General features: G+C 63.0%; 50 protein-coding genes (1 of these 50 running past the window's edge). 20 read left to right on the forward strand and 30 right to left on the reverse strand.

Translation table 11 applies throughout. The features are described from left to right. Nucleotides 1-358: 358 nt before the first annotated feature. Entirely contained in the window at nt 359-532 is a 174-nt protein-coding gene (locus AC1DW2_RS25700) for a hypothetical protein (RefSeq protein WP_167768324.1), read from the reverse strand. 67 nt (nt 533-599) lie between these two features. Beyond that, nucleotides 600-755 carry a hypothetical protein gene (locus tag AC1DW2_RS25705; protein WP_167768323.1) on the reverse strand — a complete coding sequence of 52 codons (156 nt, stop codon included), beginning with the start codon at nt 753-755 and terminating at the stop codon, nt 600-602. Between the two features lie 255 nt (nt 756-1010). On the opposite strand from AC1DW2_RS25705, the gene AC1DW2_RS25710 reads away from it, so the two are divergent. Then, nucleotides 1011-1631, forward strand: a complete 621-nt coding sequence (locus AC1DW2_RS25710) for a hypothetical protein (RefSeq protein WP_135217044.1) — start codon at nt 1011-1013, stop codon at nt 1629-1631. A gap of 577 nt (nt 1632-2208) precedes the next feature. On the opposite strand, the gene AC1DW2_RS25715 is transcribed toward AC1DW2_RS25710, so the two are convergent. Beyond that, on the reverse strand, nt 2209-4080 hold the full coding sequence (locus tag AC1DW2_RS25715) for a sensor histidine kinase (protein ID WP_135217043.1): 1872 nt from the start codon (nt 4078-4080) through the stop codon (nt 2209-2211). Nucleotides 4081-4554: 474 nt separating this feature from the next. Here AC1DW2_RS25715 and AC1DW2_RS25720 point away from each other — a divergent pair, with 474 nt between their 5' ends. The 6 genes from AC1DW2_RS25720 to AC1DW2_RS25745 all read left to right on the forward strand — a co-directional run bounded on the left by AC1DW2_RS25720 (nt 4555) and on the right by AC1DW2_RS25745 (nt 8705). Further along, nucleotides 4555-4938 carry a response regulator transcription factor gene (locus AC1DW2_RS25720; RefSeq protein ID WP_063981918.1) on the forward strand — a complete coding sequence of 128 codons (384 nt, stop codon included), beginning with the start codon at nt 4555-4557 and terminating at the stop codon, nt 4936-4938. Between the two features lie 694 nt (nt 4939-5632). Further along, complete coding sequence (locus AC1DW2_RS25725; protein ID WP_135217041.1) at nt 5633-5917, forward strand: hypothetical protein; 285 nt, start codon at nt 5633-5635, stop codon at nt 5915-5917. A 334-nt stretch (nt 5918-6251) separates the two neighbouring features. Then, on the forward strand, nt 6252-6890 hold the full coding sequence (locus AC1DW2_RS25730; RefSeq protein ID WP_063981920.1) for a response regulator transcription factor: 639 nt from the start codon (nt 6252-6254) through the stop codon (nt 6888-6890). A gap of 156 nt (nt 6891-7046) precedes the next feature. Further along, nucleotides 7047-7304 (forward strand): response regulator, encoded by a 258-nt coding sequence (locus AC1DW2_RS25735; protein ID WP_354102877.1) that lies wholly within the window; start codon nt 7047-7049, stop codon nt 7302-7304. A 238-nt stretch (nt 7305-7542) separates the two neighbouring features. Then, entirely contained in the window at nt 7543-8253 is a 711-nt protein-coding gene (locus tag AC1DW2_RS25740; RefSeq protein WP_135217039.1) for a potassium channel family protein, read from the forward strand. Between the two features lie 188 nt (nt 8254-8441). Next, nucleotides 8442-8705, forward strand: coding sequence for a hypothetical protein (locus AC1DW2_RS25745; protein ID WP_084795033.1), 264 nt, complete (start codon nt 8442-8444; stop codon nt 8703-8705). 273 nt (nt 8706-8978) lie between these two features. Here the strand turns inward: AC1DW2_RS25745 and AC1DW2_RS25750 are convergent, their stop codons facing one another. Then, nucleotides 8979-10256 (reverse strand): L,D-transpeptidase, encoded by a 1278-nt coding sequence (locus AC1DW2_RS25750; RefSeq protein ID WP_244623479.1) that lies wholly within the window; start codon nt 10254-10256, stop codon nt 8979-8981. Nucleotides 10257-10507: 251 nt separating this feature from the next. Between AC1DW2_RS25750 and AC1DW2_RS25755 the strand changes: the two genes are divergently transcribed. Continuing rightward, nucleotides 10508-11662: a lysozyme family protein gene (locus tag AC1DW2_RS25755; RefSeq protein WP_245328591.1), complete on the forward strand. Its 1155-nt coding sequence runs from the start codon at nt 10508-10510 to the stop codon at nt 11660-11662. Nucleotides 11663-12207: 545 nt separating this feature from the next. On the opposite strand, the gene AC1DW2_RS25760 is transcribed toward AC1DW2_RS25755, so the two are convergent. From AC1DW2_RS25760 to AC1DW2_RS25785, 6 genes are all read right to left on the reverse strand, one after another. Further along, nucleotides 12208-12405 (reverse strand): hypothetical protein, encoded by a 198-nt coding sequence (locus tag AC1DW2_RS25760; protein ID WP_063986200.1) that lies wholly within the window; start codon nt 12403-12405, stop codon nt 12208-12210. A 131-nt stretch (nt 12406-12536) separates the two neighbouring features. Continuing rightward, complete coding sequence (locus AC1DW2_RS25765) at nt 12537-12770, reverse strand: hypothetical protein (RefSeq protein WP_063981921.1); 234 nt, start codon at nt 12768-12770, stop codon at nt 12537-12539. Between the two features lie 360 nt (nt 12771-13130). Then, nucleotides 13131-14252 (reverse strand): IS630 family transposase, encoded by a 1122-nt coding sequence (locus tag AC1DW2_RS25770; RefSeq protein WP_063981152.1) that lies wholly within the window; start codon nt 14250-14252, stop codon nt 13131-13133. Nucleotides 14253-15118: 866 nt separating this feature from the next. After that, nucleotides 15119-15754: a response regulator transcription factor gene (locus tag AC1DW2_RS25775; RefSeq protein WP_063981922.1), complete on the reverse strand. Its 636-nt coding sequence runs from the start codon at nt 15752-15754 to the stop codon at nt 15119-15121. A 642-nt stretch (nt 15755-16396) separates the two neighbouring features. Next, nucleotides 16397-16603 carry a hypothetical protein gene (locus AC1DW2_RS25780; RefSeq protein WP_167768322.1) on the reverse strand — a complete coding sequence of 69 codons (207 nt, stop codon included), beginning with the start codon at nt 16601-16603 and terminating at the stop codon, nt 16397-16399. A 396-nt stretch (nt 16604-16999) separates the two neighbouring features. Continuing rightward, on the reverse strand, nt 17000-17764 hold the full coding sequence (locus AC1DW2_RS25785; protein ID WP_063981924.1) for an outer membrane protein: 765 nt from the start codon (nt 17762-17764) through the stop codon (nt 17000-17002). A 1032-nt stretch (nt 17765-18796) separates the two neighbouring features. On the opposite strand from AC1DW2_RS25785, the gene AC1DW2_RS25790 reads away from it, so the two are divergent. Then, a complete protein-coding gene (locus AC1DW2_RS25790; RefSeq protein ID WP_084795037.1) occupies nt 18797-19060 on the forward strand; it encodes a hypothetical protein in 264 nt (87 codons plus the stop codon). 641 nt (nt 19061-19701) lie between these two features. Here AC1DW2_RS25790 and AC1DW2_RS25795 read toward each other — a convergent pair. From AC1DW2_RS25795 to AC1DW2_RS25840, 10 genes are all read right to left on the reverse strand, one after another. Continuing rightward, complete coding sequence (locus tag AC1DW2_RS25795) at nt 19702-20163, reverse strand: hypothetical protein (RefSeq protein WP_063981926.1); 462 nt, start codon at nt 20161-20163, stop codon at nt 19702-19704. A gap of 79 nt (nt 20164-20242) precedes the next feature. Beyond that, a complete protein-coding gene (locus tag AC1DW2_RS25800) occupies nt 20243-20926 on the reverse strand; it encodes a helix-turn-helix domain-containing protein (protein WP_063981927.1) in 684 nt (227 codons plus the stop codon). Nucleotides 20927-22608: 1682 nt separating this feature from the next. Further along, the gene (locus AC1DW2_RS25805; protein WP_477007434.1) at nt 22609-23019 is read right to left on the reverse strand and encodes a hypothetical protein; all 411 of its coding nucleotides are present in this window, start codon (nt 23017-23019) and stop codon (nt 22609-22611) included. 703 nt (nt 23020-23722) lie between these two features. Next, complete coding sequence (locus AC1DW2_RS25810) at nt 23723-24487, reverse strand: outer membrane protein (RefSeq protein WP_063981930.1); 765 nt, start codon at nt 24485-24487, stop codon at nt 23723-23725. A gap of 719 nt (nt 24488-25206) precedes the next feature. After that, nucleotides 25207-26439: a Zn-dependent hydrolase gene (locus AC1DW2_RS25815; protein WP_063981931.1), complete on the reverse strand. Its 1233-nt coding sequence runs from the start codon at nt 26437-26439 to the stop codon at nt 25207-25209. Further along, entirely contained in the window at nt 26432-27217 is a 786-nt protein-coding gene (locus AC1DW2_RS25820; protein WP_063981932.1) for an ABC transporter ATP-binding protein, read from the reverse strand. Before AC1DW2_RS25820 ends, AC1DW2_RS25815 begins: the two co-directional genes overlap by 8 nt. Then, entirely contained in the window at nt 27214-27987 is a 774-nt protein-coding gene (locus tag AC1DW2_RS25825; protein ID WP_063981933.1) for an ABC transporter permease, read from the reverse strand. Before AC1DW2_RS25825 ends, AC1DW2_RS25820 begins: the two co-directional genes overlap by 4 nt. Before the next feature lie 71 nt (nt 27988-28058). Beyond that, nucleotides 28059-29003 (reverse strand): ABC transporter substrate-binding protein, encoded by a 945-nt coding sequence (locus AC1DW2_RS25830; protein ID WP_063981934.1) that lies wholly within the window; start codon nt 29001-29003, stop codon nt 28059-28061. Between the two features lie 104 nt (nt 29004-29107). Continuing rightward, the gene (gene hutC / locus AC1DW2_RS25835; RefSeq protein WP_014493578.1) at nt 29108-29836 is read right to left on the reverse strand and encodes a histidine utilization repressor; all 729 of its coding nucleotides are present in this window, start codon (nt 29834-29836) and stop codon (nt 29108-29110) included. Then, nucleotides 29833-31191 (reverse strand): formimidoylglutamate deiminase, encoded by a 1359-nt coding sequence (locus AC1DW2_RS25840; protein ID WP_063981935.1) that lies wholly within the window; start codon nt 31189-31191, stop codon nt 29833-29835. Before AC1DW2_RS25840 ends, hutC begins: the two co-directional genes overlap by 4 nt. 82 nt (nt 31192-31273) lie before the next feature. Here AC1DW2_RS25840 and hutI point away from each other — a divergent pair, with 82 nt between their 5' ends. Genes hutI through hutU form a run of 3 tightly spaced genes read left to right on the forward strand, consistent with a single transcriptional unit; the run spans nt 31274 to nt 35728 of the window. Next, complete coding sequence (gene hutI, locus AC1DW2_RS25845; RefSeq protein ID WP_063981936.1) at nt 31274-32488, forward strand: imidazolonepropionase; 1215 nt, start codon at nt 31274-31276, stop codon at nt 32486-32488. Further along, entirely contained in the window at nt 32485-34044 is a 1560-nt protein-coding gene (hutH, locus tag AC1DW2_RS25850) for a histidine ammonia-lyase (protein ID WP_063981937.1), read from the forward strand. Before hutI ends, hutH begins: the two co-directional genes overlap by 4 nt. A 13-nt stretch (nt 34045-34057) precedes the next feature. Next, nucleotides 34058-35728 (forward strand): urocanate hydratase, encoded by a 1671-nt coding sequence (gene hutU, locus AC1DW2_RS25855; protein WP_063981938.1) that lies wholly within the window; start codon nt 34058-34060, stop codon nt 35726-35728. On the opposite strand, the gene AC1DW2_RS25860 is transcribed toward hutU, so the two are convergent. Then, nucleotides 35729-36349 (reverse strand): TetR/AcrR family transcriptional regulator, encoded by a 621-nt coding sequence (locus AC1DW2_RS25860; protein WP_028170512.1) that lies wholly within the window; start codon nt 36347-36349, stop codon nt 35729-35731. Nucleotides 36350-36606: 257 nt separating this feature from the next. Here AC1DW2_RS25860 and AC1DW2_RS25865 point away from each other — a divergent pair, with 257 nt between their 5' ends. From AC1DW2_RS25865 to AC1DW2_RS25900, 8 genes are read left to right on the forward strand one after another with little or no spacing between them, the layout of a single operon-like run. Continuing rightward, on the forward strand, nt 36607-37467 hold the full coding sequence (locus tag AC1DW2_RS25865) for an FAD binding domain-containing protein (RefSeq protein ID WP_063981939.1): 861 nt from the start codon (nt 36607-36609) through the stop codon (nt 37465-37467). After that, on the forward strand, nt 37464-37988 hold the full coding sequence (locus AC1DW2_RS25870; protein ID WP_063981940.1) for a (2Fe-2S)-binding protein: 525 nt from the start codon (nt 37464-37466) through the stop codon (nt 37986-37988). The genes AC1DW2_RS25865 and AC1DW2_RS25870 overlap by 4 nt, the downstream gene beginning before the upstream one ends. Then, complete coding sequence (locus AC1DW2_RS25875) at nt 37985-40360, forward strand: xanthine dehydrogenase family protein molybdopterin-binding subunit (RefSeq protein WP_063981941.1); 2376 nt, start codon at nt 37985-37987, stop codon at nt 40358-40360. Before AC1DW2_RS25870 ends, AC1DW2_RS25875 begins: the two co-directional genes overlap by 4 nt. Nucleotides 40361-40382: 22 nt before the next feature. Further along, nucleotides 40383-41624 (forward strand): ABC transporter substrate-binding protein, encoded by a 1242-nt coding sequence (locus tag AC1DW2_RS25880; protein WP_063986203.1) that lies wholly within the window; start codon nt 40383-40385, stop codon nt 41622-41624. 10 nt (nt 41625-41634) lie between these two features. After that, nucleotides 41635-42510, forward strand: a complete 876-nt coding sequence (locus tag AC1DW2_RS25885; RefSeq protein ID WP_063981942.1) for a branched-chain amino acid ABC transporter permease — start codon at nt 41635-41637, stop codon at nt 42508-42510. Further along, nucleotides 42507-43505 (forward strand): branched-chain amino acid ABC transporter permease, encoded by a 999-nt coding sequence (locus tag AC1DW2_RS25890; RefSeq protein WP_063981943.1) that lies wholly within the window; start codon nt 42507-42509, stop codon nt 43503-43505. The genes AC1DW2_RS25885 and AC1DW2_RS25890 overlap by 4 nt, the downstream gene beginning before the upstream one ends. Beyond that, nucleotides 43502-44257, forward strand: a complete 756-nt coding sequence (locus AC1DW2_RS25895) for an ABC transporter ATP-binding protein (RefSeq protein WP_063981944.1) — start codon at nt 43502-43504, stop codon at nt 44255-44257. Before AC1DW2_RS25890 ends, AC1DW2_RS25895 begins: the two co-directional genes overlap by 4 nt. Further along, on the forward strand, nt 44250-44969 hold the full coding sequence (locus AC1DW2_RS25900; protein WP_063981945.1) for an ABC transporter ATP-binding protein: 720 nt from the start codon (nt 44250-44252) through the stop codon (nt 44967-44969). Before AC1DW2_RS25895 ends, AC1DW2_RS25900 begins: the two co-directional genes overlap by 8 nt. Nucleotides 44970-44996: 27 nt before the next feature. On the opposite strand, the gene AC1DW2_RS25905 is transcribed toward AC1DW2_RS25900, so the two are convergent. The 9 genes in view from AC1DW2_RS25905 to AC1DW2_RS25945 are tightly spaced (at most 21 nt apart) and all read right to left on the reverse strand, a layout consistent with a single transcriptional unit that may run on beyond the window. Beyond that, the gene (locus AC1DW2_RS25905) at nt 44997-45518 is read right to left on the reverse strand and encodes a hypothetical protein (protein ID WP_028152189.1); all 522 of its coding nucleotides are present in this window, start codon (nt 45516-45518) and stop codon (nt 44997-44999) included. 15 nt (nt 45519-45533) lie between these two features. Continuing rightward, on the reverse strand, nt 45534-48716 hold the full coding sequence (locus AC1DW2_RS25910; protein ID WP_477007435.1) for a DUF6519 domain-containing protein: 3183 nt from the start codon (nt 48714-48716) through the stop codon (nt 45534-45536). A 21-nt stretch (nt 48717-48737) separates the two neighbouring features. After that, nucleotides 48738-50867, reverse strand: coding sequence for a hypothetical protein (locus AC1DW2_RS25915; RefSeq protein WP_063981947.1), 2130 nt, complete (start codon nt 50865-50867; stop codon nt 48738-48740). After that, complete coding sequence (locus tag AC1DW2_RS25920) at nt 50864-53503, reverse strand: putative baseplate assembly protein (protein WP_063981948.1); 2640 nt, start codon at nt 53501-53503, stop codon at nt 50864-50866. Before AC1DW2_RS25920 ends, AC1DW2_RS25915 begins: the two co-directional genes overlap by 4 nt. Next, a complete protein-coding gene (locus AC1DW2_RS25925; RefSeq protein WP_231142754.1) occupies nt 53500-56046 on the reverse strand; it encodes a putative baseplate assembly protein in 2547 nt (848 codons plus the stop codon). Before AC1DW2_RS25925 ends, AC1DW2_RS25920 begins: the two co-directional genes overlap by 4 nt. Continuing rightward, entirely contained in the window at nt 56043-56414 is a 372-nt protein-coding gene (locus AC1DW2_RS25930; protein WP_063981950.1) for a GPW/gp25 family protein, read from the reverse strand. Before AC1DW2_RS25930 ends, AC1DW2_RS25925 begins: the two co-directional genes overlap by 4 nt. 12 nt (nt 56415-56426) lie before the next feature. Beyond that, the gene (locus tag AC1DW2_RS25935; protein ID WP_063981951.1) at nt 56427-56741 is read right to left on the reverse strand and encodes a hypothetical protein; all 315 of its coding nucleotides are present in this window, start codon (nt 56739-56741) and stop codon (nt 56427-56429) included. Between the two features lie 9 nt (nt 56742-56750). Continuing rightward, nucleotides 56751-57263, reverse strand: coding sequence for a phage baseplate assembly protein V (locus AC1DW2_RS25940; RefSeq protein WP_063981952.1), 513 nt, complete (start codon nt 57261-57263; stop codon nt 56751-56753). Beyond that, nucleotides 57260-57671 carry the final stretch of a hypothetical protein gene (locus tag AC1DW2_RS25945; RefSeq protein ID WP_063981953.1) on the reverse strand. 719 nt of this gene lie beyond the right edge of the window, so only the last 412 of its 1131 coding nucleotides appear in the window; the start codon falls outside the window, past its right edge; it ends in the stop codon at nt 57260-57262. Before AC1DW2_RS25945 ends, AC1DW2_RS25940 begins: the two co-directional genes overlap by 4 nt.

A 57671-nucleotide genomic window follows, 5' to 3' on the forward strand; every position in this document is an offset into this window, starting at 1 on the left:
GTGACACCTGCAAGCCCCAACAGGGCGCTAGCAGCAATCCCGGCAACAGTCGCTGACTTGATCGAAAGACGCTTCTCCGGATGCATGTTGGACCTCCCTCTTCGCGCTTGCGTCACTGAAAGGTGACGGGAGCCGCCTCAGGTGCGGCTGAACATAGCGTGAGCGCTAAAGGATCGCTAACGTTGACGTAGATCAACGAGGGGTCTGTGCACTGTTGCCCCTCCCGGTGTCCGTCCTATGGCCCGGCGCTGGCGGCGCACTGTACGGCCTTCTGCCGGGCCTTGGCGGTGCCGTGGGCCGCCTGTCGCCGTTGCGGTGACGTGCTGCCGCGCTCGACGGGTGATGAGGCGACGCCGCGCTAAGGGTTCTCCTCGCTGTGTTCTTCGAGCAGCTTCCGCGTAGCCTTGATGCGGGCGGAGACGTTCTGAAGCGTTGCGTCCGAACTGATACCTTGCGAATGCAGGAGCATCCACAGCGCTTCGGCAAGGATGACTTGATTTTCTAGAATGGCGCGTTGGATTTTATCCATCATCAGCCATGCTCCGTTGGTTGCCCTCCGCGATCGATCGCCTGTCCGCGCCCGGTTGGTTCGCTTTAAGTCAGTCGCTCTGACGATAGCGATTAGGCCGAAACGGAATGTCGTCGATGTACGGTCGCACAACCCGCTTGGTCTTGAGCATGTCGCGCCAGGCATAGGCATAAATCGCGATCAAGACAGAAACGAAGGACGTCCACAACAGGATGATCCACTTCATTTGCGTTCTCCTCTCGATGTAGGCGAGCAGATAGGATCCATGGGATCGGAACCCAGTTTGGAGGTGCTTGCGTTAGATCAACGCTTGGGCTGATTGTGGCGTGGCCCACGCGACGTGACGCGCGCGCCAACGCCGTGTTCTCGGCACCCATGCGCCGCCGCGTCGAGATGACGTTGGCGGGGAGCATCGAGAGAAGGCGGACCCTCCCCAGGTCGTTAGGGTCCTTCCGATAAGGGGTATTGGTGCCGGGACCGCGTGACCGCGCCCCTTCAGCATATTTGCGTTTTTCGTTTTTCGATGTTTGTTTGCCGCATCTGCTTTTCAAAGGCTCGCGAGATGCGGCGCACTGATCTGTTCGAAGCCACGATGCAGGGATGGGCGCGCCTCAACCCGCAGCAGCGCCAGCGGTTTTTCCAAGCGGGCCTGAAGGCGGCGCTGCGGCTTGAGCGGCAGGAATTCCGCGCTTGGCTCATGCGGCGGCTGATCGAACCCCCGCTCGCCGCGCCGGTCGATCCGGCCAGCTTCGCAATTTCGAAGACCGACATTGCGCTGCTCATGAAGTCGGCGCGCCCCAAAAAACCCTTCCGCAACGCAATCTGGATAACACCCGGGTTAGATACGATCGAGACGTGGGGTTCTGCGGTCCCCCCACAAACTCACCCGCCTCAGAGGACCCCAACGGCGAACCGGTCCAAATTTGGACTTGAGCGCGCACCCATCCACTCGCACCGACTGTCACGCGCGCTTCGCGGTCCGCTTGATGTTGACGCTCAACGTCCAGTCTCGCGCCGTGTCGATGCAGGAGCAGTTCGCGCACAGCAGGAGAACGCCCTTGCCCTCACCGCGAACAACAGCGAGATGCGACTTGGTCGATGACTGAGCCTGCTTGCGCAGTCCGTTGCGGCCACGTCGCACAGGTCTGATGTGACGGAAGCACAATGCCCGTTCATCTTCGAAGCCGCACTGCTCGCACCGGCCACCCTTCATCGCGATGGCCTTGGCCTACACCTTGCGGCGATACTCACGACGTTTGCTGATCTTCATCACGCGAGCCGTCATGTGCTGGCGTCCGTCTATCCCAGCCTCGCAGTGTGGTCAGGCTCGACCATGGGTCACCGGCCACAGGCGCGGATAATCCGGTTCCCATGCAACTTCGGCCTGACTTCCGGCGCCGCGCTTGCCGCATTATGGCGATGATGACCACGGTCTCGATGTCGCTTGTACCTCAGGACAATGTCCCCCGAGACAATTGTCGTGGCTCGGTCATTGAGCCATGATCGGAGGTACCAGCGCGGTACTAAACTCTAGCCCCGACGGCCCCAGTCATTCTCCTCCGACTGGGGCCGTAGTGCTTTTTGACAAACTAGCGGCGCAAGCATGCTATATCGGATACGCCACCATCGTTCTCAGCGTGGCTGTGGTGGTCGTGGTCCTATTCACCCTTTGGTGAGCATCAGACAAGAGGAAGCCTGATCCTAAACGACGCGCCGCCGTGATCCCGATTTTTCGCCGATAACTGGCCATTGTGCGCTTCCACGATGGTGCGCGCGATGGACAACCCCATACCCATGCCTTCCGCCTTGCTGGTGTAGAACGGCTCGAAGATCTCTTTCAGTTTGTCTTCGGGAATGCCATGGCCGCGATCAGACACGGATAGATCGGCAAACTTTTCGACGCGCGAAGTCCGGATGTTGATGATGCGGTCTTCGATTGGCGTATCCTTCATCGCGTCGATCCCGTTCACGACAAGGTTCAAGATCACCTGTTGAATTTGAATGCGGTCGCCGAGAACCGGAAGCGCATCCGGCGTGATCGCGCTGACTAATTGGAATTTCCGGCCAACCGCCAGCGCTGAAAAAAAACTGATCGTCTCACGCACGACTTCGTTGAGGTCAAATTGCTTCTGCTCAAACGGTGCCTTTTTCAGAATGCTGCGCATTCTCCGGATGACTTCGGTGGCGCGGTTGTCGTCCCTTAGAATGTCATCAAGGATTTCGTTTACTTCGTCGATGTCCGGATTTGGAGACTTCAAGATCGCCTGCGCCGTCTCGGTATTGGTGAGAATAGAGCCGAGCGGCTGGTTGATTTCGTGGGCAATTGACGCGGTCAATTCGCCAGCCGTTGAGAAGCGGTTGACATGCGCCAGTTCCGTCATGCGCTGCCGCGACTGCACTTCGGCAAGTTGACGCCGACGATGTTCGCGCAGCAGACCGGCGATCAGCGCGGTTTGCGATAGAATAATCGTGGCTGTGAGTGCGACTTGCCACCAATACCGTTCCCAGACGGTTGGTTCTCGGAAATAGACGGTGCTGCCGGGCGGCAGATTGCTCTCGGCAATTCCCCACCGCTGCATTTGCCGCCAGTCGAACATAGGCGCGGCCAGTTGAACAAACGTCGGCTTGATGTCGGCAACATTTTCGCCGTCAAGGATGCGGAGCGCGACTTCCGCCGCCTGCTTGCTTTGTCTGGCGACGATCTGCATTGGCCCACCAACGATGCCCTCTCCAAAAAAGGCTTCGTCGTGAAAAAAGATGGGTGCGTTGGCTGTCCGGTAAAACCGGGCGAACGCACTGTTACCCTCATGCGCCACTCCCGCCGCATCGACATTCAACCCAATCCAGAAAATCGCACTGTGTGGCGGAAGGTTGGCCGCATCCTTGAGCATCTCTTCAAAGGAAAGTTCATTGTACCATCGAAATCGCACACGATCCGCGAACCGCGCAGTGGACTTGGCGACCTCGTTGCGCCACCAGGTTTCGCTCGGCGAAGCACCGACAACGATGGCGATGGTCGTTGTTTGAGGCAGGACGTGCAGGATATTTTCAAAGAAAACAGGATCGTCGTTCGTGATCGCCACGACAGTATCGTACTTGGTCAATTTATCGAAGTCCACGCGGCGTCGCTCTACCAGAGTGTACAGCATGGGCGTCGTTGGAAAGAGGTCTTTGCGGTGGGCCTGCACGAAATTGGCCGCAGGCGCGCCGATGGCGATGATCAGATCGGGCGACTGGTCAATATTAAGAGTGCGAAGATACTCGACGAATGGAGCGTCTGATTTGTCGCTGCTTCGCCGGGCATTCAATAGCGAGTGATCTTGAAACTCAATGGATGCCCGTCGGCTTAACTCGGCGCGAAGGGCTTCGGAATAATCAGTCCACGGCCTAAAGCGAAGACCGAATGAATGCAGCATCATTACCCGCTTGGGTTCTGGATCAGCCGCCTGACTTTGGCCCTGCATCGCCAGCAATAATGCGACGGCCAGCACAGCGATGAGGGTCCGCGCGCAAAAAGATCGCCAAGATAGAGCAGCAGTCCAGAAAAGCATTCCCGTCCTACTCCGAAGTCCGCAGTCCGAATACCGTAGCGGCTCGACCAAACGATTAATAGGCAAAACCGGCGCTGTGAGCCGTGCTGCGGCTGCTAGGGATCACAAGGCTCCTGTCCTTTGGACCGCGTGCGGGCCGCGCGGGCCAGGCAAGCCGCTACAGATTGCGTGGATGACGAGACGGGCACAACGGAGGCGGCGACGCGGCCAAGGTCTCACGGCAAGAAGCGGACATTCGGGCTGGCCTTCAGCAGGTCCCCCTTGGGCAAATGAGCGACATCCCAGTTTTACCCCCGAACATGAAAGAGGCCGCCAACTGAGGCGGCTGTCAGGCACAGCGTAATGGCCAAAAGCGACCGCGCGGCGTGCAAAGAGTTCCAAGCCGTCGGAATCGAAACTGATGGTCCATTTGGACGTTGGCACACCGAGGAAAAAGTACGTCTGTGGCGGGAACCATGAAAATGGAGCAAACGCATGTCGCAGGGAAACTGTGTTTACGTCGTTGATGACGACGTCACGCTATTGCAAAGCTTGGGGCGACTGCTGCGGTCCCTCGGCTATACCAGTTTATTGTTTCCCTCGGCGGAAACTTTCACCAAGCACGACGATTTTGACAAAGCCGCCTGCATCCTGCTGGACATCAATATCGGCGAGGTTTCCGGCATCGAGGTCGCTCACCGTCTCAAGGCGGCAAACGTCTCGGTGCCTATCATCTTCATGACGGGAAACGACCAACCCGTCCTTCGCGAGGCAGCGCATCGATCCGGCTGCCTCGCGTTTCTCACCAAGCCATTCTCCGCTACGGCACTGGCGCAGTACCTACAGCGCGTTCGCCAGCGTCCGGCAGAGGACACATGATCGCGTGAGCCGTGGCCGGTGCGATGGTGAGTGCCAACATACGCCGGATGGCCGTTGATCGTCCGGGGGGTCCCTCCGTGCGTTACTTACTAGATTGAGGACGTTGGCCTATGATCTTTGGCCGCCTCATGCTTTCCCGTCTAAGCTCGCTTTCAAAATGATCAGCCCAACCTTACTCAGGCGCGTGCGGATGGTTGTGGATGCAGCCGTCGTGACGGCCGTCTGTGGCTCGTCCTCGATCAGTTCGTTCGCGAGGAGTTTCCAGAGCACGCGCGGCGAGACGCCATTGCGCTCGCTCTTCCAAGCGCTGCCGTTCGGCCCATAAGTGCGAACACTTTCTGGTCATTGGTCGCGATCATCGCGCGACGAACCGCAGGCGTGAGCTTGAATCTCTTGTGCTCTGACTGCCCCATCAGGCAAGCAAGAAAGGAGATGCCAGTTAGTTTGTGTTGATTCAAATCAAACGACCGCTTGGGGTCAAGATCGGACGACCCGGCCTTGCGGCGGATGTCTGCTTTGCCCCGGTGAGCGACGTAATGGCATGACTGTCTCGGTGATGACACGCTGGCGCGGACTGTCGCGCCCCCGGCCGGATTTCCTCCACCAGTGCCGCCGGTCGTCAACGATCAGCATCTTTGCAATTCTCGATTTTTGAGTTTCATTTGCTGAATTCTCGTTTTTGAAAGGCCGCGAGATGCCGCGTGATCTGTTCGAGGCAACGATGCGGGGCTGGGCGCGGCTCAACCCATCCCAGCGCGAACGGTTTTTCCAAGCGGGCTTGCGGGCGGCGCTGCGCCTTGAGCGGCAGCAATTCCGCGAAATGGCTCATGCGGCGGCTGATCGAGCCCCGCTCGCCGCGCCGGTCGATCCGAACAGCTTCGCAATTTCGAAGTACGACATTGCGGTTCTCATGAGGTCAGCGCGCGAAACACCGGGCAAATCGTCTCCGAAACGCAACTCGGAAAACCAAAAATGCTAATGTCTTCAAACGATGCCGTCGCGCGGTCCCCCCACATACACACGCCCCTCAGAGGACCCCAGTGCTGAATTGCGCGAATGCGGGACCCAAACGCAACGGAGGCCAGCCGCTGGGGTACACAGCCTGTAACTCCGGTCTGGGCAAGGTTGCCGGCAGCATCGCCGGGTCATTGTCATCACGTCAGGCGACGGGACGGCAGTCAGCGAGGCATCGGGTTGGCACAAACTGCATAGTCGCGTTCGGACTGACAGATCAGCCATGCCCCAAATGAGCGTTAAACGATACTTACACACTTTGAATTGCCCGGTACCCTCTTTGCAACGAAAGGGGACCGGTGCAGGGGCTTGTGCATATTGTTGACGACGATCCGTCCTTTCTGACGGCGATGGAGCGTCATTTGAAGCACGCCGGTTATGAGGTCGCGGTCTATGCGTCAGCACAGGCGTTGCTGGACCGACTGCCGAGCGACAGTGTTCCGAGCTGCATCCTCCTCGACGTACGGATACCTGGCATCGACGGTCCAGCACTGCAAAAGCGATTAAACGAACTCGGTTCGACGCTGCCGATCATATTCGTCAGCGGTCATGTCGATATTCCGCTCACGGTGCGCGCCCTAAAGGAGGGCGCGGAGGATTTCCTGACAAAGCCGGTAACGTCCGACGGCCTTCTTACTGCAATTGAACGGGCGTTCGCACGCCACCGAGGCTTCCGCGAGCAACAGTCCAGGCTGGATGTTGTTCGCGCCCTCATCGCCAAACTAACGCCGAGGGAGCGGCAAGTATTTGAACTCATCGTTGCCGGTAAGACCAATAAGCAGATCGGCAGCATCTTGGGTACGACCGAACGCACCATCAAGGCCCACCGCCAGCAGGTCATGGAGAAAATGCAGGTTCGGACCTTGGCTGAACTTGTGGCGGTTGCTGAACGAGTCGGTGTCATTGGCGATAAGCCTAATAGCGGACCTATGGCCTAGGCCAATTCTCAACCATTTTTCAAGTTATTGGCCTATGGGACACTTGTGTCAGACTCCCGAATGCCTATTGGTTCTCGTCATCACTGGGTCGCCAGCGGCTACCATCGGTGACTGAGAGAGCCGGTGCGCTCCCGCTTGTCATCGGAGCGCAATCCAATGGGTAGAAGCGACCCTGTTTTGGTGGTCGATGACGATCCCGGAATGCTGCGAGCCCTCAATCGGCTGCTATGCCAGCATGGCTTCAAACCAATCCTCTTCTCGTCTGCCGAAGAGCTGGAGCAGCACGCCGACATCGCCAACGCACTCTGCATCATCTTGGACATCAACCTCAACGGGGGGTCGGGGATCGACCTCCGGCATCAACTCAAAGCCAACGGCGTTGCGGTCCCCGTCATTTTCATCACCGGCAATTAGATTCCTTCCGTTCGCGAGGCCGCACTGCGGTCCGGATGCGTCGCATTTCTAACTAAGCCGTTCTCAGCGCACGAGCTGATCGAGCCGCTCAAACAGGCTGCGGCAGGCCACTAACCCATTCACTGAGCGCGCCTGGGCTTGCTCCCGTTCCCTTGATCTAGGTCAACGCGACTGAACTTTCGTCCTGAATTGTACAAAGGTGCAGCGCTGCGGTCAGCGCCAGGCCTTAGGAACATCGATGAAGACGCCCGTAAGCGAGCTGCGCCGTTTGCGCGGAGAACGCATTGACTGGCTGCTCTCGGTGCTCACGGGAGTGCTGGCATTACTGATTTTTGTCTTCGCCCCGCTACAAGCAATGGGCATTACCGCCTTTCACCTGTTTGCGGATGGCCTGTTGCTAGCGATCATCGTCAGCATGGTGATCATCTCCAACAATCCGACTGCTCTCGTTCTGATGTCGCTCGCGCTCGTTTTCAACGTCGCCGTATTCTTCCTGCGCATTTACTACCCAGTACCGTACCACCTTCACATTTTGGCCGGCGCATGGCTGGTCATCGCCTGCACGTTAGGTGTTGTCGTGCTTCAGGCCGTATTCAGGCGAGGTCTCGTTACATATCACCGAATTATCGGAGCGATCCTTCTGTACCTTTTAATTGCGGTGGCCTTTGCAACGCTGTTCCTGTTTGTAGGGCTGGCGGCTCCCGACGCAATCAAGGGAATAGCTTTCGAGGACGATCATTCGGTCGCCGCATCGCTTTTTTACATGAGCTTTGTCACACTTACATCAACCGGGTATGGAGACATCGTTCCGGTACATCCCTTGGCACGAAGTCTCTGCAACATCGAGAGCGTGATCGGTCAGCTTTATCCGGCGACCCTTCTGGCGAGGCTCGTTACCCTCGAGCTCAGCAGCACCGGCTCGGCGCGTAAGCCCACCCCTACCGCCTGAGCCGCAGGAGCTGCACCGACACGTGTGCGCTGCACTCGCGTCCTGTGAGGTTCCCCGCGTCGCTAGGCAAACACTCGGTTGATCTATGTCAACGCCGGCGCTCCTTTGGCGGACACGCTGCGTGCAGCCGCACCGGAGATGGCGTCCGTGCATCTGTTGCGCAGGCACGAAAAAGGAAGACCCGCACCATGCATTCCAAGAAGCGTCTTTCGATCAAGTCAGCGACTGTTAGCGGGATTGCTGCTAGCGCCCTCCTGGGCCTTGCCGGTCTCACGCTCAATCCAGCGCCCGCCAGTGCAGTGGTCTACTGTCAATACACTGAGTACCCAGCTGGTTGTGTTGCCCGGGCGGGCGTCGTACTCAGGCCTCGCCCGGTGGCGCGCGCTGCGGTCCGTCACAACGCTGGTGGCAATATGAATGGTGGAGTCAATCGCGTGGGGGCGAGGCGGTAAAGGTCTTGCCTGTGGACGCTTGGTCACCCAGGCCGGCGCTCTTGTTCCCATAGTCCCGACTCTGCACCAAACGACACGCGTATCGGCAGCCAGATCAGTGTTTGAGGCTATCCGCCAAGCTGGTTGCCGGCCCATTTGCGGAAATCGCGTGACTCAGAACGCACCTCGCGCCCCTTTGGCTTAGGTGCGGACATCAAGTTGCAGCAGAATTGCGGTCGAACAATTCAGCGGTTGCGCAGCAGCGTCGCCTTGTTGGCGGGTCGCGTCGCTGCATCAATGCGTTACCACGATAAAATCCGTATCTTTTCCCGTCTCGTGGCTAATTCCGTAGTCGGAAACAATCAACGAAGAGGCCGGCGTCAGGAGTTCAGAGATCTTCTCAACCGTATCCTGTGGCATTTCGATGCGGTTGAGCGCAGCGTTGGCTTTGTCGGGTAACGGTCCCGACACGGGTTGCTTCGCGGGCGCTTCTCGCCCTTTTGTGGCAGCCTCGGATCTACGGGGCAATTCCTCTGGAATCGACACGACGCTCCAGCGCATAGCCGTTCCCTCCTTCTGGAATTCCATTGCGGTAAACACGTGCGTTCCCAGCGGCTCCTCCGGATTTTCGATCTTGACCGGGACATCAAACAAGGGCGTGAAGCCCTGACGCACGAACAGCTTGCTCAACTTACGACTGACGAAGATGGAGATCGGGACAATCTTTTTAGGCGCGCTTGCGGCGGGAGCCGAGCCCGGCACCTGGAGATTGGCGGCTTCTGGAGTCTCGGCGTTTGACACCAGTGTTCCCTGCGTTGCCGCGGCTGCACCGATGCTCTTGGTTGCGACGGTGGCACTCTGGAGTTCGGACGAACCGGACGCGGCTTTCGGTTGAAATAGATGCGGATTGGTTATCTCGACCGGCTGGACATCACCATGCGCAATGATCACGCGCGTGCCGCGCTTCGTGAGGTGCCAGAGTCGAACGGCGAAATCGTTGTTCAAACGGATGCAGCCGTGTGACGCTGGATGCCCAGGCACGACACCGGCGTGCAACGCTATCCCTGACCAGGTGATGCGTTGCATGTAGGGCATGGGGGCGGCGCTATAAATATTTGAACGGTGCCATCGTTGTTTGCTGATGACGCTGAACACACCGAGGGGCGTCGGATGCCCCTCCATTCCCGTGGACACCGAAGAGCGTGCAATCAGCACCCCGTTGTCAAAAAGCGAGACCCGTTGGTCTGCTATCGAGATGATGATCTGGAGCGGGCCCTTCGGAAGGGGCTCCGGCCGAGCGCTCTTTGGCGTTTCAGAGTTTCTCTGCCGGTGGTGGTGCTTGTGCTTGTACGGAGCGTATTGGCTTCGCCAGAACGTGTGTTGGGGTCCAAACAGAAATTGAGCGTGTGCGATCCCCGGAGGGAGCATGGAAATGGCGAATACAGCAGTTGCTATCGTGCGCCGCATTGCTGGTAATTTCTTAACGAGCATCGCCCGGTCCCAATAGGCGCAATTCCTCTTTTCGAGACGATGCGCGAAGCCGACGCCTGATGCGTCATCCTGACAGCGCATCAAGCCTCTCCTCCAAATCTGGTCGCAGTGGGTCGAAAATGGGACCGTACTCACGATTACAGTGCGAGTTGCCGTTGAGGCGGGCACAATGGCTTGCGGTCGACGCGTTGCAATCGGGCAACATGCTTTGGAAATATCGACGAGCGGCCGTTTCCGCCATTGCGCAACGCACATTGATCCCAAGAATGAGGCTCTTCGCATGCTTGGCTTTTCTACACGGCTCCGGCGGAGCCTATGGAGGCGACAGCATCATGAACCCGCGGCGATTTACGATAGTGGCGCCGACCTTTTGCGGAACGGTCGTTCTCGCGGGGTGGATCACTGGCTGGCTGGCTGGCTTCGGTTCGGCCGGCACCGAGAACACCCGCGCAGTGCCAATCGAGGACCGCGCAGCATCTTTCGCCGCCAACGCCAGGCTCGCGGATGAACCGCAGGCAATCGCAATGGACAACGCCGTTGTCGCTAACACCGTTGTCGCTAACACCGTTGTCGCGAACGCCGCTGTCGCGAACGCCGAAGTGGCGACGGCCGATGAATCCGCGGCAGGGATGACCACCGACACGACGGCGGCATCAGATAAGCCGGACTCGATCGTCGTGGCCGCGTTGCCCGATCCGTCGCAGATGCCGTCGGCCGATTTACCGCCTGTGCAGGAATCGGTGGACTTGGGTCACCGTTATGTCGCCCAACCGGCGCCGACAATGTGCGATGCACCCGGCGGTGCCTCCAGCAAGGGGCCGCAGGATTTCCGGTATCTCATTTGTTATGTCTGGTCCGAACTGCCGCCTGCCGAGAAGCCGGCGGCGATCGTCTTGCGTTCGTTCAAGGACATCCCGGTCGGAACGCCGGTGGAAGAGATCAAGCGCGCGTCCGACGCTTTCGGTCTGGATTTCACTTTCATGAAGGCGGTGGCCAAGGTCGAGTCCGGTTTCGACCCCAAGCAACGCACCGGGTCGTATATCGGGCTGTTCCAGCTGAGCAAATACGAGTTCAGAAAGTTCGGCTCCGGAGACATTCTTAATCCCCGCGATAATGCCGTTGCGGCAGCCTACAAGGTCATCACCGAAGGCATTCTGTTCGAGTGGGTGACGCACAGGAAGTCGGACTTGAACGATCTTTACTTGATCCATCAGCAGGGCTGGGAAGGCGCCGCGGAGCACCTCAGTCAACCCAATCGCATCGCCTGGAAATCGATGTGCGCCACCAGCGAAGGTAGGGAGAAGGGCGAAAAATGGTGCAGGCGCGCGATCTGGGGCAATACGCTTCCAGCCGTCAAAGAGGCGTGGAAATCGGTAGAGAAGCTGACGTCGGAGGCGTTCGTCGGAATGTGGCGCGAGCGGGTTGCTCATTTCCAATCGAAATACATGGGCACCGCGACCGCCGCCGCCGAACGAGCGCACCAGTAAATTTCCGTTGAGTGGTTGGCAGGAGTTGCCGCACCCGCGGGCCGAGCGGGGCCTCACCGCCGCGGCGGCATGTGGTGCCGCTCATCGCTCAATGGTCGCGCTGACGCACTTTACGTCGTCAACGACGCTCGGATCGTTCCTACTGAGCGCGAACGAGGTGATCGATCCGGTGCCGATGTCTGCTTGTGGCTCCTTTTCAGACCTGCCGACTGCTTCTGAGGATGTCTGCTGTTAGCGGGGATGGGCGGAAGAACTTTGTTGATGTATCCGACCCGCAACGCGTCGGCAGTCGGCATCCCGAACGCCGCACAGATCCGAGGCTTGCCCGGTGCGAAATCGCGGGCGTTCGAGAAATGATCGAAGCTGCTTCGTCTAAATGGTCCGGCCAAGGGAGCGGGCAACCCAAAGGGGAGGAAATATGCCGGAAAGCATGCTTGTTTTCGCCAAAGCCCCTACGAAGAATGCTCCTAAGTAACACGCTGGTGCAGGCTCGCTTGCGCCGTCCTCGCTCTGATAAGGCTGGGGTGAGATGATGCTAATGGGATCTATTTCGCGCCGTCGGGTGCGTTCGGGTTTCGACCTGCGCCAACGGCGCTCTCCACTTCGGCCGCGAGCACTTGAAGATGGTCAGCCAAGCGAGCGAAAAGCTCGCGCTTCTTGGGGTCCGTAGCAAGGTCCCGGATCAAAGCGCATTCCGCCGCATCCACTCGCAGCTTCTCTAATTGCGTTGTCATGTCCTTCATGGACCGGTCCTCGAATAGCCGGCCTACCAGTTGCAGTGGCGCGAGGAACATTGTAGCCAATTTCGTGAGAAGGCTATTGGTACTTGGGGCGCTATCGAACAGGATGCACTGCAAAAATCCAGGACGCGCCTTTAGAGGGGCAGTTGTGCCTGATCTTCGGACCAATCGATGATCTCGAAGAACATGCCTCGTCGCAGCATTTCGGTTTCTAGATTTGCCGCGTGCGCCTTCCAATCTGATGTTTCACGAACCTTGAAGCGAGGCTGTTCACCGGCAGCCTTCTGAGCGTCGTCCGACGCGAGAGCCCCCCGAATGCTCTCGTACATCATCGTGAGACTGTCGTTCGTGAAAGCTCGATAGTCCATCAGTGCAACCAACAAAACGGCCGTCGCCGGGTTGAGGTCAGCGACGGCTCTGTGTGAGTTCGTGATGATGATTATGCGCTAGTCGGGCCGATGATGGAGATTTGCGGTTATCGGGCCGTTTACTGAGACGCTGGGGTCTAGTCCGCCTGCCGCCGTCGCCGCCAATTAAGGCTTGTCTGGATGCACGTCAAGCCGGCACCCATTCGACTCCGACACCGTAATTTCTACGACCCGCCGCCTTCCACCTGTTCCCCATAGAGCCAAGTATGGACGCGCGACGATGGAATAAGTTGTTTGGGAGAATGCGGATTGATCGTGCCGGCAAATAGCGCCAAACCACCTAGTACCTCGTCACAGAGATTATGACTCTTTGGAAGTGGCGGGGTAGGCGCCAGCCATTTTGGCGCGAGCCTTGTCTGTTGTGAACATCCATTTGATGCGGGAGCGGGCGGCATTTCGTTGTCGTTCCCAGGCGGTGATTTCGCGGCGCAGTCGCTTAGGGTCGTCGATCCTGCGATCCAGGCACTGGCCCCGCAGGACGCCGATTTCGATCTCGACCATGTTGAGCCAGCTTGCGTGTTTTGGGGTATAGTGGAACTCGAGCCGTCGCAAAATCCGCCTGGCTTCGGCGGGCGGGAACGCCTGATAGAGGGCGCCGGCGGAGTGGGTCGATAAATTGTCCTGGACGACCCGGATGATCTCGGCGTCGGGATAATGGATGTCGACGAGATCACGCATGCATTGGGCGTAATCCCTTGCCGCTCGCCGCTCGGTGACCTTGACCTTGCGCCAGGGACGATGCACGTCGAGGAGAACGAAGAGATTGACCGTGCCATTGCGACGATACTCATAATCGTAACGTTCGAGCCTGCCGGGCTTGGCCGGGATGGGCTGACGCGTTTCGCCGATGAGTTGCACCGGGCTTTCGTCGAAGCACACCACTGGCCGCCTGGAGTCGGGTGCCTCGGCATAGAGGTCGAGCACATCCTCCATGCGGGCGACGTATTCGCCGTCGACCTGCGGAATGCACCACATGTCTTTGCGCCAGGGCTTGAGGGCATTCTCGGCCAGGCGCCGCCGAACCGTCTCGTGCGACAGGCTCTTGTGTTCGGTGAGCTTGACCATCGCACCCGCCAGCAGCTTTAGCGTCCAGCGGGCACGGCCCCTTGGCGGACTGGCGCAGGCTGTCGCCACCAGCAAGGCTTCTTCCTTGCCCGTGAGTTTGCGCTCCGCCCCGGGACGCGGCTCTTCGCTCAGCGCCCGCTCCAGATTGCCTTCCACGAAGCGTCGCTTGGTCCGGTACACGGTCGAGCCGCTCACGCCGACGCTCCTTGCGATCTCCTCGTCGCTGGTCTCGGCATCGGCGGCCAGCAAAATCTGCGCTCGCTTGAGCTTGCGGGACGCATGCTTGCCGCCGCTGAGCAGCGCCCTCAGTTCGGTGCGCTCGATTTGGCTGAGTTCGACCCGATAGCGTACATTCATGGCGTGCCTCCTCGTTCGAGGCACGCACGAACAACTGAATCGGATGGCCGGCGTGAGTCCTTCGACAAAACCCTTCACGCCCACGCAGGGGCAGTATCTGGCTTTTATCCACCTCTATACCCGGCTGCATCGCAGGCCCCCGGCCGAAACCGACATGCAGGAATATTTCCGCGTCAGCCCGCCTACGGTTCACCAGATGGTCCTGACACTGGAACGCGCCCGCCTCATCAGACGGCAGCCAAGGACGCCTCGCAGCATCGAGGTCCTCGTTGATCCGAAACTCCTGCCGGAGCTAATCTGACCGCCGGACCCAACCTGTCAAAATCACTGTGCAGAGCCACTAGCCTCGTTATAGCGAACGCCTTTGCTTCATGTTCTGTTGCAAACGTCTTTGTCCCGCGAGGGCTGCGGCTTTTTGGCAGGATGCCACGCTTCTGAGCTTCAAAGGTAACGTACCAAGTCGGCGTCATTTTACCCCCGGCTAGATCCCGAGTTCAAGCTTCGAGCCTTGTCGCACGCACATGCGCCGGACCATTCGCCGCCCATCGGCGGCCTAGTTGCAAACCACGTTGTCGCTCCTGCTCCGCGTCCCCGTCCTCGATCATCCAACGTTTAAGCGGCCCCGGCGAGGACTTGCGCCCGCCCCGGGGCCGAGCGCGCTGCCGCCGATCTTGGGGGCCTAGGGCTCTGTGAGAGATCTAAAAAGCGCGTTGTTAGACAATCACAGGCGGAGTGTTTGGCTATTGCACTTTGTGTCAATAGGAAGAGTTAATGCCTGATTTCACGGACGAAGACGCAGCCGAGTTTTGCTGGGTCCAATGAGCGCGTTACTCCTGTCAAACCGCTGGAACCGCTTATTGGTTCGTCTAAGGCAGGTGAGGAGACGGCCCGTTCGGGCGATAGCCCATACGCTCGGCAATGGCGACAAGTTCCGCCAATGACTGGACCTGCATTTTTTCCATCACCTGATGGCGATGTGCCTTAATCGTACGCTCGGTACAGCCTATAGCGTACGCGATTTGCTTGTTGATCTTGCCCTGAACCACAAGCTCGAACACTTGCCGCTCACGCGGCGTTAGTGCCGTGACACGAGCGCGAGCCGCATCCAGCTCCTCCTTTTTGGCGCGCGTGACTTCGTAACGAGCGAACGCGCACTCAATTGCGCGAAGTAGGTCGTCGGAAGATGCGGGCTTGATCAGAAAATCTTCTGCGCCCGCCTTGATGGCCTGTACGGTGGTCTGGATGTCGGGAAAGCCCGTAAAGAATATAATCGGCAACGTCGAACCGAGTTCGTATAATTGCGCCTGGAGCTCAGGACCGCTCACTCCCGGTAGTCGCACATCGAGGAGAATGCAGCCGGGTCTACAGTCGTCCGGTAGTCGATCCAACGACTGCTCAGCCGACGCATAGGTCGCCACTTCGTACCCGGCGAGTTTGAGGCGACGTTCGACTGCTATTCGGAAGGCACTGTCGTCATCCACAACATGCACAAACCCCAACACGTGACTCCCCAAGACTTACGTCAGCCGTGACCTAGAAGAGCGCAGTGACGAGCAGCAGCTCTCGCCCAAGCTCCGCCGCGATGAACCAGCGACCGATCTCATTCCGAGCAGGATATCCCACTACATGGGGAGGTAGGTCTGACGGTTTCTAACAGGAGAGCTGCGATTCTAGCACCGTGATTGTACGGGTCATGTCGGGCGGCGCATGAAGGCACGCTTTGCCCGCATGAAGGGAGAGGAAAAATTCTCGAATGCGCTATGTTTTAGAACGCTGCTTTCGATGGGCGAATTTGGAAACGAGTGCAGCTAGACTTGTGCCACGATCTAGAGAGTAACCTCGTGACCGCCAACGATGGGGGTACAAGGCGCTCGGTTCCGCATCGAGCGTACGTGCTGAGCCTAGGCTCGTGACAGACGCGCAGCTCGCCTTCGCGAAAGCCGCCAACGAAATGATCGGATACGTCCGATGGCGGAAAGCGCGCGCCTCTTTGCCAAAGTTGGCTTGCATGAACTCCAACGTCTGAGTTCGCATGTCGGGCCAGTGTAGACACTAAGCGAGCTCATCTTCGCGCGGGTTGCCGGTCCGATGCGGAGAAGTTTGCCGACGGGCAGCGACCGCCGGTCCACCACCGCTTGAACGACTTAAGTCAAGCGGCTGTCCGGTCCTCTGAAAGGATCGTGGTGCACTTCATTTGAGAACGAGACGATCAATAGTTCGAGCTTCGATTGCTCTTCACTCAAGCGCCTTTCGACAAACTGGCGCTCGACCTCTGTCACGCTAGTCTGCAATAAGTGGCGATAGCGTTGAATATTGTTGCGGTGTGCACGCGCCAACTGGTCGTCAATCATCATCGCCTTCCTTGACGCTACTGTCTCATTTCCTTTTTGCTTCATGGGTGAGGTGCCCCGAGGCAACATTCCTAGTCGTCGCTGGAGCAGAATATTTTTCCTCCCAACGCCGAAATTCCCCTTGGCCGGGGCTTTAAATCCTGGCCCTCCAATTCTTGCGCACTTAGATGACAGAAACAAGAAACGTTCGAAGGAACGTTCCCCGAATTTTTTTGCGATCTGTGAACCATTTCACAATCGCATCTGGTGCCGGTTCAATGTCGGCTGTCGTCGGTCAACCGGTGTCGAGCCGCTGCTTCTGACCCTAGATATTTTAAGATGCAGCAAGCGCTTGGGATGGTTAACCCGCAAAAAAGCCCCGACGAACCGGGGCTTTGGCCTGCGCGACTGGTGTGATCAGTATCTCGCCGCGATCGGGGCACCGTATCCACCGAAGCGATAGTTCAGCCGAAGCGTGACCATATCCACATCTTGGCTGACGCCGCTCCCGGTCAGGGTGAACCCTCCGGGAGTAACCACGCCTGCGAAGCCGGAATTATCACGCCCCATCCAGAGGTGGTCGTATTCGATACCGAGCGACCAGTTGGGCGTGAAGCCGTATTCCCAGCCGACGCCCAGGGCGCCGCCCCAGCGCGTGTGGCCTGCCGAGGCCAAGCCGACACCGGTGATGTTGTTGAAGATATCGAAGCGATTGCGCGTCACGGCGGCGCCGCCCTTCACGTAGAATAGGGAGGCGTTCCACGCCCAACCGAGTTGCGCCGTCAACAACCCGATGCCGTCGATCTTGCCTGTGGTCGAGATCAATGGATCGATTAGACTGACGCGCGTGTTCTTGATGTTGGCCCAATCTCCCTGCGCTTCGAGGCCGAGCACAAACTGGTTGGTTTGCCAGCGGTACCCGATCTGTCCGCCCGCGAGGCCCCCGGAGCGATCGGCGCAACCACCTGCGACTGTTCCTGCGGGCGTCACGAAATCCACACAACCGTGGCTTTGCCCCCAACCGCCGTTAGCACCGATGTAGAAACCGGTCCAATCATAGATCGGCGCGACCACCGGGGGCGGGGCCTTGACGTAAGGTTTAGCAGCCAGATCAGCCGCTGACGCGGGTGCCGCCATGCTCACTGCCAGCAAGCCCACACCACTCAACAAGATCTTCTTCATTCTTTTCGCTCCATCCACGTTTCACCCGAACGAGCCGGCTGCGGGGTTCCGTCTTGGATTTGCGCACAGCGCGGGTCCGTTTCGGAGACGCCCCCTCGCGCTGGCGTGGGTAAAGGCTCGTGCCGTTGCCAGCGTCCATCGTCGGCGAGCGCATGCCTCAAGGTTGATTTAGATCAATAATCACACTCCGGAATATGGACCAGTTGCAAAAGGGCGGGAGACCGGGAGTTTGAGATATGGGTGAACGTTCGGAATCGATGGTCAGCCGTCGAGGCGCTCTTGCTCTTTGTGGATACGCAGCCGTGTTCGGGCTCGTGGCCTCGCCTGCAATTCTGGTGGTGTCAGATGCTGGCGCTCAGACCTCAACCGCACCGACCACGCCCGCAGCGCCTTCCACTGAGACACCGCAGTCGGGTACGGAGCGGCGTCAGGAACGACGCACGGGGCGCACCGAACGGCGTCAGGATCGACGGACAGGGCGAACAGAACGGCGTCAGGCGCGACGGACGGGGCGCACGGAGCGGCGCGAAGAGCGGCATGACGGTGCTGCCGAAGAGAAAAAGTAGCCGCGCGTCCACCAGCACGTCCCAAGAAACCAATTAGGAGCAAGAACATGAAAAATTCAACGGTGCTCGGCGCGGCCCTCGGTGCAGCGATGTTGTGCTTGGCGCCCGTGTCGTTTCACTGGTCACCAGAAGGGACTGTCGTTATCTCCGTCGAGAAAGCTGACGCTCGTGTCGGTCGTCCGCTCACACCTGGCAGCGTTGCGGGGGTTAATAGGCGAGTGCATAGACGCGCGTATCGGCGCGGGTACTATGGAGCTGCTGTAGGTGCGGCTGCCGTCGGAGCAGCGGCCACGGGAGCGTACTATCACCGCCGGCAATGCGGTTACTATCCATACCCCCCGTGCTATTGAGAGCGACGTCGCCTCCAGCGTTGACCTACGTCAACATCACCTAGTCTCCTTACCGCTCACAAACGCTTGGCCGCCCGGTGCATCTCCATCGGTTCGCGGCGAAAGGGAGGATCACCATGCATCGGACAAAGAGTCTCTCGATCAAGTCGGCGACAGTTGCCGGGATTGCCGCCAGCTTCCTGTTGGGGTTGGCGGGTCTCACGCTCAATCCAACGCCAGCCAAGGCGGTCGTGTATTGCCAGTACGTTGAATATCCGGTCGGGTGCGTTGCGAGGGCTGGCGTCGTGCTCAGGCCTCGTCCCGTGGCGCGCGCTGCGGTCCGTCATAACGTCGGCGGCAACGCAAATGGCGGCGTCAATCGCGTGGGAGTGCGGCGGTAAGGCACTGTTGGTCAGTGCCGCATTGTCGAAAAATGCAACCGCCTCAATTGCGGCAAGGGACTCAGCTATTGATTCGCTCGGTAATCCAGCGTTCGTCGGCTTGTCCAGCAGTCCCTTAGAACTCACACCTGGATCGGCCAACGATGGGGGTGCAAGGGTGCTTGGTCCCCCATCCGGGCGCCCTTGTGCTGAAGCCTAAGCCCCGCGCCAGACGCGCAACACGCCCTCGCGAAAGCCGCCGACGAAATGATCAGACGTATCCGCTGGCAGAATTTGGCTGAGATCATCGAACGAGCCGCTCACCATAGTCGTAAGCTCATGCGCCGAAGCATGCTCCGCCCAGCGGCGTCCCAATTGCAATCCGCGTTGCCGCTCAGCCTCTGCGTCCATCGTCTTAGCTACCCCGCGTGTTAACCGGCCCCGGCGAAGTTGCTGACCGCGCCGGGGCCTTCTACGTTCTCGCCAATCTAAGAAAGCTTGGGGGCTGGAAAGATGGGCAAGGCGTGCCCCAGACAAGCAGAACCTGGGTGTTTGGCTAGTGCCCTTTGTGCCAATGCGACCGCAGGTATTGAGGTAGTTGGGGGCAAGAAGCTAAATGGAAAAATGTCAGTCACGATGCGGAGGGCCGGCATCCGTCAGTTCTATTGGCTGCCTCCAAGCGCACGCCCCAGTCGTTCCAGTTCAAGCGTGACGCAGAATAGCGCGAACAACGATACGACGAGTTGCAGTCCCCGGCGGAACATGAGCCAAAGATCGGCGCCCTGATTGATCTCCGGCAAATGTCTGAAGAACACGACACCGAATAGCGAGCCGCCGAAAATAAAGGCGAGACGCCCCAGAAACAGAAACAGGTGACTCAGGATCGGATTCGAGCGCGGAGGTGGGAGCGGAACGCGTCGCAGGCGATACCAATAGGCGACCTGCATCGCAATGATAATGACGGGCCTAGCAAGGTTATCGGACCGTTCGAACGGCAACTGCTCACCGGGATGGATTATCAAGTGCCTAAATTCGGGCAGGCCGTCCAAGATTATGAAGAGTGCTCCTGTCAGTTGAACCACGAGAAGAACCAAATAAACGGCTCTGGATTTTAGGTTCGTCATCTCGAACACCCGTCAACTCCGCTACGGCCGGCCGCACTTAGCCTGCTTCGAGGGCACTCAGCTTCGTCCTGAACTGGACCTAATCTGGTGGATCGAGGTTTGCCAGCCGCTCTCGGTCGAGAAGTACGATTTCCCGGTGACTACCAGCGGTGAAATCAAGTACGCCCGCTCCATGCAGCCTGGATAGAACACGACACACCGTTTCGAGTGCTAAGCCGAGGTAGTCAGCTATATCGCGACGGTACATGGGGAGTGCCATTGAGTTAGTGGCGGTCAGGCGCTTGTCCATCTCCAGCAAGAACGCGGCAACTCTCTCCGATGACGATTTACGGCCAAGCAGCAGCATATGATTTTCCGCGTGCTCGAGGTTGCTGGTAGTCATACGGAGTAGGTTGCGCGAGACAGCTGGATCGGTTTCGGCGACCATTTCTAGAGTTTGCCGTCTGATCAGGCGAAGCGTCGTCTCGACCACCGCCTGGGTCGTAAATCGATGCGTCCCACTGTTCTCCAGCCCGAAAATATCTCCGGCCAAATGGAATGCGCCAATCTGGCGTCGACCGTCAGAGAGCAGTTTGTAACTGCGCGCCGCTCCCCTGATTACTTGATAGACGTATTCGGCAGGTTCCTTCTCACTGAAAATTGCTTTCCCCTTTTTGTAGATCAATACACTCGAACTGACGCCCGGATTTGATTCGCTCGTGATGCCAAGGTCAGTGAGCGAATTAGGGCAGAGGGACCGCCCCGTAGTATTACGCACAAACATGCGGGCTACTCTTTTATTGATTTTTAGCCAATCGAATACGTCTCGGTGCGCGGAACGATAAGCTCCACCCCAAGGTGGAGTGAAGCATAGTATTTGGCGACTGACGCGATGGTACTGTACCAAGGGACAGTGGAGCATTGTCACTGTTGCCGTCAGCGCGGTTGTGCTCGCTGGCGTCGTGTATCGGTCTGGTGACGGGCCGCCGCATCGTGGGGCACGGCAAAGCCCCATAGCTGCATCGCGGCTTCTCCTGATTGTGTCGGCTTCCTTGCAATGGTGATGATCGTCTCATCGCCATCGGTCACACGACAGTGACACTGATGCGCACAAGGGGACAACGTGCCTACAGCTGAACAATGCCGCGCTTATGCCGCCGAGTACAAACTACGTGCCGCTGATCCGAGGAATTCACCCCGCCGAGCGACCGTGCTGACGAACATCTCACGGAGCTGGGCAGCGCTTGGGAGCCAGCTTGAGAACCTTGCAGAGATCGCGAAGTCGGAAGGCAAGTGAGATCGCCTCCCGTCAAAGTGGGCTGGCCCGTGCGTCCTCATCCGCACTTGGCGGCTATCGCTTCGTGACCCGCTTGTTGAGTGCTTTGCGCATCGCCGTTTCGTCCGCGATGAATTTCGAGACCTGATGCTGCTCAGCCTGGGTCAGCCACCGGGTCAGCTTGTCGGCGATCATGGCCCTCTCGCTGAAGCTTGCGTCCCGAGCCGGGTGGGCCACCGTCCATGCGATTAATGCCAGCTGGCGTTTGGTCGGACGCTGGCGTGATCGCGAGCTTATATTTGTTGACCGTTCTGCGGTCATTGGTCTCCCGAGGGCGTAGACCCTTCTAGTCGCGCAGCTTTTTGCCGAATTCCTCTTACTGTTTCGGTCAAGCTGGCACGAACTGCAGCCCCCTTGGGGCGCGGCCCGTTACGATTACCCATGTGGCGGGAAGTGCTCCTTCGGATCGCAGTCATTGCTGTCGGCATGCTGCCGGTGGCGCTGCTCTCTTTCGCGCTTTTTAGAATGTGATTAACGACGTTCATTGATCTGGCTCAATGGCGCAGCTGCCTATCGAGCGGCCTCCTCATGCGAGGAAGGCGCGTCATGAAATCGCCGTCGGTACTGGATTTACCAATCACTGGTCTGGGCATCAGCCGCGTTTGGTCTCGCGTTGATCGCATCGTTGACGTTGTGAAGCCGAATTGCAACCTCCGGAATAAAGCGTAAGATTCAAGTGATTTGCGAACTCGTGGAGGGCATCGTGGCAGCGCGAGACCTCGTTTTCAAAGTCGCCATTATTGGGCTGAGCGTTCTTTCAGCATCTTTCGCGTATACGCTGGTGCTGGGTCTGTAACGGCGTCCCAGAGGCCGGCCTCGCAGAGGGCAATCTTTGTCCTTCAGAACGGTAACTTTGCGGGTTGCCAGGCCTCGATGTCACGTCCATCGCCGGTCAATGCAGCGCCAAGATAGTCGGCGGCGTTGAACTGGAGGACCCAGCCGTCAGCGCTGGCGTCGACATGCTGGCAGCAGCCATAGTCGCGGTGTAGTTCAGGACGTCGCGGGCGCCGGAGGCGCGCATCTCACCGAAGGTGATCTTTTGAAGGCAGGTTCGTCACGGTTCCCGCTCGCGCTTTTCTTCGACGTCATGAGCGCCATTGGTCGAGGAGCGATAAGGTAGTCGGGAGCTCTTATGCCGATCTGCGCGTTCGTGCGACCCGGCGTTGGATGCCGCGGCGACGCTTGTGCTCTTCTAGACGACGTTGCGGGGGCGGGGGCGGCGAGGCAAACTCGCTGGCCGGCAGATTCTCGATCAGCTCGCCGAGCGTAAGATCTTTAGATACGGTCGTAGGTGGCTGCTCAACCGCCGAGAGCAAGTCCCGGCCCGCGTCCGTGATACGCCACTCGCCTGGCTCGCGCGCGATCAGCTTTTGGCCGAAGATATCGAGGTCTGGTGCCCGCRCAGCCAGAAGCTTCATGCGACCGGTCCACTCGGGTCCGCTGGTGTAGAAAAGAGCCAGGTGTTGCTTGACGACGTCAAGACTGGCCCGGCCATCGGGCTGGCCGGCGAGGATTTTGAGTATCGACATCTGAAAGCTCACGTCCGCCACCAGTACGCGACTACCAAACTATCGGACTAACGTAGCGTGTGCATCGGTCGTGTCTAGCGCCATCTTCTTTATGAACGGAGCGACCGAAACTCGGCGGGGTAAAGTAAAAGCGGGGCCTGATTGCTAGCCATTCTTAGATTTTCCGCAGAGGACTTGCCTCGGTTTTCCTTCTCTTTGTAGCTGACATTGGTCCCTTCGTTGAGGGTATTTCGCTCCGCAGTGAGGGCGTCCGCCAACAATCTGTCGAGCACCCGCCGGTCCTCGGCGTCGGCCTGGTGTGAGCCGCCGGTGATGCCGGCGCGCCTGGCCCGGCGCTGTGCGCCGACAGCCTCGATGAGGCGATCGCCTGGCTCAGAGGACACTGGCGAGGGCCTGGCGCAGCCGAGAAAAAACCCCGGCCTTGGGTTTGGGGCAGGCCGGGGCTTGGAGGTTGTTAAGGCCAGGCCTCGGGCTGAGGCTCGAACGCGCATCGACCATCGATGACCTTGCGGCGCCTTTCAATTGCCCTTATGGACAGGCTTTCCCGCGCCATGCAAATCGCGATCTTGATCCTCAATGAGGCAGATGCTCGGCGTTATCGGCGTCTGCACCGCCTGAGTGGTCCTACCGGCTTTTTCCTAAGCGGGACCGCCGCGTTGTCGAGAGATAAAGAAAAGCCCCGGACGACGCCGGGGCTTAAGTTCGCTGGAGGAAATCAGTAACGCGCTGCGATCGGGGCGCCATAACCGCCGAAGCGGTAATTGAAGCGCAGCGTGATCATGTCCACGTCCTGCGTGATCCGGTCGTTCACAAAGGCGGCAAGTCGCGGATCAGCGACCGTGAACGAATTATTCCGGTGCCCCATGAACAAATGGTCGTATTCGACGCCCACCGACCAATTCGGGGTGAAGCCATACTCGTATCCAACACCAATGACACCACCCCAGCGGGTAGCGCTTTGCGCGGCGAGCTCGGTGCCGAAGGCATTATCGATGACGCTTAAGCGGTTGTCTGTCACCGCCGCGCCGCCCTTCACGTAGAACAGTGACGCATTCCAGGCGTAGCCGATCTGGCCGGTGAAGAGGCCGATGGCACTGGTTTTGGTGCGAGTGGAGAGCGAAGCATCGATCAGGCTGACGCGCTGGTTGCTGAGATCCGCCCAATCGCCCTGGGCTTCCAGGCCAAACACCCACTGGCTGGCCTGCCAGCGATAACCGAGCTGGCCGCCGATGACGCCACCGGACCGATCGCGGCAGCCGGAAGCTACGGCTACGCCGGCCGCGTCAAGGAAATCCACGCAGTTGTGGTTCTGCGCCCAGCCACCATTGCCGCCGATGTAGAAGCCGGTCCAGTCGTAGATCGGTGCCACGATCGGAGGCGGTGCCTTGGTGTACGGACGCGCCGCCAAGTCAGCCGCCGACGCCGGAGCGGACAATCCAACGGCCATCATCCCGACCGCAGCAACCAGAAATTTTTTCATACAAGTAATCTCCTCAGAAAGCAGTTCGATAGGGCGATAAGCCCCGCCCGACGAATCAACAGTAGTTCGTTCGCCCCGTGGTTGCTGTAGCCGAGCTGCAACACTCGCTTCGGATCACATCTTCAAATTGTTTATATCCATTAATGACTTAGCGGAACCAAAAGCCCTCTGGCGTGCATAACCCTGATTGCCCGAGACGCGCAAAATCACTCAGTGCACTGGTGGGAGCGACCGCCGCCAGCCTTCACCGCCATCCACAGGGGTTCATAGGCATTCATATATATTTTCGCGGCCGAACCGTCACCGGATCGCGACACAAATGTAAACACAACAACCACATGGAATTGATTTAGCTACATTTTTTGCTCATTAATTCTTCCCTGCGCAGGGAAGGCCGAGTGATTGGCACCACCTGTATGCTGCTGTGCGGTTTCCTTGCGCTACCTTTCGCGCAGCGGGCCGCGGGTGCGAGGTCAGCACCCGGCCTTCCCTGCGCCCTCTTGGCTTCGAGGGTGGAACGACGAAGCAAAGCTCGGGCGAGATGCGCCGCGAGAGCGCGAAGGTGTGTCTGCAACACGCGCTGTCATCGCCCGCGAAGGCGGACGACCCCAGCATTCCAGAGGCGGGTGTGGTTGAACGCTGCGCTTCGGCTATGCCGTGCCGATCACGAAGGGCAAGTACGACATCGTCCAGGAGTTCAGATGCGGCGGCACGTCGTTCTAACCACCGAGGAGCCGCCGGCAGGCGTCGACGAAGACCTGCGCGCCCGTGACGATGTCGGCGTCGGCGGTGTTCTCGGTCCAGTGGTGGCTGATGCCGCCGATCGACGGCACGAACAGCATGCCTGCGGGCATGACGGTCGCAAGCAACTGCGCGTCGTGGCCGGCGCCGCTGGGCATGCGGACGGACCGTCCACCGGCCAGGGCCTTGCTCGCGGCCTCGATTGCGTCCTGAATGCCGGGATTCATCATGGCGGGAGCACCGGTGCGCAGCTTCTCCACGGTGACGGCGCAAGGGCCCTTCGCGCTGGCCTCGTCAGCCATGGTCCGCAGCAATTGCTCCAGCCGCGAGATCACAGCCGGATCGTCGTCGCGGATCTGGAACAGCAATTCGGCCTTGCCCGGAATGATGCTCGGCGCGCCGGGATCGAGCGTCATGCGGCCGGTGGTCCAGACCGTGCGCGGGCCACAGGCGCCCGGGAACCGCTCGTCGATCGCGACGCAGAACTTGGCCAGCGCGAGGCCGGCGTCTTTCCGCGCCGCCATGCGGGTGGTGCCGGCATGGTTCTGCTCGCCGACGAAATTGATCTGGTACTGCCAGATGCCGACGATGGAGGTCACCACGCCGATCGAAAGCTTGCCGCTTTCGAGCGTGTCGCCCTGCTCGATATGCGCCTCCAGATATCCGACGTGGCGTCCCGGCTCGGCAGCGACGCGTGCGCGGCCCGAGAGCCCCATGTCGGCGAGTGCGTCGCGCATGGTGCGGCCGCTGGTGCGGTCGCGGGCGGCATCGATGTCGGCCTCGGTCACCTGTCCGACATAGGAGCGGGAGCCGAGGAAATGCCCAAAGTGTCCTTCCTCGTCGCACCAGGCGGCAACTTCGACCGCACCCTTCACGGACGGGTCGGCATTGAGCACGCGGGCCGCTTCGAGCGCATAGACGACGCCGAGAGGGCCATCGAGCCAGCCGGCGTAGTTCTGGCTCTCCAGGTGCGAGCCCGCCAGCAGCTTCGGCCCCTGCTTCGCGCTGCTGCCGAACACATTGCCGATGCCGTCGATCGCGGCGGTAAGGCCGGCGTCGGGCAGCTTCTGCACCAGCCAGTCGAGCGACTTCTTGTGCGGCTCGGAGAAGGTCGGCTTGTGCACGCCGGTCTTGTAGACGCCGATGGCACGGAGCGCATTGAGATCGGCGAGAACGCGTTGCCCATCGGCACGCGGCTTGGTGTCAGGCATGTTCGGCAACCTTCAGCGCCTCGGTGCGGATCTCCTCGACCAGCCGTTCCTTCAGCTGGACGAATTCGGGCGTGGTCTTGATCTTGTAGGAGCGCGGATGCGGCAGGTCCACATTGATCTCGGCCTTGATGCGGCCGGGGCGCGCGCTCATCACGATGACGCGGCTGCCGAGGAAGATGGCTTCCTCGATGTCGTGGGTGACGAACAGCACGGTCTTCTGGTCGCGCTCCCAGATTCCGAGCAGCATTTCCTGCATCAAGGCGCGGGTCTGGTTGTCGAGCGCGCCGAAGGGCTCGTCGAGCAGCAGAATCTTTGGATCGTTGGCGAGCGCGCGGGCGATCGCGGTGCGCTGCTGCATGCCGCCGGAGAGCTGCTTCGGCCAGTGGTTCTCGAAGCCGGACAACCCGACCTGGCGGATGAAGGCATCGGCGATCTTGTTGCGCTCCGCCTCGGGCACGCCGCGCTCGCGCAGGCCGAAGGCGATGTTCTCGCGCACGCTCAACCAGGGAAACAGTGTGTAGGACTGGAACACCATGCCGCGATCGGCTCCGGGGCCGGTCACCTCGCGCCCGTCGAGCGTGACGCGCCCGCTGGTCGGCCGGTCGAGACCGGCGACGATGCGAAGCAGCGTGGACTTGCCGCAGCCGGAGGGGCCGAGGATGGTGACGAAATCGTTGTTGCCGATGGTGAGGTCGGTCGGCTCCAGCGCCCTGGTCGGTGCGTTGCCGTGGCGCGCGGGGAAGGTTCGCGAGACCTGTTCGATCTTCAGCGTGGTCATGCGAGCCTCCACGGAAACAGCCAGGCGTTGAACGCCTTGAACATGAAGTCCGAGAGGAGACCGATCAGTCCGATCACGATGATGCCGAAGATGATCTGGCCGGTGTTGAGCAGCGCCTGGCTGTCGGTGATCATGTGGCCGATGCCCGATGACGAGCCAATCAGCTCGGCGACGATGACATAGGTCCAGGCCCAGCCCAGCACCAGCCGCAGAATCTCCGCGATCTCGGGTGCGGAGGAGGGCAGCAGCACCCGGCGGATGATGCCGCGGTCGCTGGCCCCGAGCGTATAGGCCGCCTCGACCAGATCGCGCCGCGTGGTGCCCACGGTTACGGCGATCATCAGGGTGATCTGGAACACCGCGCCGATGAAGATGACGAGCAGCTTCTGCAATTCGCCGATGCCGGCCCACAGGATCAACAGCGGGATAAAGGCCGAGGCAGGCAAATAGCGAGCAAAGGAGACGAACGGTTCGAGGAACGCTTCAACCGGCTTGTAGGCGCCCATCAGCACGCCGAGCGGAACCGCGATGATCGCAGCGAGCGCGAATCCGCCGACGACGCGCCAGATCGTCATGCCGATGTCGAACAGGAAGCCTTGCTTGGCGAGCAGGTCATAGCCTTCCTGCATCATGGTCAGCGGGTTGGCGAGAAAGGTCTTCGACACATGGCCGCCGAGCGTTGCCCACGACCAGAGGGCGACGAACAGCACGAAGAACGCGAGGCCGTAAGCCACGCGCTGCTTCGATGTCACGGGATCCAGGGGACGCATCAACGATCTATCCGGGCGGTGAACGAGTTTCCGGCCCCGCCGCGAGACGGGGCCGGCAGCTCCTCAAGGGTTTACTTGATGTAGCTCGCGTCGAAGAGGTCCTCGACCTTCGGCGCGGCCTTGATGATGCCGATCTCGAGCAGGAGGTCGGCGGCGTCCTTGTTGAAGGTCAGGAAATCGCCGGCAAAGAACTTCTGGTTCGCGGCCTTGTCCTGCCAGCGCAGATACTTTGCCGAGTTGCCGAACGCCTCGCCGGTCTGCTTCACGTCGGCACCCATGATCTCATAGGCCTTGGCCTGGTCCTTGGCGATCATGTCGAGCGCCTCGAAATAGCTGTCGGCGAGCGCCTTGGCAGCCTTCGGGTTCTCGGTGAGGAACTTCGGCGTGCAGCCAAAGGTGTCCATGACCATCGGATAGTCGAGCGTGGTCGCGATGATCTTGCCCTTGTCGGGCGCGGCCCGAACCGTCGACAGATACGGCTCATAGGTCATGGCGGCGTCGTTCTGGCCGGAGACGAAGGCCTGCGCGGCCGCCGCGGGCTCGAGGTTCACGACGGTGACGTCCTTCACCGAGAGCCCGTTCTTCTTCAGCATCCAAGCCAGCGCGAAATAGGGCGAGGTGCCGGGCGCGGAAGCCGCGACGGTCTTGCCCTTGAGGTCCTTGATCGATGCGAGATCGTTGCGCACGGCCATGCCGTCGGCACCGTAGCTCTTGTCGAGCTGGAAGATCTGTTTGGTCGCAACGCCATTGGCGTTCCACGAGATCCAGGTCTCGACGGTCGTGGCAGCGCACTGGACGTCGCCGGAGGCGATCGCGAGGTGGCGGTCCTTCTGCGGGATCTTCTTGATCGTCACGTCAAGACCGTTCTTCTTGAAGATGCCGGCCTCCTTCGCCAGCGTGAGCGGCGCGAAGCCGGTCCATCCGGAGATGCCGATGCCGACCTTGACGTCGTCGGCGAGCGCGGGAGTGGAGGCCGTAAGGGCAATGATTGTCGCAAATACCTTTGAACTACGCATGATTGTCGTCCTCTTGCCGATCGATGGTTTGACGTCCTGTTGATCATTCGGTCCTGATGGACCGTTGCCCGAAGCGTTGCACGATTTGTGCCGACATCGTTCTCTCAGCCTCCCTTGAATCGGGCGACAAGGCGGTGAGAGTCACCGGGATAGAGCAGGCGCACTGCGGTGATGGTGCGCGCGCTGCGCCAGGTATAACGGTCGATCACGAGGCAAGGCGCGCCGACGGCGATGTCGAGCGCCTCCGCCGTGCGATCGTCCGCAACGATGGCGCTGATCGTATGCTCGGCTTCCGTCCATGGGACATGATGAAGCAGCCACGAGCCGGGCGGCTCGCGCGAGAAATCCGCGGTCGCTGCATCCGGCACGGAGGATAGATCGATCAGTCGGTCCTCGACGGCAAACGGCACCTTGTCGGCGCTGTGCCGGCAGGTGATCGCAACGACCTTGCCGGCCTTCTTGACACCAAGACGCTCGCGGTCGGCGGCGGTCGCCGCACGCAGCTTGCGCCCGATCAGCTCGTAGCCGTAGCCGCGGCCAAGCGCGGTGATCTCGGCGCGAATGTCTGCGATCTTCAGCACCGCCGACAGATGCTGCGGCCGGCGTACGAAGGAGCCGGCGCGCCGCCGCCGTTCGATCAGGTCTGCCTGCGCGAGCTCCGACAGCGCCTTGTTCACCGTCATGCGCGAGCAGCCGTAACGTGCGACCAATTCGTGCTCGAACGGGATGCGATGCCCGGGCGGCCATTCGCCGGTCAGGATGCGCTTCTCGATATCGGCGCGGATGCGCTTGTAGAGCGTCGGCTGGTCGGCGGCATCGGTGGCCAGGCTCATACGACAAGCCTCCGCATCGCCGCGTTGAAGCGTTCGCGCGCGGTCTGTCGCAGTCTGTGTCGTCCGCCTTCGACGACCTTGTGGCCGCCGGCCCAGACGCAATCGATCGCGCCGGTCCCTCCGGAAAAAATCCAACCGTCGATGGCGGCGTCGCGCAAACGTCCCGCGAGCGACGGATGTGCGGTGTCGAGCGTGACGATGTCGGCGCGTGCGCCGGGCCCGAGGCCAGCCGCCGCCTGTGCCAGCGCGCGTGCACCGCCGGCGAGCGCATGATCGAACAGCGTACGTCCCGTCGAGCGGCCTGCGCCGCCGGAGAGCACGTTGCGCTCGCGATGCTTGAGACGCTGGCCATATTCGAGCTGGCGCAGCTCGTCGGCTGCGCCGACCAGCACGTTGGAGTCGGTGCCCACACCGAACGCGCCGCCAGCACCGACGAATTCGCGCGCGGGAAAGATGCCGTCGCCGAGACTGGCCTCGGTGATGGGGCAGAGACCCGCCACCGCACCGGTCTTTGCGAACGCGGTGACTTCCTCATCCGTCGTATGGGTCGCGTGGATGAGGCACCAGCGTTGATCGAGCGGCGCGTGCTCCAGCAGCCATTGCACCGGCCGTCGTCCCGACCAGGCCAGGCAATCCTCGACTTCCTTCACCTGCTCGGCGGCATGGATATGCACCGGCCCGCCATCGGCGAGCGGAATGATCGCCGCGAGCTCGTCCGGCGTCACCGCACGCAGGCTGTGCGGCGCGATGCCGATATTGGCGCCCGGCAATCTGCTGATCGCCTTGCGCGATGCTGCCATCAGCGCGGCGAACTGATCGACCGAACAGATGAAGCGGCGTTGTCCAGCATGCGGTGCGGCGCCGCCGAAGGAGCCATGCGCATAAAAACTCGGCAGCAGCGTCAGCGCAATGCCGGAAGCTTCGGCGGCCTGTGCAATGCGGGCAGCCATTTCCGCGAGGTCGGCATAAGGGGAGCCGTCGCGATCGTGGTGGAGGTAGTGGAATTCGCCGACGCGGGTAAAGCCCTGTTCGAGCATCTCGACATACAGCAGCGTCGCAACGGCGGCGACATCGTCCGGCGTCATCGTCAGCGCGAAGCGATACATCGTGTCGCGCCAGGTCCAGAACGTATCGGTGCTATCGCCGCGCAGTTCGGCCAGCCCCGCCATGCCGCGCTGGAATGCGTGGCTGTGCAGGGTCGCCAACCCCGGAAGCGCAATTCCATGACGCTCGTCGCCGGCGGCCGGCGCCACGCCCGGCGTCACCTCGGCGATCGCGCCGGCGGTGATCACCATCTGCACGTCATTGGCCCAGCCCGAAGGCAGGAGCGCGGAGGCGAAATGCAGTCGGGTCATGATTACACGCCGGCTGGACAGAACCGCCCCACGATTATATGTCTAGACATATAAGTCAAGCATCCCACGAAGGGACCATTGCATGGCAGAGCGCTTCGACCGGATCTGGCACAACGCCCGGCTCGCCACGATGCGGGCCGACCGTCCCGATCTCGGCGAGATTGAGCATGGCGTGATCGCCACGCGCGGCGGCCATATCGCTTATGCGGGCGCTGCGGCGGATTTCCCTGGTGATGCGGATGCGATCAAGCGGATCGATTGCGAGGGGCGCTGGATCACGCCCGGCCTCGTCGATTGCCATACCCATCTCGTCTACGGCGGCAACCGCGCGCATGAATTCGAGCTGCGCTTGAAGGGCGCAAGCTACGAGGAAATCGCGCGCGCCGGTGGCGGCATTGTCTCGACAGTCGCCGCGACCCGCAAGGCGAGCGAGGCCGAGCTCGTTGCAAGCGCGCTGCCGCGGCTCGATGCGCTGATCGGTGAGGGCGTCACCACCATCGAGATCAAGTCCGGTTACGGCCTCGATACCGAGACCGAGATGCGGCAGCTCTCAGCGGCGCGCATTCTCGGTCGTCAACGACCGGTTGCGATCCGCACATCCGCTCTCGGGGCGCATGCGCTGCCTGTGGAGGCCGGCGGTGACAAGGATCGCTACATCGATCTCGTGTGTCATGAGATGCTGCCGGCCGTCGCAAAGGCCGGTCTTGCCGATGCCGTCGATGCCTTCATGGAAGGTATCGCGTTCTCGGCCGGGCAGACCGCGCGGGTGTTCGAGACGGCGAGGGGGCTTGGGCTGCCGGTCAAGCTCCATGCCGACCAGCTGTCGAACCTCGGCGGCGCTGCGCTCGCCGCAAAATTCTCGGCGCTCTCCGCCGATCATCTCGAGCACACCGACGAGGCTGGCGCCGCCGCAATGGCGAAGGCCGGAACTGTCGCCGTGCTGCTGCCCGGCGCCTTCTATTTCATCCGCGAGACGCAGAAGCCGCCGGTCGAGGCGTTCCGCAGGCACGGCGTCCACATGGCGCTCGCGACCGACTGCAATCCCGGCAGCTCGCCGCTGACATCGCTCCTGCTCACGATGAACATGGGCGCGACGCTGTTCCGGATGACGGTGGCTGAATGCCTCGCTGGTGTTACCCGCGAAGGCGCGCGTGCGCTCGGCGTGCTCAGTGAAACCGGCACGCTGGAAGCCGGGAAGTGGTGCGATCTCGCGATCTGGGACATCGAGCGGCCCGCCGAGCTCGTCTACCGCATCGGCTTCAATCCGCTGCGCCGCCGGGTGTGGAGGGGACAGTGACGGAGCAGGGCCCAGCGATCGTCGTCAAGCCGGGAACGGTCAGCCTCGACGATCTCGCGCGCGTGCTCAAGGGACAATCCGTCGTACTCGATCCGTCATTCTGGCCGCGCGTCGAGGCGGCCGCTGAGATCGTCGCAAAGGCAGCACACGCCGCCGCGCCGGTCTACGGCATCAATACCGGTTTTGGAAAACTGGCCTCGAAGCGCATTCCGCCCGACCAGACCGCGCTGCTCCAGCGCAATCTCATCGTCTCGCATTGCTGCGGCGTCGGCCCGGCCACGCCGGAGCCGATCGTCCGGTTGATGATGGCGCTGAAGATCGTTTCGCTTGGGCGTGGTGCCTCCGGCGTCCGCCGCGAGGTGATCGAGCAGTTGCAGGCCATGCTGGCGCAGGACGTCTATCCGCTGGTGCCGCAGCAGGGCTCGGTCGGCGCCTCCGGCGATCTTGCGCCGCTCGCGCACATGACGGCGGTGATGATCGGCGAGGGGCAGGCGATCGTCGATGGCAAGACTGTCTCCGGCCGTGAGGCACTCGCCGTCGCCGGCCTTGCGCCGCTGACGCTGGGCCCCAAGGAGGGGCTCGCGCTGATCAACGGCACGCAGTTCTCGACCGCCTACGCTATCTCCGGCGTGCTGCGCGCGTTTCGCCTGGCTCGCGCCGCGCTCGTCACCGGCGCGCTGTCGGTCGATGCGGCAATGGCCTCGACGGCGCCGTTCCGCCCCGAGATTCAGGCGTTGCGCGGTCACGCCGGACAGATGGCTGCCGCCGCGACGTTGACCGCGTTGCTCGACGGCAGCGATATCAGGTTGTCGCATCTCGAAGGTGACGAGCGCGTGCAGGATCCCTATTGCCTGCGGTGCCAGCCGCAGGTCGCGGGGGCTGCGCTCGACCTGCTCACGCAGGCCGCGCGCACGCTGATCGTCGAGGCCAATGCCGTCACCGACAATCCGCTCGTTCTGGTCGAGACCGGCGAGATCGTCTCCGGCGGCAACTTCCACGCCGAGCCGGTCGCCTTTGCCGCCGATACGATCGCGCTGGCGCTGTCGGAAATCGGTGCGATCAGCGAGCGGCGCATCGCGACGCTGGTCGATCCCGCGCTCAATTTCGGTCTGCCGCCGTTTCTGACGCCCGACCCCGGCATCAATTCCGGCTTCATGATCGCCGAGGTCACGGCTGCCGCACTGTACGCCGAGAACAAGCAGCGTGCGGCTGCCTGCTCGATCGACTCGACTCCGACCAGCGCCAACCAGGAAGACCATGTTTCGATGGCCGCGCACGCCGCGCGTCGCCTCTCGGATATGGCCGACAATCTCGCCGCCATCCTCGGCATCGAGCTTCTGGTTGCCGCGCAGGGAATCACGCTGCGCGCGCCGCATGCGACCAGCGCCCCACTCGTTGCCGTCATCGCTGCGCTTCGCGAGCATGTGCGCGCGCTCGCCGCCGACCGCTACATGGCCGGCGATCTCGCCAGGGCGGCTGCGTTGATCGAAGCCGATGCGCTACCGGCCCTGGCGATCGCGGCGCTTCCAACCGATCCGTTCCCGAGACTTGACTAAAGAGGTGCTCCGCATGAACCGCCGACTGGACAATGACCGCACCATCCGCGCCCCCCGCGGCAGCGACATCAGCGCCAAGAGCTGGCTGACGGAAGCGCCCCTGCGCATGCTGATGAACAATCTCGATCCTGATGTCGCGGAGCGTCCGAGCGAGCTCGTCGTCTATGGCGGCATTGGCCGCGCCGCGCGCGACTGGGAGAGCTTTGACCGCATCACGGCGGCCTTGCGCAAGCTCGAGAATGACGAGACACTGCTGGTCCAGTCCGGCAAGCCGGTCGGCGTGTTCCGTACCCATGCCGATGCCCCGCGCGTCCTGATTGCGAACTCCAACATCGTGCCGCATTGGGCGACGCTCGATCATTTCAACGAGCTCGATCGCAAGGGCCTGATGATGTACGGCCAGATGACCGCAGGTTCCTGGATCTATATCGGCAGCCAGGGCATCGTGCAGGGCACCTACGAGACCTTCGTCGAGGTCGGCCGGCGCCACTATGGCGGCAGCCTCGCAGGAAGATGGATTCTCACCGCCGGCCTCGGCGGCATGGGCGGCGCGCAGCCGCTGGCCGCGACGATGGCGGGCGCCTCGATGCTCGCGGTCGAATGCCAGCCGAGCCGCATCGAGATGCGACTGCGTACCGGCTACCTCGATCGGCAGGCCGCGACGCTCGACGAGGCGCTGGCGATCATGGAAGAGGCCGCAAAGACGAAGAAGGCGGTATCGGTGGGCCTGCTCGGGAATGCCGCCGAGATTTTCCCCGAACTCGTGCGCCGCGGCGTCAAGCCCGACATCGTGACCGACCAGACCAGCGCGCACGATCCGATCAACGGCTACTTGCCAAAGGGCTGGACGCTCGCCGATTGGGAAGCCAAGCGCGCCTCCGATCCGAAGGCGGTCGAGCGCGCCTCAAAATCGTCGATGGTCGAGCACGTCCAGGCCATGCTGGATTTCCATGCGCAAGGCATTCCGACGCTCGACTACGGCAACAACATTCGCCAGATGGCGCAGGACATGGGCCTGAAGAACGCCTTCGATTTCCCGGGCTTCGTTCCCGCCTATATCCGTCCCTTGTTCTGCCGCGGTGTGGGGCCGTTCCGCTGGGCTGCGCTGTCGGGCGATCCCGAGGACATCTTCAAGACCGATGCGAAGGTCAAGGAGCTGATGCCTGACGACAAGCATCTGCACAACTGGCTCGACATGGCCAGGGAACGCATCAAGTTCCAGGGCCTCCCGGCGCGGATCTGTTGGGTCGGCCTCGGCGACCGAGATCGCCTGGGCCTTGCCTTCAACGAGATGGTGGCACGTGGCGAATTGAAGGCGCCGATCGTGATCGGCCGCGATCATCTCGACAGCGGCTCGGTGGCGAGCCCCAACCGCGAGACCGAGGCGATGAAGGACGGATCGGACGCTGTGTCCGACTGGCCGCTGCTCAACGCACTGCTCAATTGCGCCAGCGGCGCGACCTGGGTCTCGCTGCACCATGGCGGCGGCGTCGGCATCGGCTACTCGCAGCATGCCGGCATGGTGATCGTCGCCGACGGCACGCCGGAAGCCGCGAAGCGCATTGAGCGCGTGCTGTGGAATGATCCCGCCAGCGGCGTCATGCGCCACGCTGATGCGGGCTATGAGACCGCGATCGATTGTGCCCGCGACAAGGGGCTCGATCTGCCGAGCCTCGCGAGGTAACTAGCCGCTCACCAGCAGCTTCGGCATCGTCATCTTCGCGCCGTCCATGAAGGTCTGGACGGCGTCGCGGACGATCGCGTCGAGATCGGGCGGGATCGGCGTCTCGTAGATGAACTTGCGGATGGCGAGATAGAAGATGCGGCCGTGCAGGCCCCAGAACAGCTCGGTCTCGCGTTCGCTGAGCGGATGGGATTTCGCGTCGGGCAGCTTCAGATCGTGGCGCAGCTCGGCCGCCGCGGGCTCGATGATCTCGCGGCGGACAATGTCGAGATAACGGCCGGTGATGCCGAACGACTTCATGCCGGAGAAGACGAAGATCCGCACCCAATTGTACTCGAACACGCGTTCGACATAGTCGAGATAGAAGCGCGTCAGCCGCGCCTCGAGCGGCAAGGTTCGGTCGCGGATCATCGGCCCCCAATCCGGCGACCAGCGGCTGAGATAGACCTCCTGGTAGACCCGCTCGATCAGCGCCTCCTTGCTCGGGAAGTGGCGATAGATCGCCGAATGCGTGATGCCCATGCGTTTGGCGAGCTCGCGGGTCTGGCCCTCGAAGCCATGCTCGGCGAAGAAGCGGATCGCCTCGTCCACGATCGCGCGCTCGCGATCGGCCGCACGCATGTTGCGGCGCTTTGGCGCGGACTTGCTGCCTGTGTCCGTCCGCTTCCGGACCGGTCGCTTCGCTGGTTTCTGCGCTTTTCGGGCCATTTCGTCGCTGTTTAGCAATCTCCGGCTGCCTTCTTAGCCCAAAGGTGCATTTGTGACCAAATGGTCATTTCCTGTTGACCGCCTCCCGGCGGCGTGTCAGGATTTTGAGACCAGATGGTTACAAATCTGGCATCCCGGCTGATGAGCCGACGGATATCGAGGAAACGGCGGTGAAGGCGAGGGCTTTCAGCTATTTTCGTGCTGCGACGATCGACCAGGCGCTGGATGCTCATGCCCGCGCCGGCGATGACGCGCGCTTCATTGCCGGGGGCCAGAGCCTCGTGCCGGCGTTATCGCTGCGGCTACAAGCGCCGCGGTTGCTGATCGACATCACCCATATTGGCGAGTTGCGCGGCGTCCGGCGCGAAGGCGCCTATTTGCGTATCGGCGCGCTGACGCGGCACTGCGAGATGCTGAGCGAGCCGCTAATCGCCGAATTCGCGCCGCTGCTGCATGCTGCTGCGCCTTTTGTCGCCCATCCCGCGATCCGCAACCGCGGCACCATTGGCGGCAGCGTCGCGCTCGCCGATCCTGCCTCCGAATTCCCGGCGATGACCCTGGCGCTCGATGCCGAGATCGAGATCGCCGGCCCTTCCGGCAGCCGGCGTGTGAAAGCCGACGACTTCTTCGTCGAGCTGTTCGAGACCGCATTGCAACCCGGTGAGCTGATCACCGCGATCTACGTTCCGCTGTTCAAAGCCGATCAGCGTTTTGCGTTCGACGAGCTGGCGCGCCGGCGCGGGGACTATGCTCTGGTCGGATGCGGCATGCTTGCGACTTTCACAGCCGAACGCATCGACGACATCCGCATTTCCTTCTTCTCGGTCGGCAATACACCGACGCGGGTGAAGGGCGCTGAGGCAACTCTGATCGGCTCGAACCTGGATCCTGAACGTATCGCCGCCGCGCAAGCGGCGCTCGAAGGCGATCTCGCCCCACCCGACAGCGACGAGGTGCCGCCGGCGATGCGGCTGCATCTCGCCCGCGTGCTGCTCGGCCGCCTGCTCGGACGTCTGGGTGAGGGCGCATGAGCGGTTTTGACGAAACCCTGCTGGATGACGCGGGCGAGACCGTGCGGGTCCGCTTCGTCGTCAATGGCCGCAAGGTCGCCTGCGAGGTGGCGCCGCGCGAGACGCTGGTCGATTGCCTGCGCAACGCGCTCGAACTGACCGGCACGCATGCGGGCTGCGAGATGGGGGCCTGCGGCGCCTGCCTGGTGCAGCTCGACGGCCGCGCTGTGCACTCCTGCCTGATCTTTGCAGTGCAGGCCGATGGCGCCAAGATCAATACCATCGAAGGTCTTGCCGAGAGCGGCGTGATTGCCGATCTCCAGGCCGAATTCCATCGCCGCAACGCGCTGCAATGCGGCTTCTGCACGCCGGGCATGCTGGTCAATGCCCATGAACTGCTCTCGCAGGTGGCGCGGCCCAGCCGCGACGAAATCCGCGACGCGCTGTCGGGCAATTACTGCCGCTGCACCGGCTATGAAGCGATCGTCGATGCGATCGACGCCGTGGCGAAAGCACGCAGCGAAGACGGGGGTCCGGCATGACCGCGCCGCTGACCTCGCTCGACCGTCCCAACTCCTATATCGGCCGGTCCGTGCCGCGGCCGAACGCCAAGCGGCTGCTTGCCGGGCGCGGACGCTATATCAGCGATCTCAAGCTGCCGCGCATGCTCTATGCCGCGTTCCTGCGCAGTCCGCATGCGCACGCGAAGATCGTCGCCATCAATACCGAGCAAGCGCGCGCGCTCGAAGGGGTGCATCTCGTTGCCACCGGCGAGGACCTCGCAAGGATCTGCACTCCCTGGACCGGCACGCTCGACCACTTCAAGGGCATGACGTCGACTCCGCAATTGCCGCTGCCGCTCGACCGCGTGGTGTGGGCCGGGCAGGCTGTGGTGGCCGTCGTCGCCGAGAGCCGGGCGATTGCGGAAGATGCGCTGGAGCTGATCGAGATCGATTACGAGGACCTCCCCGTCGTCGTCGATATCGACAGTGCGCGCGAGGTTGGTGGCCCGCTGATCAATCCGGGGACCGCAAATAACACCTGCTTCCGCAGCCAGCTCGACAACGGCACAGTCGACGAGGCATTTGCGCAGGCCGCCCACGTGGTGGAAGAAGAGTTCTCCTTCGGCCGCCATACCGCGGTGACGCTGGAGCCGCGCGCCATCGTCGCCGACTACGACCCGGCCGCCGGCGCACTCACCGTGCATCACGCGACGCAGACGCCCTACCAGTTCCAGGATCTCTATTCGCGCCACTATGGCATCCCCGAGGCCCGTGTTCGCGTGATCGCGACAGATATCGGCGGCTCCTTCGGGATGAAGCTGCATGTCTATCACGAGGACATGGCGGTGGTCGGTCTCTCGATCTTGCTCGGCCGTCCTGTCAAATACGTCGCCGACCGCATCGAGTCCTTTGTCTCCGACATCCACGCCCGCGATCATCGCGTCCGCGCCCGCATGGCGCTCGATGCCAAGGGCGAGATTCTGGCGATAGACGTGCTGGACCTAACCGCGATCGGCGCGTTCTCGACCTATCCGCGCACCAGCGTGGTCGAGGGCAACCAGGTGATCCGCCTGATCGGCGCGCCCTATCGTTTCAAGAACTATCGCGCCACGCTGGAGGTGATCTTCCAGAACAAGGTGCAGACCAGCCAGTATCGCGCCGTCGGCCATCCCATCGCCTGCGCCGTCACCGAGCGGTTGGTTGACATGGCGGCGGTCAAGGTTGGCCTCGATCCCTTCGCCATCCGCGCGCAGAACGTTATCGCTGACGATGCCTATCCGCAGACTTCGCCGACCGGCTATCGCTTCGAGGCGCTGTCGCATCAGGCCTGCCTGAAGCGCCTACACGAGATGATGGGTTATGAGGCGTTGCGCGCCGAGCAGGCCGATTTACGCAAGCGCGGCATCTATCGCGGCATCGGCATTGCGGCCTTCGTCGAGATCACCAATCCCAGCCCGGCCTTCTACGGCGTCGGCGGTGCGCGCATCTCGTCGCAGGACGGCGCGATCCTCAGCCTGACGCCGTCGGGCGAGGTCCGCTGCCTGATCTCGGTCACCGAGCAGGGGCAGGGCACCGAGGCGATCATCAGCCAGATTGTGGCCGATCAGCTCGGCCTTGCGCAGGAACACGTCAAGGTCATCACGGGAGATACCGAGGTGACGCCGCATGGCGGCGCCACCTGGGCCTGCCGTGGCGCCGGCATCGGCGGCGAGACCGCGCTGCAGGCCACGCGCGTGCTCAAGCGCAATATTCTGGAGATTGCCGCGCTCATTCTTCAGGAGCAGCCGTCGGCACTCGACATCATCGATGGCGAGGTCGTCGACGCCGTGACCCGGAACCAGCGGTTGCCGATCTCCGAGATCGCGCGGATCGCCTATTTCCGCTCCGACACCTTGCCGCCCGGTACGCAGGCGCAGCTCACCGTCAGCCATCATTTCGCGCCACAAGGCTATCCCTTTGCCTTCACCAACGGCATCCAGGGCTGTTCGCTGGAGGTCGATGTCGAGACCGGCTTCGTCAAAGTGCTGAAGCACTTCATCGTCGAGGATTGCGGCCGCGTCATCAATCCGATGCTGGTGGACGAGCAGCTTCGCGGCGGCATCGTGCAGGGGCTGGGTGCGGCGCTGTTCGAGGAATGCCGCTACGGCGAGACCGGGCAGCTCATGAACGGCTCGCTCGCCGACTACCTCGTTCCGATGCCGATGGAGATGCCCGACATCGTCATCGGCCACGTCGAGACGCCGACCGCCGACACCGTGCTCGGAGCCAAGGGGGTCGGCGAGGCCGGCACGGCGGCGGCCTCCGCCTGTGTGCTCAACGCCGTCAACGACGCGCTCGCGCCGTTCGACGCCTCGATCAATTCGATTCCGATCACGCCCATAAAAGTCCTGAAAGCCCTGAAACGTTTCTAAAAAAAGACAGTTGGAGGAAATCATGCCCAAATCCGGTTCGACCTCGACAATATCCCGCCGCACTGCGCTCGCAGGCCTCTCCGCCGGCGCAGCCCTGCTCGCCATGCCGCGGCTCGGCCGCGCCGCGGACGAGACGATTCGCATTGGCTTCCCGACGCCGCTGACCGGACCGTTCGCCGCTGAGGCGCGCGATCAGGTCAAATGCGCCGAACTCGCCGTCAAGCTCGTCAACGACAAGGGCGGCATCGGCGGCCGTAAGGTCGAGCTCCTGGTGCGTGACGACAAGCTCAATGCCGGCGAGGCCGCGACCCGGACGCTGGAGCTGATCGAGAAGGACAAGGTCCACGCCGTGGTGGGCGCGCTTTCCAGCGCGGTGCAGCTCGCCGTCAACGAGGTGACCCGCGCCCGCGGCGTGATCTACGTCTCGATCAGCCAGTCCGACACGATCAACGAGGCCAAGGATTTCAGCAAATACACCTTCCATGAGGCGCTGAACCCGCACATGACGACCGCTGCCGTGGCGCGGCAGACCCTGAAGAAGGGCATGAAGGTCGCCCATCTCGCGGCCGACTATGCGTACGGCCACGAGATGCTGCGTGGCTTCAAGCGCGCGCAGGCGGCGACCGGCGCTGATAACGTTGGCGAGATCCTGCATCCGTTCGGCGCGGCCGACTACTCCACGTTCATGCCGCGCCTGATGTCGATGCGGCCGGACGTGCTCTGCATCTCCAATTTCGGCCGCGACCAGGCCAACGCGATCAAGCAGGCGGTGGATTTCGGCGTCAAGCAGCAGATGAAGATCGTCGTACCCGTCATCCTGCACAACCAGCGCCTCGCGGTCGGCCCCGACGTGTTCGAGGGCGTGGTCGGCGGCGCCAATTACTATTGGGGCCTGGAGCCGCAGAGCAAATCGGCGGCCGCTTTCAACGCGGCGTTCAAGGCTGCCAATGGTGGTGCGATCCCGACCGACTACGGCGCCTACGGCTATTCCGGCGTCGGTTCGCTGCTGGCGGCCATGCAGGCCGCCGGAGGCACCGACACCGACAAGGTCATCGATGCTCTCGAGAAGCTGCAATATGACTTGACCAAGGGCCCGCAGCATTACCGCAAATGCGACCACCAGTCGGTGCAGTCGGTGCTGGTGCTGGAGTCCAAGAAGAAGTCCGCGATGGCGAACGACAACGATTTGTTTGCGATTCTCGCCAACGATTCGGGTTCCGACGATATGCTGCGCAGCTGCAGCGAGCTCGGTCACGCGACCTGAAGCCTGGCCGATGGACCTGTCGCTGATCATCATGCAGCTTCTTTCCGGGATCGCCCTTGGGGCGGTCCTGGTGATCACTGCGCTTGGACTGACGATCGTGTTCGGCATGCTCGGGGTGGTGAATTTCGCCCATGGCGCGCTGTTCATGATCGGGGCCTATGCGGGGCTGTATCTGGCATCGCTCACCGGCAGCTTCTGGTGGGGATTGCTGCTCGCTCCTATCCTGATCGGCGCCTTCGGCATGCTGATCGAGCTCGTCCTGATCCGCAGGCTCTATGGACGCTCGATCGACGATCCGCTGCTGCTCACCTTCGGCCTCAGCTACATCCTGGTCGAGGGTGTGCGCATCGTGTTCGGCAGCGACGGCATTCCGTTTCCGACCCCGCCGCAGCTGATCGGCGTGCTCGATCTCGGCATCGGCTTCTTCCCGCGCTATCGCCTTTTCGTCATCGCGCTGGTGGCGGTGGTGCTGCTGGTGCTCTGGCTGGCGCTGGAGAAGACCCGCATCGGCCTCATTGTGCGCGCGGGCGCCCGCGATCCCACCATCATGCAGGTGCTCGGCGTTGATATCGGCCGGGTCTGGCTTGCGATTTTTGGCCTTGGCGTCGGACTTGCCGCGCTCGGTGGTGTGCTCGCGGGTCCCATGCGCAGCGTCAATCCGGAGATGGGCTCGCTGGTACTGGCGGAGGCCTTCGTCGTGACCGTGATCGGCGGGCTCGGCTCGATCGTCGGCGCGGTCGTCGCCGGCCTCATGGTCGGCATCTCCATCAGCCTTGTGGCGCTGTTCGCACCCGAAATGGCGACCATCGTGATGTTCGCGCTGATGGCGATTGTGCTGCTGATCCGGCCGCAAGGCCTGTTCGGCGTGAGAGGGAGGACCGCGTGACATCACCATCGAGCGGCGAAGCGGTCGCCAAGCCCTCGTCCCGCGGGCTCGGCTGGCTTCTCGAGCAGCGCGTCCTGCTCTCCATCGCGGTGCTGGCCGTGCTGCCATGGCTGCTGCCGTCCCAGGCGCTGGCCGTCAACGTCCTGATCTACGGCGTCGTGGTGATGGGCTACAATCTGCTGTTCGGCTACACTGGGCTGCTGTCGTTCGGGCAGGCGGCGTTCTTCGGCGCGGGCGCCTATTTCACCGGCATTGCGATCGGCCGCTACGGCGTGCCCTGGTTCGCCGCGGTGCCGATCGCCGTCCTCCTGAGCACCGGCCTTGCCGCCGCAATCGGCATCGTCTCGACGCGCACCCGCGGCATCTATTTCTCCATGGTGACGCTGGCGCTGGCCCAGCTGGTCTACTACGTCGCGCTGCAGGCCTCGTCCTTCACGGGCGGCGAGAACGGCCTGCGCGGCTTCACCGTCGACCGCATCAGCCTGTTCGGCTTCCCCGTCAATTTCCTTGACCCCGTCAACAAATATTACGTGCTGATGGCCTTCGCGGCGCTCGCGATGTGGTTCCAGTTGCGAATCCTGAACTCGCCGTTCGGTGCCGTCATCGAGGCCATCCGCGAAAACGAGCAGCGGGCGCGGGCGTGCGGCTATGACGTCGAGCGCAGCAAGCTGATCGTGTTCATGCTGTCGGGTGCGATCTCCTCGCTTGGCGGCTGCATGCTGGCGCTGCACCTGTCGATCGTACCGCTCGACCTTTTGCACTACCAGACATCGGGCATGATCGTGATGATGGTGCTGCTTGGCGGCGCGCGCAGCTTCTTCGGGCCCTTCGTCGGGGCTGCGAGCTTCCTGATCCTGGAGGATGTCATCTCGCTTTGGACGCCGCATTGGCAGATTTTTGTCGGCGCGATCTTCGTGCTGTTCGTGCTGTTCCTGCCCAAGGGGATCTGGGGAACGCTGCTCGACACGCTCGGCATCGGAAAGGCGCGGCCATGAGCGGCGAACTGCTTCGCGTCGAGGGGGTCGGCAAGCGTTTTGGCGGCTTCGTCGCGCTCGAAGACATTACCGTGTCCTTTGCGGCGGGACAGCTCACCTCGATCATCGGGCCGAACGGCGCTGGCAAGAGCACCTTCTTCAACATCCTCTCCGGCGCGCTGCCCCCGACGTCGGGCACGCTGCACTTCAGGGGACGCGAGCTGAACGGCCTTCCGCAGCACCGCTTCGTGCATCAGGGCATCTCGCGCTCCTACCAGATCACCAACATCTTTCCGGATTTGTCCGTGCACGAGAATGTGCGCGTGGCGGCGCAGGCGCTGACCGTGAGCTACGACATCTGGCGCAACCGCGCCCGGCTGACGGAGCTGAATGCGCGCGCCGATGCGGCGCTTGAGGCGGTCGGACTGCTCGGCAAGCGCGCCGAATTGGCAAAATTCCTCTCGCACGGCCAGCAGCGCGCGCTGGAGATCGCGATCGCGCTGGTCTCCGAGCCCGAGCTGCTCCTGCTCGACGAGCCCACCGCCGGCATGGGGCCGGAAGAAACCAAGGACATGGTCGCGCTGCTCGAACGGCTCGCGGAGAAGCGCACGGTGCTGCTGGTCGAGCACAAGATGAAGATGGTGCTCGGCCTGTCCAAGCGTGTCGTGGTGCTGCATCACGGCCGTCTGCTGGCGGACGGCGCGCCCGACGAGATCAGGAGCAACCCGGAAGTCCGACGGGTTTACCTCGGACAGAGTGAGGGCTATGGCTGAGACCGCGCTGCTCGAAATCGATGATCTCCACGCCTGGTATGGCGCAAGCCATATCCTGCACGGCATTTCCCTGCACGTGAAGGAGGGCGAGGTGGTCGCTCTCGTCGGCCGCAACGGCGCCGGCAAGACCACGACCTTGCGCTCGATGATGGGTCTGATGCCGAAGGCGACCGGCCGCGTGCGCTTTGCGGGCAGGGAGCTGCTGCCGCTCCGCGCTCATCAGCGCTTCCATCTCGGTTTGGCCTATGTGCCGGAGGAGCGCCGCATCGTTCCCGGTCTCTCCGTGCGCGAGAACTTGCGGCTCGGCCTGGTCGCGGCCGGAAGCGAGATCGAGGAGCGCGCCGCGATCGACGAGATCGCCGAAACCTTTCCGCGCCTGAAGGAACGCCTCGATCAGGAGGGCGTCACGCTTTCGGGCGGCGAGCAACAGATGCTCGCGATCGCCCGCGCGCTGATCGCAAAGCCCAAGATGATCCTGCTCGACGAGCCCTCGGAAGGCATCATGCCCGTCCTGGTCGAGGAGATGGGCGTGCTGTTCCGCCGCCTGCGCGACGAGGGCAAGACACTGCTGCTGGTCGAGCAGAACGTCGAATGGGCCCTCCGGCTGGCCGACCGCGCGGTGATCATCGACCAGGGCGAGGTCGTGCATCAAAGCAGCGCCGCGGCGCTGCTGGCGGACAAGGACATCCAGGAGCGCTACTGCGCGGTGTGACGGCTCCGAGGGCCGCACGCGAGCAGGTCATCCAAGCAGCTTGCCGAGTTCGTTGAGCTTTGCGATCGCGGCCTTGCCGACCTCAGTGATGTTCTTTTCCGCGCGTGCGGCAAGCTCGCGATCGGCCTCGAAGCCTTTCCTGACGGCATTGACGCTTTCGCGGATCTGGCCGCCCACATTGGGGTCGCCGATCGCTTTCTTCACCGCGCCGTCGTCGAAGGCCTTGACGGTCTGCTCCTGATCCGCGAGCCGCGCGTTGCTGCCGGCTGCGGTCTCCTCGAGCGCGAGGCCGAGCGCCTCATCCAGGAGTTCGTGCAAGGCTGTGAGCGGACCCTCGGTGGCGGAGCTTGTGGTGCTGACCTTGAAGCCCGGCGTATCCGGCACGAACAGCACAGTGCCGCGCGCGAGCCTGTTCAGATCGGCATGCGGATTGGCCTCCTGCAAGGCTTTCAGCGCAGCCTCGCTGCGAACCTGACTTAGATTGGCATGCAGCAGCTTCTCGCTGACAGCCTTGAGTTTTGTCTCGTCTCCAACGATGAAGGTGCGCATCGAAATCTCCGCGGATTAGCCGATCACGTTGAGTGGCGCCCACGGCGTGTTGGCAATGCCGCCGGGGATGATGATGTTGCTGGTTGTGATGTTGCCGATCACGGTCACTGCCCGCGCGCCGGTGAGGCGGATCGAGCTTTCGCCGCCGCGCACCCGGTTCGTGCTGATGATGGCGACCGCGCTCTCCAGCGAAACGGCGACGCTTCTGCTGCCGGATTCCACCCGGTTGTCGTTGAACAGGCATTCCTGGCCGGCCACGATCAGAACGGCGGGGGCTGGCCCGCGCGCGGACAGCATGTTGCCGATGATGCCGGCGCGCGCGCCCTCGGTGTCGTTGGCGGCAAGGCTTGCCCTGACGAACGCATAGTCGGCGCCAAGCGCGAGGATCCGCCCGTCGCCGAGCCGGATCGCGATCTTGTCGCCGGCTTGTCCGAACGGCACCTTCGGATTGACCTCTGCCGTGGTGAGCGCGAACCAGTTGCCGTCTGAATTGTCCACGCCTGCCGTGAGGTCGCGCTGCACGCTGTTGTGATTGACCTCGATCTGGGTCTGCGGCGCGCGCAGCATGATGCCGGCGCTGGTGCCGACAAACCCCTTGGCGGGCGCGACCTCGACGATCTCGTTGCCGCCCACGCGCGGGCGGTTGACGCCGAAGGTGACGACGCCGGCGCGCAGTGCGGACTTGACCGCCGTCAGGCCGATCGCGCGAACCAGATTGCCCGCAATCGTCGCGCTGTCAGCGCGGATCACCTCGATGCCGACCACGGTGCCGTTCTCGCTCTCGGTGACCGGTTCGATGTTGCGGATGTGGTTATTCTCGATCGAGACGGCTGCGGCGTCGGTCGCGCCGCCGAGCATGATCCCGGCGCCGCAGGCGTCGATCGCGTTGAGCTTGATGATCAGGTCCTGTGCTCCGGCAATCACCTTGATTCCGGCCGTGCCGAAGCCGTGGATCTGGTTGGCGAGGATATGCGCAGTGGCGGTGCTGCGGCGGTCGAGCCCGGGGATCAGCCCGATGCCGACGTGATCGCCGGGCGACCAGTTGCGCAGCTGGTTGCGCTCGATCCACAGCCCCGCCGCGGCACAGGCGATGCCGTTGGCCGTGACGTTGCAACTGTTGCCGTCGATAGCCAGCGAGGCGCCGGGAAGCGCAAGGCCCTGCGCGGCGATGGCGGTGTCGGTGCAGCCGATGATCTCGTTGTGCGCAATCCGTGTGGCGAGCAGATGCAGCACCTCGTCGGCGAAGGCGATCGCGCCGCGCTGGCACAGAAGGACGTTCTCCTCGATCGTCACCGCGGCCGTCAGCAGGAAGCCGGCACCGTTCTCCACGCCCTTGAGGGCGCCGCCCGCAATCGCAACCGGCGCGAAGATCGCGTTCTCGGCGAGCTTCGCACCGCCAACCACACCGCGCAGCACCACCGCCGGGAGCTGTGCATTCTCGGTGCCGAGTGCCGCGATGGCGAGACGGGTCAGGCCGAGGCCGATGCAGGTCGAGACGTCGATGGTGGGGTCGCGTGCGAGCGAAAGGATCGCGAGGTCCTCGATTGCGATCGCAAAAGAGTCCTGGATGGTGAAGGCGCCGGTCGGCGCCACCAGCAGCGTTGCCGGGCCCTTGCCGGCGATGCGGACCGATTTCGCCTGGTTGATCGCCACGGCCTCTTTGAGCACGTAACGGCCGGGGCCGAGGCAGATGGTGCCGCCGGTCTCGCGCACCTTGTTGACGGCGTCCTGGATGGTGAAGCTGCCGCTCTCGTGCTGCTCGACCGTGACACAGGCCGTGCAGGCACAGTCGTGGCCTTCGCCTTTCGGCGGCCACGGGTGGCGGCAGTCGGTGACACTCTTGGCGCCGACATCCCAGATGCCGAGCCGTGCATAATGGTGATGGATGCCGCGCGGCGGAGCGCGGTCGAGCAACTCGACGCTGGCATCCGCCGTGCGCGCGGCGAAGGCCCACCAGTCGCCGGCACGACAGCCCGCAGCCCCGGTCGAATCGAAGCTCACTGTGACGCCGTCCTCGAGCAGGACTGTCGTGCCCGCGGCGGGCACCTTGATCACGCCGGTCGATCCGGCGGCATCGAGATCGCCGATCTGCACCGGCGTGCCGCTGGCATCGGTCCGGAACACCTTTCCCTTCTGATCCCAGCGGCGCACTCGCAAATTGGTCTGCTTCGGCCAATCGCTGTTGGGGAATCCCGGCGGCAGCATCAGGGCCGGCAGTGCCGGTGTGAAGCTGATGCGGCGGGTCGCCTCGGTGACGGTGATGCGGCGCATCTCGCCGGCCTTCTGCGAGAACTCTCTGGGGTCGTCGATGATCTCGACCCAGTCGCCGGTGTTGAAACGCAGCACGTCGTCGCGCCCGAGACTGTCGAGCTCGAGTTCGGTGGCCGAGATCATGCTGGCGACGCGCGAGCCGACGCTGGCATTTTCGCGCGACCATTTGAAGGTCGCAGTGCCGCCGGGCTGGCCGGGGTCGTGGATCTCGACCCGGTAGAGCTGGTTCTCGAGGCCGCGGAAGCCGCCGGTCGGCGGCAGCTCGCAGGGGTCGGTCACCGGAGCTGCGTCGAACGTGCCTGTCGTAAGCACGCCGGTCGATGGCGCGATCACTGTGGTCCAACCCGGCATGTCCTCGTCGGGCGTCGCGCAGCTGGTGTTGGCGCCGGCATCGGTGTCGAGCACGCGCACCTGCCACACCGTCTGGAGCCGCGAGCTGGTCTCGACGCCGACGGCGATCTCGACCAGTTCCGGCCGCTCGAGCCAGGTCAGCTCGCGATTCCAGACGTCGAGATAGACGAGATGACGGCCGGCGGTCGGCAGTGGCGGCCGCACCTTGGCCGGCAGATAGGGCTGGGTCTCATAGGTCAACTTGTCGGTGAAGACTGTCTCGGCCATGAGATCGTCGAACAGGCGCTTGCCGGGATCGGCAAGGCCGTGGTTCTCCGCGAGCAGACCGTCGACATAGAGCCGCCCCTTGCCGATCTCGAGCGTATTGCCGGCAACGCCGAGCTTGAATGCATCCGGGGTCGTCGAGGACACCGTATCGCGGTCGAGAATGTCGCTGGCGAGTGCACGCAGCCTGCGATCGAGGATCGCCATCAGCTCGTTGGCGTCGCCGTCCAGCAGCACCGCGCCCTGTTTCAGCTCCACGCCGGCGAAGTCGAGCAGCGGGTCGAGACGAACGCGTGAGAAGTCGGCACCCATGATAGCCTCCGATGCACTCGGTCAACTCGCGAAGAACAGGCCCGCGTGCAGCCCGAAACGTAGATATTCATCGAGCCGCAGCCTGAGATTGGCCTCGCGCTGCGGCTGGAATAATGCGTTGAGAACGCCGATCTCGCTGTCATTGTCGCCGCCGGCGCGGATCGTGAGGCTCGTGGCGCGGCGCAGCTGCCCGTAACCGGGATCGCCATAACGCAGCGAGGTGAACAGCGGCAGCGCCGTGGGCGCCGTGTCATTCGGCACGCAATGGAAGCGCCGCGGCGTGATCGAACCCGCGGGCACGTAACAGAAGCGGACGCAACCTTCCTGGCGACGCTGGACCAAGAGCGGCGCGATCCACTTTTCCGCGGGCTTTGGACCAAGCTCTGCGAAGAAGATGGTGTTGGAGGCGAGCTTCAACAGTTTCGTGTGAACCTTGCCGATGACGGTGCATTGGGCGACCGTCAGTTCGGCGCAGGGGCTGCCCGCGGCATCGGCGGCAAAGGCGACGTTCGCCGGCGCGCCGGCATCGATGATGCAGTCGGTCAGCGTTACCTCGGCATCAGTGACGGCGCGGATCGGGCCGACGATGCAGCGCTCCAATGTCACTTTGGCGAAGGGATGCTCGATGATCAGGCTCGGCTCGCCCGGCGAGGTCGGACTGCCGTCCCCATTCAGGGTAAGCCCAGGCACCAGCGTGCAATCGCGCAGCAGCAGCTCCCGCGGCTCGACATCGGCAAAGGCCGCCAGCCGCAACGCGCCGCCCGATATCACGAGCCCGTCGAGCGTGAGGCGACCGCGCGCGCCGATGTCGAGCGTGATCTCGCCGCCCGCCGCCAGCAGCGGGCGGGTCTGGTCATGCGCGGCGACCACGACATGGTGCGGCGTGGCATCTCCGGTCACATCGTCGACGACAAAGGTCGGCGTCTCCCTGTAGGTCAGGCTGTCGCCGATGATGAGGCGGCCACCGGTCCTGATCAAATTGAGCTTGGCCTGCCACGCGCCTCCGGCATCGACGGTCTGCTCGTTGCCGATATCGCCCGCGGCGGGCACGCGCGGATATTCGCCGCCGCCGATCTGCCGCGCAGTGCCGTAGTGGAATGTCGCAAGCAGCGGTCCGTCGGCGGGATTGCCGAGCAGCACACGGCCACGCTCGGGATCGAAGCCGATCGTGCCCGCCGTCACCTGCGCCTCATGGGCCCAGCCGATGACATTGCCGCCGCCATCGAGAATGTCGCGGAGATCGCAGACCCGCACCTTGGCCGTCGGCACCGGGATGGGCGGGGTGCCCGGCGTGAAAAACACCAGGCTCTCGCCGTCGCCATAATCGTCCTCGCGCCGTGCGTTCGGCTGTGCGGTTGCCTGCGCGGCGCGCACCGCCATCGCCATCAGCCGCACCGACAGCGGCTCCGGCGCATTGATCGGCTCGGCGAGATGGGAGATGTCGGACTCGGCCTGCGCGAATCGAAACAGCCGCATGTCCGCGCCGAGTGGGTTGAGATGGAATTTCCGGCCGGTCGCGTCGCCGGCGTCAGGCGTCAGCGGCACCGCCGTGAGTGACAGCGATAACAGCCGCCACAGGAAGATGCCGATATTGGGGATGTTGTAGCGGCCGGCGCCCGTTTCCGGCCGCCGCATCTCGGCGGTGTGCGCGATGCTGTTGAAGGCGCCGTCGCGCCGGAACAGTGCCGCCGTGTCGCGCAGATTGCAGGTCGCGGGCGCATGCAGTCGGATGTGCTTCATGTATTGCGTGGTGGCGAGCTGCTCGAAAAATTCGACCGCATGTGCCGGCCAGCCGGTGACGTCCTGCGCGAGCTCTTCCAGCATCAGCGCGGTGCCCTTGCGGCGGCGGAAGGCGATGGTGTCGGCGACTTCGGCACGCGGCGAGGTCAGCTCGGTGCCGAGCCCGCGCAGCGGCCGGTAGCCGATGAGATCGCCGATATAGGGCGTCACCCACTCGGCGCAGGTTTCGATGAACTGGTCGTCGTAGAGCTGGTCGACGGACTCTTCCAGCGTGGCGAACTCGCGCGCAAATGCCGCCAATAGAGCTTGGAGCGGACCGGCCTTTGCCGGATCGCCCGCAAGCGCGGCGTCGCGCAGCCGGTGCAGCGTCGGCAGCAGGCTGTAGAGCCGTTCGGGGGTGAGGCTGTTCATGCCATCTCCTCCAGGATGTCGAACGGCGCCGGGTTCAGCGTCAGCAGCTCGCTTGGCTTCGCCGCGCCCTGGTCGACATGCATCCGCGAGGCGAGCAGGCGGACCTGGCGCGAGGGAATGGTCTGCGCGAAGGGCGCCGTGCCGCCATAGAGCTGGACGAGGTCGACAGCAACGACGCCGGGCACCGACTGTGCCGCCGCGATCACGTCGGATTGCTGCACTGGCTGGCCGAGCTCACGCGCGTCGAAGGCGAAGTGCGCACGCAGCGCCGCCTCGACCGCGGTGAGCACGGCCTTGGCGTCGAAATCGGGATCGCGCTTGACCTTCAATCCGATCCGGAAGGTGCCGGGCTGGTAGGGCAGCAGCACGACAGCGACATGCGGATCGCCGCCGGCCTTCAGCGCAGCGAGCAAATTGGTCCACACCGGGCTGGTCGAATTGACGGGAGCGCCGGGCGGCCCCGCGATCGTGATGGCGATGGTCTTTCCGCGCGGCAGTTGCAGCACCTGCGCCTGCGCCTTGGCAATGCCGGTGAAGGCGCGGGCAAAATCCTCATAGTCAAGGACGGACACGACGCGGCCGAGCGTGCGTGCGCCGAGCGGCATGCTGCGTCGCGCCGCATCCGCCGGCTCCGGATCGTTGCCGCCTTCGGCCGCGAACGGGTTGCTCACGCCCTTGAGGCCGAGCGGGCGCGACAGCAGTTGGCTCAGCGTCTCGGCGCGGACATTGCCGGCGCCCCCGATGCCCTTGCGGTAGGTGGCGCGGACGTTGTTGAGCCCGCTCGGCAGCCGCGCACCGCTGGCGCCGTCGCCGAATTTCACGAGATTGCGCCCTTGCTCGTCAATATCGAGCGCAAAGACGCGATCGGTCGCGGCTGTGCCGAACAGCGTCGCGCGCTCGTGCCATGCGATCTCGCCGACCCGCAACGTCAATTCGCTCGCGGCACCACTCTCATTGGCGGCGGCGCGATAGGTCAGCGGAACCTGCTTCAGCTCGAATTGCTGGAACGGCTGGGCCGAATCGCCCGAGCCGAGGATCTGGGTCACCGTCTCGCCATGCGAAGCCGGCACTACATTGCCATGAACCACGATGCTGCCGCGGTCGAGGCTGCCGGCGAGCGGCGGGTCGATCTGAAGCATGCAGCGGCCGGCATCGACAGCCTGGGCGGATACGAGGTTGGCCTGCACGACAACGGCCTGGCCGTCGGAGACGCGATTGCCTCGCACGATCAGCCGTCGCCCTGCGACGAGGCCATCGGCACTGACGGCTGCAGGGATGCTGCTGCCGGTCGCGGCATCATCGACGGCGTAGGGCGCAAGCGCGAGCTGCTCGGACTGCACGAAGGCTGTGATGCGACGAACTTGGTCCTGATAGCGGTCGTAATGGGAGCCGCGCAATTGCAGCCGGGTGACCTTGCCGGCCAGCGCGAACTCCGCGCGCGACGTCTCGTCCGCATCGGCTATCTGGTAGACGTCGAGATGCGGGCCGAGATCGAGGATGACATCCGACTTGCCGAAGGCCTTGATGATGACCTGGATGGAGCCCCTGGCTGCCATCGAAAGCACGACGTAACCGCCGGCGCGGACCTCGGAATAGACCGTATCGAGATCAATGAAACCGCCGCCCTGGGCCGAGCCCATCGGCGAGATCGTGTAGTCGGGCCACTCCGGCGCGTCACTCCCGCTCGGATAGTTGTTGCGAAAGTCCGTCGACATCGACTTCCACATCGGCGCGTTGTGGCCGAAGGGTGCTGCCCGCTTGCGCAGCGCATAGACCTTCGAGTTCTGGGCGGCCGTGACCCCGGAAAGACCGAGCTGCCAGGTCACCTTGGTGCGATCGAAATCCAATTGCAGCTCGACACTGTCGATGAAGCGGAAATCGCAGTTGCTGTCATTCGTACCGGGATTGAAGGCATCGCCGACGATCAGCAGCGCATCGCCCGGCTTCAGATTGTTGCGCTGGCCGGCGAGGTACATGACCGTGTCGCCTTTGTCCGGTCGGCGTGTCTCCGCCAGCCACGGTCGGATCGCATTCCAGGCCGGCCGTGCGGCGGCCAGTCGCTCGACCGTTTCGAAGGTCTGCGGCTTCTCGTCCGGCCCCGGTACGCTCTGCACTTTCGTGCCGATCTCGATCGACACTTGAGCGGGCACGCCGGTGACGAAGCTGCCCGGCTCGGGCGACAGCTTTGGCGGCGGCGCAGGGGGCGTTTCCAGCGTGAAGGCGAGCCAGGTCTCGGCGGCGACGCCGGGCCGCAGGCGGTAGCCGATCAGCCGGCCCATCTCCTGGAGCGAGACGCGCTCCAGCGCAGTGCGGAGATAGGATTCGTTGGCGATGCGCTCCTGGTAGAAGGTGAGCACGTCGGCAGCGCAGGCGAACGCATCGATCAGGCCGATGGTGAAATCGTCATCGGCGCGGCTTTGCAGCTTGCCCAGCGGTGCGAACGCGGCAGAGGACAGCGCGGCGTGCAGGCTGTCGCGGAACTGGGCGTGGTCGCCGACGCGGTAGGCGATGGCGGAGAGGCCGTAGCGGTTCGAGATGCCTTGCGGCGTCTCGGCTTCAATGCCGGCGCAGCAGCCGCAGCTCTCGCTGCCGGCAGGCAGGGCATGAGGCTTGATGGTTGGGACCGGTAGCGTCATTTGCCGCCTCCCGCCTCGATGATGAGCCGGCCGCGCTCGCGGAAACTCGGATTATTGGCAAGCTGCGCGATCTCGAGGCTTCCGATCGGGATCACCTCGTCATCCAGCGAGGTCGCGAGCGGCGAGATCAGCCGCTGGAATTTTTCCGCCTGCACCGCCTCGACACCCTCGACCGCTTGTGCGGCCGCGATGATGCGGCTGAGATAGACGGGATCGCCGAAGGTGAAATTGTCGGGATGGAACAGGCCGAGCGTGCCATCGGGCAGCACCGCGCTCGACAGCACCGTCCGCACGGCCTGCGCGACATCGGCGCGGAAATAGTCTGGCTTGACGCAGACATGCAGTGTGACATCGAGCGGGACATAGCGTGGCGGCCGTACGTCGAGGTCGTAGCCGGCCATCCTGAACCGCTCGAGATGGTTGCGCAGTTGCGTAGCGAAGGGCGCGTCGACTACGCCGCCGCCGAAGCGGTCGGGCGTCACGAACACGGTGTGCCAGCTTCCGGTCCAGCGGAACGTTGCGGCCGCGCGCTGCACGTCGGCACGTCGTTCACTGGCGGCGGCGTAATCGGCCGCCGTCACCGCGCGCTCCTGGGTACGGAACGCCTGTGGGGCATCGCGTCGGGCGGCTTCGATGTCCTCGGGCTCGACGCCGCCGGATGCGGGAAGCGGATTGCGTACGGCCTCGAACACGCCGTCCGTGGTGCTGACGATGTGGGCGATGGCTTCGGCGCCGACATTTCCGGATGTGCCGTTGCCGATCCGGTAGGTCGCCGTGAATGCGGTGTCTTCGGCCGGGCGCTTGCCGAGCAGGCCGTCACCGAACCGCAGCAAGGCCTCGCCGTGGTTGTCGATCTCGACCACGACATGCGGCGCGTTGCCGGCGCTGTCGATGAGGTCGCGTCGCGGCAGCCAGTGCTCGGTGATGCCGGCGACTTGTCCCGTGAGATCGACGATGGCAGGCGTGGCGTCGCGCGGCGACAAGAGCGAAAATGCGCTGGCCGCCCACCACGGCTTGTCGTTGCTGACGGGAACGGCGAGCAGCGCGCCGAGATCGAAGGATTGCGTCAACGGGCTGTTTGCCAGCACCGGGCGGAAGCGCGGCGGCAGCATGACGTCCGGGGACGAGGTGCAGCAATTGCCCGGCGCGCGCGATGCCTGCTTCAAGCTGGCGCGCGGCATCACGCCGAGCTGTTCGGGCGGCAGCGTGCGGCCGTGATCGACGAGCACGATATTGCCGCGCGCAACACTGATCGCGAGCTCGGGGCGGTCCTCCACCGTCAGGCAGAGCGGGAAGGGCAGCGCGTCGGCCTCGCTCCAGGCGAGCTCGGTGACGTCGACCGGGCCGTCGACCGGAGGCTCGTCGAACAGCCCGCCGGACGGATCGCTCGTAAGCGTCCTCTCGGTCAGCCGCACCGCGCAGCGATGGCCAGGATCGGCATCGGCGGCAGACAACGTCGTTGGGCTGATCACCTCCTCGAAGATCAGGATATCGCCGATAGCGAGCGTATCAATGTGGCCGCGCAACGTCGCACGCGTGGTGCCGCGGGGCAGGCAGCATCCGTTGTTGCCCCAGGCATAAAAGGTGAGACTGTTCTGTTGCTGGTCCAACTCGGCGGGAGCGACCGTCTCGAACATCTCGGCGCCACCGTCGATCGCGTCGTTCAATTCGCGCGAGCCCGGCGTCAGCACTACGTCCAACCCGGGCACGCGGGTGAGAAGCTGCGTGCCCTTCGGTAGCGCGATTTTCTGTCCATTCACGCCGAAATGCACGAAGGCGCGCGCGTTGCAGCCCTCGTGCAAATGATAGTCGACCAGCCTCGCATGGCGTCGCACCGAGATGCGCTGCCGCGCGGTGGCGAGATAGGCTTCGTTGGCGACCGCATCCTGGCGATAGGCGAGGTTGTCGGCGGCATAAGCGAGCAGCTCGACCAGGGTCACGCCGAGATCCGCCGCCGAACGCTCCTGCCAGCCGGGCACGAGCAGGCTGAGCCTATCAAGCATCAACCGGCGAAAACCCTGATAGTCGCGCGCGAGATAGTCGATCTCCGGCCTCAAGCGCGGCACGGGCGGGCACGGCGCGGTGTCCGCGCAGTCATAGTCCGAGGGACATTCGACCTTGAAGGTGAAGTCGATCGCCGACAGCTTTGGATCGAAGCCGGCCGGCGGCTGGTCCGAGCCGGAATTGGCGAAGATGCCGAAATTGTAGATCGAATAATCCCCGCCGCTGTCGGTTCGGACGACCAGCGTGCGGGCGAGATCGTCGACGGTGTCGACGAGGCCCGGCTCGGCCTCGGCCGGCAGCGCGTCGGCCGGCGCACACCAGACCACGCCGACGGTCGCGATCCGTTCGCCGCCGGTGATGCGCAGATTATCCGACGAGAGCGTGAAGCCGGAATGCAGCAGCCGCACCAGCAGGGTCTGTTGCCGCGGCGCGCCGGGCGGAGAAGCGAGGTCGAGCACCTCGATGAATGCGATGGCGTTGGCGCTGCCCTTGGCCTCGAGCACTTCGAGCCGGCGCGGATCGCAGCAATGTTGCTTCATGCCGCGCCCCCCGGAACCGCAAAGCTCGCGACGTGGCTGGTGCGGTCGGCAAGCACGACGTAGCGGATCTCGACCCGCAGCACCGCATCGTCATTGATCACCTCGACCGAGGTGACGGCGATCAGATGCGACAGGTGCTGATGCAGCGCGGCCTGGGCCAGCATCTGCGTGGTCGCGGCGAGCGTCACCGAATTGGGCTCGAACACCAGCGCCAGGAGTCCCGCGCCGAAATCCGGCCGCATCACCCGCTCGCCCTGCATCGTGAACAGCACCTGCTCGATCAGGTCGCGGATGTGATCGGGACGGCCGGTCGTGGCCGTGCGGCCCTGGTCGTCGAAATGATAGGGGAAATCGAGTTCGCTGCTCACGCCGTCCTCCCCTCAGGTTGCCAGCACGCGCGTCTGCGCCACGACGGGCAGCATCGGGGTGCCCGTCGGCGTGCAGACGGATTGCCCGATCATGGTCGCGGCCGGTGCGCCGCCGATCATCACCCGTGCGGCGCCCACTACCATCTGCGCCGTGACGCAAGGCGGCGCCGAGCCGGTGAGCGAGCAGGCCGCGATCGCATAGGGGCTGGTGAGATTGACCGCGGGCTGGCCCGACAGCATCACGCGCGGGAACGGCGCGATCGGCGTCGCCTGTCCGGCATGGCTGCACAATACCGTGGCGCCGAGATGCAAGACGGGAGCGGGCATGTGCGTCTCCTAGATCACGGTGAGCGCGCCGAGATTCACGTCGACGGTCGGTCCGGTCATGGTGATGACCGCGCCTTTGCCGTTGGAAATGGTGATACCGACGTCGCTGACCGAGATCATCGCGCCCGTCGTGGTCTGCATCAGGATGCCGCCGGTCGGGCCCGGCACGTCGCTGATGGTGAGACCGTTCTTCAAGGGGGTTTGCAGGGTGATGCCGGGGACGCCGGGTGGCACTGCGTGCGCCAGTACCGGCACCTCCGCGGCACTGCCCCAGTAGCACCCGACCCAGATCGGATAGTCGGGGTCGCCGCGCTCGAACTCGATCCAGACCCCGGCGCCGATGATCGGCACCGTGAAGAAACCGGCATTGATGCCTGCGGTCGGCACGCAAGGCATCGCCCAGCTCGTCGGTATCACGGCGCCGACGTCGGGCACCATCACCTGGATCCGGCCGATCTGAAGCGGATCGATATTGTTGATCACCACCGCGCGATACTTTCCGAAAAGTGGCGCATCGCTCATGTCGGCACCTGCGGAACGGTCGAGATCAGCGCGTTGCGTGCGAGCGAGAATGATTGCTTGTAGGAGCCGCGCTCGATCTCGTGGGTGACGTTCTTGACGTAATAGAGCCCGTCGAACGGGAGGCCTGCGCCGCGCACGCCAACCAGTTGCCGCGACTTCAGAACGCGGCCATATCTGGCGACGTCGAGCTTGCCGCTCCCGAACACGCTGTCGCTGTGCTGGCTGGCGTAAGCGAGCCCCGCCATCAGCGCCTGCGGCGCGGACAAATGCGCGGTGTTGGAGAGCTTCTCGATCTTCGGCGGCAGCGGCGGCACCACGCCGAGCGGCGGGCTCATCGGCGTGATGTCGGGGATCGGCACCGGGATCGGCGCCTTGCTGTTGGCCTCCTGGAAGAACACGATCGGCATG

The sequence above is a fragment of the Bradyrhizobium sp. P3_C3 genome, assembly GCF_056402655.1.

Coding starts and splice junctions, on each gene's coding strand:
- AC1DW2_RS25700 (WP_167768324.1), bottom strand. CDS start 532: ATGATGGATAAAATCCAACGCGCCATTCTAGAAAATCAAGTCATCCTT.
- AC1DW2_RS25705 (WP_167768323.1), bottom strand. CDS start 755: ATGAAGTGGATCATCCTGTTGTGGACGTCCTTCGTTTCTGTCTTGATC.
- AC1DW2_RS25715 (WP_135217043.1), bottom strand. CDS start 4,080: ATGCTTTTCTGGACTGCTGCTCTATCTTGGCGATCTTTTTGCGCGCGG.
- AC1DW2_RS25720 (WP_063981918.1), top strand. CDS start 4,555: ATGTCGCAGGGAAACTGTGTTTACGTCGTTGATGACGACGTCACGCTA.
- AC1DW2_RS25725 (WP_135217041.1), top strand. CDS start 5,633: ATGCCGCGTGATCTGTTCGAGGCAACGATGCGGGGCTGGGCGCGGCTC.
- AC1DW2_RS25735 (WP_354102877.1), top strand. CDS start 7,047: ATGGGTAGAAGCGACCCTGTTTTGGTGGTCGATGACGATCCCGGAATG.
- AC1DW2_RS25740 (WP_135217039.1), top strand. CDS start 7,543: ATGAAGACGCCCGTAAGCGAGCTGCGCCGTTTGCGCGGAGAACGCATT.
- AC1DW2_RS25745 (WP_084795033.1), top strand. CDS start 8,442: ATGCATTCCAAGAAGCGTCTTTCGATCAAGTCAGCGACTGTTAGCGGG.
- AC1DW2_RS25750 (WP_244623479.1), bottom strand. CDS start 10,256: ATGCGCTGTCAGGATGACGCATCAGGCGTCGGCTTCGCGCATCGTCTC.
- AC1DW2_RS25755 (WP_245328591.1), top strand. CDS start 10,508: ATGAACCCGCGGCGATTTACGATAGTGGCGCCGACCTTTTGCGGAACG.
- AC1DW2_RS25760 (WP_063986200.1), bottom strand. CDS start 12,405: ATGAAGGACATGACAACGCAATTAGAGAAGCTGCGAGTGGATGCGGCG.
- AC1DW2_RS25765 (WP_063981921.1), bottom strand. CDS start 12,770: ATGGACTATCGAGCTTTCACGAACGACAGTCTCACGATGATGTACGAG.
- AC1DW2_RS25770 (WP_063981152.1), bottom strand. CDS start 14,252: ATGAATGTACGCTATCGGGTCGAACTCAGCCAAATCGAGCGCACCGAA.
- AC1DW2_RS25780 (WP_167768322.1), bottom strand. CDS start 16,603: ATGATTGACGACCAGTTGGCGCGTGCACACCGCAACAATATTCAACGC.
- AC1DW2_RS25785 (WP_063981924.1), bottom strand. CDS start 17,764: ATGAAGAAGATCTTGTTGAGTGGTGTGGGCTTGCTGGCAGTGAGCATG.
- AC1DW2_RS25790 (WP_084795037.1), top strand. CDS start 18,797: ATGCATCGGACAAAGAGTCTCTCGATCAAGTCGGCGACAGTTGCCGGG.
- AC1DW2_RS25795 (WP_063981926.1), bottom strand. CDS start 20,163: ATGACGAACCTAAAATCCAGAGCCGTTTATTTGGTTCTTCTCGTGGTT.
- AC1DW2_RS25800 (WP_063981927.1), bottom strand. CDS start 20,926: ATGTTTGTGCGTAATACTACGGGGCGGTCCCTCTGCCCTAATTCGCTC.
- AC1DW2_RS25810 (WP_063981930.1), bottom strand. CDS start 24,487: ATGAAAAAATTTCTGGTTGCTGCGGTCGGGATGATGGCCGTTGGATTG.
- AC1DW2_RS25815 (WP_063981931.1), bottom strand. CDS start 26,439: ATGCCTGACACCAAGCCGCGTGCCGATGGGCAACGCGTTCTCGCCGAT.
- AC1DW2_RS25820 (WP_063981932.1), bottom strand. CDS start 27,217: ATGACCACGCTGAAGATCGAACAGGTCTCGCGAACCTTCCCCGCGCGC.
- AC1DW2_RS25825 (WP_063981933.1), bottom strand. CDS start 27,987: ATGCGTCCCCTGGATCCCGTGACATCGAAGCAGCGCGTGGCTTACGGC.
- AC1DW2_RS25830 (WP_063981934.1), bottom strand. CDS start 29,003: ATGCGTAGTTCAAAGGTATTTGCGACAATCATTGCCCTTACGGCCTCC.
- hutC (WP_014493578.1), bottom strand. CDS start 29,836: ATGAGCCTGGCCACCGATGCCGCCGACCAGCCGACGCTCTACAAGCGC.
- AC1DW2_RS25840 (WP_063981935.1), bottom strand. CDS start 31,191: ATGACCCGACTGCATTTCGCCTCCGCGCTCCTGCCTTCGGGCTGGGCC.
- hutI (WP_063981936.1), top strand. CDS start 31,274: ATGGCAGAGCGCTTCGACCGGATCTGGCACAACGCCCGGCTCGCCACG.
- hutU (WP_063981938.1), top strand. CDS start 34,058: ATGAACCGCCGACTGGACAATGACCGCACCATCCGCGCCCCCCGCGGC.
- AC1DW2_RS25860 (WP_028170512.1), bottom strand. CDS start 36,349: ATGCGTGCGGCCGATCGCGAGCGCGCGATCGTGGACGAGGCGATCCGC.
- AC1DW2_RS25870 (WP_063981940.1), top strand. CDS start 37,464: ATGAGCGGTTTTGACGAAACCCTGCTGGATGACGCGGGCGAGACCGTG.
- AC1DW2_RS25875 (WP_063981941.1), top strand. CDS start 37,985: ATGACCGCGCCGCTGACCTCGCTCGACCGTCCCAACTCCTATATCGGC.
- AC1DW2_RS25880 (WP_063986203.1), top strand. CDS start 40,383: ATGCCCAAATCCGGTTCGACCTCGACAATATCCCGCCGCACTGCGCTC.
- AC1DW2_RS25885 (WP_063981942.1), top strand. CDS start 41,635: ATGGACCTGTCGCTGATCATCATGCAGCTTCTTTCCGGGATCGCCCTT.
- AC1DW2_RS25895 (WP_063981944.1), top strand. CDS start 43,502: ATGAGCGGCGAACTGCTTCGCGTCGAGGGGGTCGGCAAGCGTTTTGGC.
- AC1DW2_RS25900 (WP_063981945.1), top strand. CDS start 44,250: ATGGCTGAGACCGCGCTGCTCGAAATCGATGATCTCCACGCCTGGTAT.
- AC1DW2_RS25905 (WP_028152189.1), bottom strand. CDS start 45,518: ATGCGCACCTTCATCGTTGGAGACGAGACAAAACTCAAGGCTGTCAGC.
- AC1DW2_RS25910 (WP_477007435.1), bottom strand. CDS start 48,716: ATGGGTGCCGACTTCTCACGCGTTCGTCTCGACCCGCTGCTCGACTTC.
- AC1DW2_RS25915 (WP_063981947.1), bottom strand. CDS start 50,867: ATGAACAGCCTCACCCCCGAACGGCTCTACAGCCTGCTGCCGACGCTG.
- AC1DW2_RS25920 (WP_063981948.1), bottom strand. CDS start 53,503: ATGACGCTACCGGTCCCAACCATCAAGCCTCATGCCCTGCCTGCCGGC.
- AC1DW2_RS25925 (WP_231142754.1), bottom strand. CDS start 56,046: ATGAAGCAACATTGCTGCGATCCGCGCCGGCTCGAAGTGCTCGAGGCC.
- AC1DW2_RS25935 (WP_063981951.1), bottom strand. CDS start 56,741: ATGCCCGCTCCCGTCTTGCATCTCGGCGCCACGGTATTGTGCAGCCAT.
- AC1DW2_RS25940 (WP_063981952.1), bottom strand. CDS start 57,263: ATGAGCGATGCGCCACTTTTCGGAAAGTATCGCGCGGTGGTGATCAAC.